Raw genomic sequence first — 57,671 nt, 5'->3', positions numbered from 1 at the left:
TCCATAGGGAGGGTAAATAGATTCCTGCTATATATTTATGACAAGAATGCCTTAAGAAGAACTAGTTGATGGTTTGATAGAAATAATTTGTCCTTTCGCCTGTAATGGGCGAAGGGGCTCCGTAAATCCGCCCGAATTTGAAAATTTAGATAGGGCTTTAATACTTCCGGCAGTACCAATTTGGAATACAGAAGAGGTTGTAATGCTATCAATTTTAATGCTGTTGATGATGATACTTTGGTTTACATAAAAATTCAATGCAATCGCCTCCTTTAAGTTGAGCCAATTATCGCTTGATCGATTACATCTGAATCGTTGACAGTTGTTGCACTTTGATAATTGTAGACAGAAACGTTATCTCCAACGTTGAAAGAACCGGCCCCGGCGAAAGCACGTGAGTAACTAATAGGCCTAATCGCAAATACATCTCCAATATGAAAAATACCACTGGATCCAATATTGACGATACGAATATGTCCGACCATAGCTGGCATACAAAACACCCTTCGTTTTTAAAATTTTCTTTTCTACTATTGTATGGGCGTTTCTGATAAAATGTGTGTTTTTTTGAAATAAAAGAAACACACGCATTATTGCGTGTGTGTTTCGAGTGTTTGAATAGGGTGAAAATCCGTATGTACATGACAAATTACATTTAAGAGCCTGTCCAGTTCTTGGCTACAATCCACTGTTCTTTGAGAAGTCATTCCGTAGCGTTCAGCAAAATAGATCATTTTTTCACGTTTTTTTTCAATAGCTTGCTCAAACATTGAAATCGGCTCCATCTCTAAATGAAATTTTTAGTATATATGTAGTACATATTATACAAAAAATTCATAAAAAAGGAATGCCTTCGCTAAAAAAAGTAAAATTTCTACATTTTATGCTAAATAATGAATAAGTAACGAATAAGGTACGAGAAGAATATTGTAAAAATTAGCGTGCAAGAGAAGGTTTTTTTCTTGCGGATGCGAATACAATTATAGGGTATGAGTATTAGGATGGAGAGTGGAAATATTGCGTTTTGTAACGGCGAAGAAAGAAGAAAAGGTATTTGTAGGTATTGTGGATGAAGAAGAAGAAAAGGTATTGCACTTAAGAGAAGCGCAAAGGCAAAAGGGGGAAAAGGTTACAATCCCTATTACAATGTTAGAGTGTATTGAAAGAGGGACCATATGCTTTGAGAAAGTATGTGAAATTGTAAATTGGGCAAGTGAGAACGGGGAAGCAGCGTATTACCCGTTAACAGAGGTGAAAATATTAGCGCCGATTCCAAGACCAAGAAAGAATATTTTGTGCGTTGGAAAAAACTATCGTGAGCATGCGGTAGAAATGGGTGGAGTAGAGTCTATTCCGGAAAATATAATGATCTTTACGAAAGCGCCAACAACAGTTATTGGCATAAATGAGCAAATTAATGGTCACCCTCACGCAACGGATGAACTAGATTATGAAGGAGAACTAGCTATCATTATTGGTAAGCGAGGGAAACAAATTAAAAAAGAAAAAGCGCTTGAGCATGTTTTTGGTTATACGATTATAAATGATGTAACAGCTCGAGACATTCAAAGAAAACATAAACAGTTTTTCCTTGGGAAAAGCTTCGATACATTTTGTCCGATGGGACCATATTTAATTCATAAATCAATGGTTGAAACGCCGAATGCATTACACATTGAAACGGTAGTAAATGGAGAAGTAAGGCAAACTTCCAACACAAATAAAATGATTTTTTCAATAGAAGAAATTATTTCAACGATAAGTAAAGGAATGACATTAGAACCAGGCGATATTATCGCAACAGGAACGCCAGCTGGTGTCGGAAAAGGTTTTACACCACCGAAGTTTTTACATGCTGGTGATGAAGTTGTCGTTACAGTAGAAGGAATTGGTACTTTGCGAAATGTAGTGAAATAAAGAAAAGAGCTATCTTATTAAAAGATAGCTTTTTTTATGGCCTTGGGTTATAGAGATAATCGATAACGGAAAAAGTGTAAAGACCAATTAATGCAAGTGTACAAATGCCAATTAGCATAACCGCAAGTGCGCTTTTTTCTCGTCCAAAACCAATAATAGTAAGAATAACAGCAGTCCAAAATGATGCTTTCAGTAGTGTGAATGTAGTAGGAGTTGAGTAGTGAGTAAGCCATGTTGTGGAAAGTAGGAAACCAAAGAATGTAACTAAAATAAAAGATGTAGCTAAATAGTTAATATGTTTGCCATATCTTAATAACATATCAAACCTCCTTTTACGAATGGAAATACAGAAAATTACAATTTCATTCTAATGTAAATTAATATAAAAAGAAAGAGGTTGTCCTAACATGCAGGACAACCTCTCTATTATTACGATAATACAGCTTTAATTTTTTGGAATGCCCACTCTAAATCTTCTTCAGAGATTACTAGAGGTGGTGCGATACGAATTACATTTTCGTGTGTTTCTTTACATAACAGACCAGCTGCTTTTAGTTGTTCACAGTAAGGACGAGCTGGCTCGTTTAATTCGATACCGATGAATAAACCTTTACCGCGAACTTCAGTGATCATTGGGTTATCAATTTCTTTTAATTGCCCAACTAATTTTTCTCCTAATTGAAGAGAACGTTCAGTTAATTTTTCTTCTTCTAACACTTCAAGAGCTGCGATAGAAACAGCACATGCAAGTGGGTTACCACCGAATGTAGAACCGTGAGAACCTGGCTCGAATACACCTAAAATGTCGCGGTTTGCTGCAACACAAGAGATTGGGAACACACCGCCGCCAAGTGCTTTACCAAGTATGTACATGTCAGGAGTTACATTATCCCAGTCACAAGCAAATACTTTACCAGTACGGCCTAAGCCTGTTTGGATTTCATCTGCTACGAATAAAACGTTTTCTTTTTTACATACTTCAAGAGCTTCTTTTAAGTAACCAGCTGGTGGGATGTTAATTCCTGCTTCACCTTGGATTGGCTCTAAAATGAATGCTGCTGTGTTTGGTGTAATAGCAGCTTTTAACGCTTCTAGATCACCGTAAGGAATTACAATGATACCAGGAAGCATTGGGCCGAATCCACGCTTGTACTCTTCATTTGAAGACATAGAAACAGAACCCATTGTACGTCCGTGGAAGTTATCTTCACAAACGATGATTTCAGCACGGTTTGCTTCTACTTTCTTCACATCATAAGCCCAGCGGCGAACTGTTTTAATTGCAGTTTCAACAGCTTCTGCACCTGTATTCATTGGAAGTACCATTTCTTTATTAGTTAGTTTCGCAACTTTTTCGTACCATGGACCTAATTGATCGCTATGGAAAGCACGAGAAGTTAACGTAACACGATTAGCTTGGTCAATTAGAGCATTAATAATTTTTGGGTGACGATGACCTTGGTTTACTGCAGAATATGCACTTAATAAGTCCATATAGCGGTTTCCTTCAGGATCTTCTACCCAAACACCTTCTGCTTTAGAAATAACGATTGGAAGTGGATGATAGTTATTTGCCCCGTATGTGTCTGTAAGTTCGATAATATCCTTAGTTTGAATCATGATTGTTCCCCCTTTTGTTATTACAAGAAGTTTGTAAATACTCTAAATATTATAGCATTTAAATATAAAAAAGCGAAACATTTCCTGAAAATAAATGAACATGTTATCATATAGAGTGAAAAAGTGTGAAAAGAGGAGGTAAGGGATACGATGGTACATATGCATATTACAGCATGGGCGTTAGGTTTAATTTTATTTTTTGTAGCGTATTCTCTTTATTCAGCAGGAAGAAAAGGGAAAGGTGTACATATGGGGCTTCGCCTAATGTACATTATCATTATTGTGACAGGCTTCATGTTGTACATGAGTATTGTGAAGACAGCAACAGGTAGCATGCACATGTGGTATGGCTTAAAAATGTTAGCTGGTATTTTAGTTATCGGTGGAATGGAAATGGTTCTTGTAAAAATGAGCAAAAACAAACCAACAGGGGCGGTTTGGGGCTTATTTATTGTTGCGTTAGTAGCGGTAATATACTTAGGGCTAAAATTACCGATTGGCTGGCAAGTATTCTAATAAAAAATAAAACCACCTTATAATCTCAAATGTTTGGGAGGTAAGGTGGTTTTTTATTTTAGGTCGCATCGATATGCAACTCTTCTCCGTTTACTTTCGTAAAACGAAACATATTTTTATTTGACGCAGCGTGACGAACGAAATGATGCTGCAGTGTACAAATCATTTCTTCGTTATCGAACAAAAGAATATTTACTCCTTCGCATGCTTCTTCTTTCGGTAAGAAAGATAAATAATTATGACAATACATGCAATCATATAAAGAGTAGTGAAGGGATTGCAATGATTCGGTTAATAATGTGAAGACGGAGTCTGGTAATTCCTCGAGCCATTCATTATAGCTAAGAAGTAATTTTTTTCGAATACGTATCATTTCACCATTTTGCAAATGGTGTTGCTCGTTGGCGATTTGTAAAACATCTTGTTCATAGAAACGAGCTGGTAGCCAGTTGTTGTTATATAAAATCTCAAAACCATCTTCGGCAATATCTTCTAATAAAAATGCTTCATCATTTTCATCATCAAAGAATACCCATTCATTGTTTATATATTCTACATTACCGACTGTATGAGCGCGAGGCTGGTTATATAAAATATGGTTACGTTGTATCATACACGATTTCTCCTTTATGAAAAGTAGTTATTTCTGTTATAGACAGTTCGTGCATTCTTTATAACTAGACACATCTATACATAGGTGGGCATACAATAAAACACGTTTTACTGAGTGAAAATGCTATTCCATATGTGGATGGTAGGTTATCGTCAAGTTTTTCAATTTTTTGATCCGCACTCTTAGGGTGTGGATTACTGCGCGTTTAGGAAAAGAAATAAGATGGAAGGATGATTCGTATGTGCGGGATTACAGGATGGGTGGATTATAAACGCTCATTAGAAGGAGAAAGGGCTGTCGTTACGAAAATGGCTGAGACATTAGCGAAACGTGGTCCGGATGATAATAAGGTTTGGATTAAAGGCAATGTCGCATTTGGACATAAGCGGTTAATTGTTGTAGACCCTGAGGGTGGTAAACAGCCAATGACTTGTTTAAAAGATGAAACGAATTATGCCATTTGCTATAACGGTGAACTATATAATACAGAAGACATTCGAAAGGAATTAATAAGAAGAGGATATACATTCAAAGGTCATTCTGATACGGAAGTATTATTAGCTTCTTATATTGAATGGAAAGAAGAATGTGTCGATCATTTAAACGGTATATATGCGTTTGCTGTATGGGATGAACAGAAAGAACAAGTATTTATTGCGCGAGATCGACTAGGTGTAAAACCGCTATTTTATAAATATGATAGTGGGCGATTACTATTTGGTTCAGAGTTAAAAGCGATACTGGCTCATCCAGATGTGAAGGCAGAAGTAACGTTAGAAGGGTTATCTGAAATATTCGGTCTTGGACCATCGAGAACACCTGGTCATGGTATTTATGCTGGTATAAAAGAATTACGTCCAGGTCATGCGATGACATTTTCAAAGAACGGTTTATGTATATGGAGATATTGGAATGTGGAAAGTAAAAAACATGAAGACTCTTTTGAAGAAACAGTAGAGAAAACACGCTTTTTATTACAAGATGCGATTACAAGGCAGCTCATTTCTGATGTACCACTATGTACTTTTCTATCAGGAGGTGTAGATTCGAGCGCGATTACAGCAATTGCTGCGAAAGAATACGCACGGTCAGGAAAAGGGCAATTACACACATACTCTGTTGATTATGAAGATAATGACAAATACTTTAAAGCGAATGCGTTTCAGCCAAATTCAGATGCACCATTTATTAATTTAATGACGGAAACATTTCAAACAACCCATCATCGCTGTGTCATTTCGAATGAGCAACTAGCGGAGTATTTAACAGAAGCAGTACTCGTTCGTGATTTGCCTGGTATGGCAGATATCGATTCGTCATTATTATGGTTTTGCCGCGAAATTAAACAAGATTTTGTCGTCGGCTTATCTGGAGAATGTGCAGATGAAATCTTCGGTGGTTATCCGTGGTTTTATAGAGAAGATGATCTACAATCAAGTGCATTTCCGTGGATGCGTTCTACTGAGGCGCGTGAACAACTTCTAAAAAAAGAATGGAGAAATAAACTGAATTTACAACAATATGTACAAAGGCGTTATGAAGAATCGATTCAAGAAGTTCCTGTTTTAGAGGGAGAAAGTCCGTTAGAAGCGAAGAGACGCCAATTATTTTATTTAAATATGGTATGGTTTATGACAACGTTATTAGACAGAAAAGACCGTATGAGTATGGGAGCAAGTTTAGAAGTACGCGTTCCATTCGCGGATCATCGCCTTGTCGAATATGCGTGGAATATTCCTTGGGAAATGAAAATGTATAAAAACCGCGAAAAAGGTCTATTACGCAAAGCATTAGAAGATGTACTTCCGCATGACATCTTATATAGAAAGAAGAGTCCTTATCCGAAAACACACAATCCACACTATACAAAAGCAGTAACGGTATGGCTTCAAAATTTATTAACGGATAAAGGTTCAATTTTGCATGAACTATTTGATAAAGAGCAGCTGAGCGGATTGATTGGATCAGGCGGCAGTGCATTCCAAACACCGTGGTTTGGTCAATTAATGAGTGGGCCACAACTTTTAGCTCATTTAGCACAAATTCATGTTTGGTTTAAAGAGTATGGGGTAAATATTAAGGAATAGGGAAAAAGCGGCTTACAGTATGTAAGTCGCTTTTTGTTAAATAAATTGTCATGTGAAATTCAAAATCACCTTATAAATAATACTTAATTAGAATTATTATTTTGACGTACTTATTATTACTTGTTATAATTGGAAACAAACGTTCTGAAAAGGATTCTCATTTATAAAATTGAGGTGTTATATAGATGACAAAGAAAAAAATAGGTTTACTCGTAATGGCGTATGGAACACCAGAATCATTAGACGATGTAGAGGCATATTATACACATATTCGTCACGGGCGTAAGCCGACCGAAGAAGCACTCCAAGATTTAATCGGGCGCTATAAAGCGATTGGAGGAATTTCACCGCTTGCAAAAATTACGAAAGAGCAGGCGCATAAATTAACAGATTCAATGAATAACATATTTACAGAGTATGAATTTACTTGTTACTTAGGTTTAAAACATATTGCACCATTTATAGAAGATGCTGTAGAAGAGATGAAGCGAGATGGGATTGAGCAGGCAATTAGCATTGTATTAGCACCGCATTATTCTACATTTAGCATTAAAGCGTATAATGAGCGCGCGATTCGCCTATCAAAAGAAATAAATGGTCCTGTTATTGAACCGATTGAACAATGGTACGATGAACCGAAATTTATTTCTTATTGGGCAAATCAAACAAAAGAAACGTTTACAACTATTCCGGATAAAGAGAAAGCAGTCGTAATTTTTTCGGCGCATAGTTTACCAGAAAAAATTATTGCAGCAGGAGACCCGTATGTGGAGCAACTAAAGCATACGGCAGATTTAATTGCAGAAGCTGCAAATATTCAACACTATACAATCGGTTGGCAAAGTGCTGGGAATACTCCAGATCCGTGGATTGGTCCAGATGTGCAAGATTTAACGAAAGATTTATATGAAGAGTATGGGTATGAATCATTCATATATTGCCCAGTTGGTTTTGTGGCAGAGCACTTAGAAGTTTTATATGACAACGATTATGAATGTAAAGTTGTAACTGATGAATTAAATGCCAAATATTTTAGACCAAATATGCCGAATGCACAATCCGCATTTATTGACTGTTTAGCTGAAATTGTTTCCAAAAAGGTGAAGGAAATGGTTGACAAAGAATTAGTTTTGAATAATAATTAAATTATAATAATTTTAAATAAATAATAATTACTAAGAGAGAAAGAGGAGGATCCCCCTAGATGAATCCAAATAATCGCTTAACAACAAACCAAGGTGCTCCAGTTGGAGACAACCAAAATTCTCGTACAGCTGGTCGTCGTGGACCGGTATTATTAGAAGACTATCATTTAGTAGAAAAACTTGCGCACTTTGATCGTGAGCGTATTCCAGAGCGCGTTGTGCATGCACGTGGTGCAGGTGCTCACGGTGTATTCGTAACGAAGAACAGTATGAAGCTATATACGAAAGCAGCATTTTTACAAGATGAAGGAACTGAAACGCCTGTATTTGTTCGTTTCTCAACGGTTATTCATGGTCAAGGTTCTCCAGAAACAGCTCGTGACCCACGCGGATTCGCTGTTAAATTTTATACAGAAGAAGGAAACTACGATATCGTAGGTAATCATTTACCAGTTTTCTTCATTCGTGATGCAATTAAATTCCCTGATATGGTTCATTCTTTAAAGCCAGCACCGGATACAAATATTCAAACGCCAGATCGTTATTGGGATTTCATGACGTTAACTCCAGAATCTACACATATGATGACATGGGTATTTTCTGATTACGGTACACCAGCAAGCTATCGTGAAATGGAAGGTTTCGGCGTCCATTCATTTAAATGGATTAATGCAGAAGGTAAAATTGTTTATATTAAATACCACTGGAAACCACAGCAAGGTGTGCGTAATTTAAACGCAAAAGAAGTGCAAGAAGTACAAGGGAAAGACTTCAATCATGCAACTCGTGACTTGTTCGACGCGATCGAAAAAGGAAATCATCCGAAATGGGATTTACACGTACAAGTTATGCAACTGGATGAAATGGATTCTTTAGACTTTGATCCGCTAGATCCAACGAAAGTATGGCCAGAAGATCGCTTCCCATTAATCGAAGTAGGGACGATGACGTTAAATCGTAATCCGAAAAACTTCTTTGCAGAAGTGGAGCAAGTAGCGTTCTCTCCAAGTGCAACTGTAAATGGTATTGAACCATCTGAAGATAAATTATTACAAGGTCGTTTATTCTCTTATCCAGATACACAGCGTTATCGTCTTGGTGCAAATTATTTACAAATTCCTGTAAACTGCCCATACGCAGCTGTTCATAACCAACAACGTGATGGTGCGATGCAAATGAATCAAAACCCATCTACAATCAACTACGAACCGAGCCGTCATACAGAAAATCCAGTTGAAGACAAAGCTTACCGCGATTCAACTATGAAAGTAGAAGGCTATGTGTCTCGTGAAAAAATTGAGAAACCAAATGATTTCAAACAAGCAGGTGAGCGTTACCGTTCATTCTCTAAAGAAGAGCAAGATAACTTAATTGCAAACTTAACAAATGACTTGAAAGACGTAAATGAGCAAACGAAATTACTAGCTATTTGCAACTTCTTCCGTGCAGATCACAATTACGGCATGCGTTTAGCAGAGGCGTTAAACGTTGATATTACGCAATATGTAGGAAATGCTCCGAAATAAAGTGGAACTGTAATCAGTGAGAGATCTTATTGCCTGCCAATAGCGGGATAAATAGGAAAAGACGACCGGGTTTCGGTCGTCTTTTTTTTTTTGTGTAAAATATGTTTTACATACAAGAGGTGTATTTGATGGATGTTGCTATTTTTATTATTGCTTTAAGTGTATTTTTATTTGTAGTATTTGCTATTGTGAAAATGTTTATAGCGATTGGAAAACAAGGTGATGAGCGCTCCGCCTTTATAAAAAATAAAGCGATGGCTGAGACGTTTACAATTGCGATGGGATTAATGGTACTTGAGATGATTCCTTTCATTTATCATCGATTTAATGAAACGATAGGAACGCCGTTTAATCCGGTTCGTTTTTTAGCTGTAATAGCTGTGGTATTTCTTATTATATTAAGTTTGAATAAAAGGAAGTACGGTGATTCGTAAGTTACGCAGAGTATTTTGTGTTTAGATTATGTTGGGGTTTGTTGGTAAATCGATATGTTGTGTCGAAACGTGTTGATATATCCCTTCTGATACCAATCGAGGGATGAGGGGAGAAAAACACCAATAAATGCTATGTAACAAGTCCCTTTTATTGAATAAAATTAAGTGGCCTGAGTTCTATGATAGATAGGAACTCAGGCTTTTTTATGCAAAAAATTTATGAAATCTTTTTGGGATAAAACTAAGGACAAGAAAGAGGGCAATTTCACCTAAAATAGCGACAGTGATATTGAGTAAAAAGGTGCGAAAATTTGCAGTGATGTGAGTAAGAATCGCGTATTTCCAATAAGATAAGCTCATGAAAATCACTCCTTGTAGCATTTTTAATAGTATATAAAATTTGTTTCGTAAAAGTGCATGTCTTAGTTTGTCATTTGTGAAAAAACAAAATAAATTCTCAATATAATCTCAACAATTGAGCAATAAATGATGGAATATATTACCTGTTTTACTGCATAGGAATAGGAGTGTTCACAAAATATTTTCTGAATTAACATAAAATTTACAAAAAACTAATAAATTGTTGAAATAATACAAACGAAAATATATACTCTATATATACTTTTTACAAAATAAGGATGTGATGAAGTGAATTACATGTTTACTTAGTTGGGTATGCTTAAGTTCATTTTACAAATTCGAAAAAATTAAGTGAGGAGAAATGTACATGTTTCGATTTATGAAATCGCCAATCGGTATAGCGGCTGGGGTAGCGGCGGTTATATTAGCGTCACCAAAAGCGAGAAAGGGGCTAAGAAAGCTAGCGGTAAAAACAGTATCTGTTTTTCTTGGTGCAAAAGAACAAATTCAAAATGCTAGTTCAGAAATGGAAGAAGCTTTACCGAAAGTAAAAGAGGCGGCACGTAAAGTGGCAGTAAAAACAGTATCGCCAATTATTGGAGCAGTAGAAGCTGTGCCAACAACTATTTCTAAATTCCAGGAAAAATGGGCGTCTCGTGTAAATGCATATCATTCTGAGCAGAGTGTAGATTACGAAAGCATACCTGTTACTCCTTAGATAGTAAGTGATTTTACTTCCTTTACAAGGATAAGGAGGATGATGATGCAGAGTAAATCATTAAAAACGAGATTTATACGATCGTTACCTGGAAGAATTCGAATTGAAATATATAAACTAAAACACAACTTGGACATGGCGAACTTGATAGTAGAACGTTTTCGTGACGTGGAAGGTATTTATCAAGTGAGTCCCTCTATCTCTACAGGAAGAGCCCTGATTACTTACGATATCAACAAGACCTCTCTACATACCATTTGTGAAATAATTAAACTCCTAGAAGAACAAATTACAAAGAATAATAACTTTAACAATATTGAAGAAACGAAGAAAGCAGAAGATTCTTCATCTAGTGTAATTTCTTACGAGAAAAAAGGTGAAGGTGTTCCGTTGCCACTAGCGCTTTCTGTCGCTGGGTTAGGTGCGTTCGGTATAAAGCAACTATTTATGGGGAGATCAGCCTTAGCTAGAAGTCCAGGACTTTTTTACGTGTCGGGGGCTTTATCTGTTGTGACGGGATACCCGTTTTTAAAACGAGGATTCAAAAAAATGGTTGCTAGCAAAAAAGTGAATTCTGATCTAGTGCTTGGCATAGGAACGCTTGCACTCGCGCTCGCGCGGGAAAATATCGTCGTACTAGCGGGACTTAGTCTATTAAATTATTTAAATTGGAAGCGTAGTCAAGCGAACATAAATGAAGAGACAGATTCGTATAAAGAAAGGATTTTATCCCCGGAAATTAAAGCATATAGTGAAAAGCAATCGAAATGGGGCATGCTTTTTGGCGGAGCAACATGGGCCTTTACGAGAAATCCGCTACGCGGAATGGCGGTTTTATTAGCTGCGAATCCGAAACCTGCAGTTTCGTCTGCCGAGTATGCATGGCGACAAGGAGATCTCGTTGCGAGAGAAAGAGGATACCTTATTCCAAATGAAGGATCGTTATCTCAACTGTCCCGAACGAGAACAATCGTATTTGACGATATATCATGTATATTCCGTCACGAAGAAGCGGAGATTAGCTGCATTTCAGAAGATGAAGGGCAAGTTTGGTGCACGGCAGCCTCACTGCTGGAGAAAAGTGAGCATAATTGGAAAGAAGAAGTTGTGCAGCGAGCAAAGCAAACAGGAAGAACGTTAAGGAAAGCTTTTGAAGTCGAAGTTGATGACGAAGGGATAAAAGGTGACATACAAGGCAATCCATCCTTTATCGGGAGTAAAGGATTTGCGCAGAGAAATGGTGTAGATATAAGCGCTTATGAGTTAGAAGCGAAAGGACTTGGTAAAGAAGGATTTAACGTTCAGTTTGTTGCTAAAGGTAGAAAATGTGTAGGGTTGTTAGTTGGATCGAAAATGACGATTACACCTGAATTCACAGAAATAATGAATGAATTAAGTAAAAATCAGTGGAAGTTTGCAGTTTTGCAAAATAGTTTACATGTAAATCATAGTGTTCTTTCGCAGTACGGTATTGATGCAAGTTGGCAACATAGTGATGTTGTAGAGCGTGTGGAGCGTATTCGTTCGGATGGGGAAGAAGTGTTATTTGTTTGTGAGGATAATATTGAATTTCCGTCTGTATCTCACTATGAAATGAAAAATATATTTCAGTCAATCGCCTACGCGAAACGAATCGATCTATTGGTGAAAGAACATTTTCGAGTAGCGAAAATGTGGAATATTGCCGGTGAGATGCTGGCTGTTTGGTCTATATTCACGGCACCTATTATCGCTTTAATGGCAAACGCTCTCTCTTTAACATTTTTATCTAGAGCGAAGCGAGTAAGTGAGAGGATTTTTTCTAATAAAGAGTTACTGAATATGAACCACTCCGCAGCTAGAGAAACTTCTACGAAATGGTATACACTCTCGCAAGAAGATGTAATAAACGATTTACAAGTGGAGAAACAGCAAGGATTAAGCGCTCGAGAAGTGCAAATGCGACAAGAAAAGTATGGAATGAATAGAATTGAACCGAAGCAGTCTATTCATTGGATTGTTTCATTTATGGGGCAATTTAAAGAGTTTACATCGCTTATTTTACTTGGAGCAGCTGGATTGTCTGTATTATCGGGCGGGGTGTTTGATGGATTGGCGATGGGGACAATTCTCGTTGTCAATGCGGTAATCGGCACTCTTCAAGAGCGAAAGGCAGAAAAAGTAGTGGAAGCTTTAAATCAATTCCGTGCGCCGAACTGCACAGTAACCCGTGAAGGGGAAGAAGTAGAAATAGCAAGTAGTGAGCTCGTTCCTGGCGATATTGTCTGCCTTCAAGCTGGAGACCGTGTGCCTGCGGATCTTCGTGTTATAGACTCTTGGAATTTAGAAGTTAATGAAGCGATGTTAACGGGTGAGTCTCTACCAGCTGAAAAGAAAGTGAATGCTGTAGGTGAAGAATGTTCCTTAGCGGAGCGGAATAATATGCTCTTTATGGGCACATCCGTAACGCGCGGCAAAGCGAGAGCTATAGTGGTGGAAACAGGGATGAGTACAGAGATGGGCTATATGATTTCCTTGATGAAGGGGGAAGAAACAGAGCCTACACCACTACAGCAAAAGGTGACGTCTATTAGTAAAACCTTTATTAAAGGAGCATTTGTGGCTGGCGGTATTGTACTTGTAGCAGGATTGCTACGCGGTTTACCGATTACGCAAATGATTACAACATCGGTTGCTCTTACAGCATCGGCTGTGCCAGAAGGTTTACCGATTATGATTACAATCGCTTTAAGTGCAGGGATATTTCGTATGCAAAAGCAAAATGCACTCGTTCGGAAGCTTTCCAGTTTAGAAACGTTAGGCAGAACAACTGTTATTTGTTCTGATAAAACAGGTACTCTTACGAAGAATGAAATGACAGTTAAAGTCATTGCCACGCCAAATCGTATGTGGAGTGTATCAGGTGATGGGTATGAACCGGTTGGTGCAATATCGGATGTAACGTCGTCTAAGGTCGCGGCTGCTGTAGAGATGGAAGTAGAAGAAGCGACTTATCATGAAAGTGAAAAAACAGCGTTAGAACATCCAGACTTCGTTCGCGTTCTGCAAATCAGTGTCCTTTGTAATAATAGTAAGTTAGAACAAGAAGACAATCAGTGGATTGTGAAAGGTGACCCGACTGAAGGGGCTTTATTAAGTTTTGCTTCTAAAGCGGGTGTTTCATATAAGGATATGGCATCATTTGAACGACATCATGAAGATCCGTTCGACTCTGAGACGAAAATTATGAGTGTCGTTTGTAAGGAAAATGAATCATTGTATAAGTTTTCGAAAGGATCTGTAGAGGCGATCCTTACTAGATGTAAATGGTATCAACATAACGGTGAAATCTATCCGTTATGTGATAAAGAAAAAGAGGTCATTTTACAACAAAATGAAGGTTTTGCAGAACAGGCATTACGGGTATTAGGTTTTGCGTATAGCAATGTTGAGAATGATGACCTTATTTTTGTTGGATTAGTTGGTATGATTGATCCGCCAAAACCTGAAGTGGAAGATAGTATTCGTGAAGCAATTGAACTTGGTGTAAAGCCTGTCATGATTACTGGGGATCATCCGACTACGGCGATTTCTATTGCGAAGCAGACTGGCATTTGGAATCGTGATGATCGTGTTTTAACAGGGGTAGAAATCGACAATGTAACAGATGAAGAATTAAAAGAAATTGTAAAAAATACTTCTGTTTTTGCTCGCGTAACACCGGCACATAAGTTACGTATAGTAGCTGCATACCAAGCGGACGGTCAAATTGTAGCAATGACCGGAGATGGTGTAAATGATACACCTGCTATAAAGAAAGCGAACATAGGTATTGCGATGGGGCAAACAGGAACAGAAGTAACGAAAGAAGCTGCCGATCTTATATTGAAAAAAGATCATTTCGGTTCCATTGTGGAAGGGGTAAAAGAAGGTAGAACGATCATTGGTAATATTCGTAAAGCGGTTGGATGTTTATTGACGGGAAATTTAGCTGAAGTATTAGTGACAAGTGCGGCAGTTATTGCGGGAATGCCGATTCCGTTAGTGCCAATTCAAATTTTATTAATGAATCTTATTACGGATGCTTTACCAGCGATGATTTTAGCTGTAAATCCTGGAAACAAAACGAAGCAAACGAAACGTCAAGATATTGTTGATAAAGAGTTGTACAAAAAAGTTGTAACGCGGGGAATACTGCTTGGAGCAGGTTCACTTGTTTTATTCGGCATGAGCTTAGCAGCTGGCGTGCCTCTTGCGGTAGCGCAAACATCAGCATTTGCAGCATTAGTTGCAGGTCAACTTATTCAAACATTCTCTTGGAGACAAGAAGGATCGGATGAAACGATGCGTGATTGGTCAAAAGATCGTTTCTTTGTGACAGCATTAGGAACATCTTGGCTTGTATTATTATCGGCTATATATGTTCCGCCATTTGCTCGTATATTCCATACCGTTCCATTGACATTTATGCAATGGGTACCTGTTCTTCTAGTAGCTGGTACAGTGTCTCAAATTTCAAAACCTATTATTAATTTAATTTCATATAAGAATGATGACTCGAAAAAATTGGTAGGTAATGAACTAGCATTATTAAAAACAGTGTAAAGGAGTAATGAAAATGATACGAAAAATTGTTATTGGATCTACTTTAGCGTTAGCAAGTGCCGCTTTATTACCTGTTGTAAGAAATACGCTTCGTCCACTTGTTGAATCAGGTGCAAAAGGTATGAAGTCTACTTTTGAAACGATTAAAGAAGAAGTGGAAGATATTATTGTAGAAGCGAAAATGGATAGAATGCAAAAACAATTTGAGAAAGAACTTTCTTATGTCGAAGAAGATCATTCTGATGAACAAGAGATAATTGAAGCAGCTGCAAAGGTTGAGGAAAAGGAGGAAGTAAGAAATGACGCATAAAGCTGTTGAACAAGATGTAGATTACCACTTAGAGAAAGCGTTAGAACATTTTGAGCAAGCGTTAGATTTAAGTGTAAAAGCCGCATCGGAAAATAAAGCGATGGAAAAAGAAATTTCGAGTAAAATGGGATCTTTTACGGGAGATATTTTTCGATCTGTTCGTGAAAAAGGGAAAGTAAATCGTATGAATATAATGAAGTGGTTCACTCTACCCCGTTTTTAAAAAGAGTTGTTAAGTGGAAGGAATATAGGGAGTTATTTTCTCCCTTATTCATATTCCATGCTATGTGTGTCACGTTAGTTTCCGGGATGTTTAACAATACGAAGGGGTGAACGAAATGGCAGCATGGATGATGGTATTAGCACTAACATTTTCATCGAGCATCGACAACTTAGGGGTAGGGATTTCTTATGGCATTCGAAATATAAAAATTAGTCATCTATCAAATTTTATTATTTCGGTAATTTGCTTTTTATTTAGTGTAGTAGGAATATATTTTGGCTTATGGCTGTCAAAAATTTTACCTGGGATAATGCCGGTTGTAATCGGTTCGTTCTTATTAGTTATAATCGGTCTCCGAATCATCTTACTAGCAATTCCTCGGAAGGTTTTGGTGCAAGAGATTGAAGGAGAAGTGGCGGAAACAGAAATAAATGGATTAACGAAAAATATCGGTAAATCTGGGGAAATCGGTTTTGTGGAGTCTATTTTTCTTGGGATTGGTTTGTCTGCTAATGCGCTCACAAATGGATTAGGAGCGGGTTTGTTCGGTTTGAATCCAATTGCTATTTGTATTGCGGCTGCAGTTGGTAGTTTTATTACAGTATGGGGCGGAGTTGCGTTGGGAAGAAAGATAGCTCACGTTCGCATCGGTAAATTCACTTTAGGTCAGTTTGGTACATTGATTAGTGGAACATTATTATTAGTTATTGCGTTTGCTGCATTTTTTGATTAATTCATAGAAGGTGAGTGAAAGTGAGATTACTGTATAAAAGGCTTAAGTACTCGGAACTAGAGTCGGAGTTACAATTAGTAGAAAGTGTTTTAAGTTCAGGGTATTTTATTTTATTGGATTTAATCTTCGTATCTTTCGTATTAATGGTACTGACCTTTTCTATGCATCATTCATTTTTTATAGCAATTGTCACATTCGTGAGTTCTTACATAATTTGCGGTAGTGTATTTTTATTATTGCGGAAATGGTTAAAATGAGTTGAAAAGCTATCTTAAATTTTTAAGATAGCTTTTTTGTTTACAAAATGTAAACATATAAAGGACTTCTATCTTGAAAATAGTCAAAAAAATTTGTTAATATGAATTGTATAGAGATTGTAGTTGTTTTTCTTATAATAACTATGGTTATTCTCGTGAATAAAGGGGAATGAGATATGTCTCAAGATAATGAAAAAAGTAATCTGGGATTGCTGTTGAAAAAGTTACTTAAGGAAAAGTCTTTATCGATGCGAAAGCTTAGTTCTCTTACTGAAATTGATACGGCTACCATTTCAATGATTGTAAATGGTAAGCGAAAGGCGAATCCGAAGCATTTGCAAAAGTTCGCGGAGAGTCTTGATGTTCCGGTTGGTGATTTGTTTATGGCGGCAGGCTACTCTATTGAAACAAAACAGGAGGAGCAATCGGATATTCACGTTTCCATTAATAACATTGAACATTTACTTGAATCCGCCCAGCTGTATGATCAAAAGTTTAGTATATCGAATGTGGAGCAGCAATTAGTGAATTATGAACAATATTCGCAAACAGAAGAAGGGAAAGAAACGATTGAAAAGGGGTTTCTTGAAAAGATTCAAAAGGTAAGCAGTATTGGCCCGTTTATTAATGATTTAAAAGAATTGTATGAAAGATTTACGAAGAAGAAGGGAACGACTGCAGAACTTGCTTTAATGGGAAGTGCGCTGATCTACTTTATATTATCGGTCGATGTAATTCCGGATTATATATTTCCAATCGGCTATTTAGATGATGCGGTTGCAGTACAACTCGTTTTGAATGCACTAATGAAAAGGTAAGATGTTTATATGAATAGATAGATGAAGATATTTATATACCAATAGTTTGGAATAATTGTATCGTTATGAATATACGAAAAAGGTGTACCCCGTGTTAGAACGGAGTACACCTTTTTCGTTTTAATTGGCCGATTTTTCTACATACTCATAAGCTTTCTCGCCATGCATCGAAATATCAAGTCCCATGTGTTCCTCGTGCTCATCTACCCGAACAGGGAGGAAGAAGTTAATAACTTTAATAATGGCGTACGTCATTATAATTGTGAATGCATATGTTGCTCCAATTGCTACAAGTTGTTTAAATAGTAAAGCGGCATTTCCGTAAAATAATCCGTTAGCACCATCGGCATTTACTGTAGTAGTTGCAAATAGTCCTGTCGCAATACCGCCCCAAGTTCCGCCGATGCCGTGGCATCCGAATGCATCAAGTGTATCATCGTATCCGAATTTTGTTTTTAAGAAAAAGACTGCTCCGAAGCATAATACGCCGCCAATTGCTCCGATAAGAAGAGCCGAGAAAGGTGTAACGAACCCGCAAGCTGGTGTAATAGCGACTAAACCGGAAACAACTCCGCAAGCAGCTCCCATCGCAGTCGGTTTTGATTGGAAGAACCATTCTGAAAGCATCCAAGTTAATGCGGAGGCAGCTGCGGCTATATTTGTATTAATAAATGCGGTTAAAGCTACATCATTTAAAGATAATGCACTTCCGACGTTAAAACCGAACCAGCCGAACCATAGTAAGCCTGCGCCTAACATCGTAAATGGTAAATGGTGAGGAGACGAACCGTTTATGTTTTTTCGTTTTCCAAGGAAAATCGCTAATACAAGACCGGCAACTCCGGAAGTGATGTGAACGACGTTTCCGCCAGCGAAATCTAGTGCACCAAGTTCCCTTAGCCACCCACCGACGCCCCATACCCAATGAGCGACAGGATTGTAAACGATTGTTGTCCATAGAAGGATGAAAATAAGGAAAGCGGAAAATCGCATTCTTTCGGCGAATGCACCTGAAATTAAAGCAGGAGTTAAAATGGCGAACATGAGTTGGAACATCATAAATAAGTTGTGAGGAATAGTAGATGAGTAGTCTGGATTTGGTGCGTAGGTAACGCCGTTTAAACCGAACCAATCAAGTGTACCGATAAGTCCGTGCCAATCTGGTCCGAATGATAAAGAATAGCCGATCACAATCCATTGAATCGAAACGATAGCCATTGCGCTATAGCTATGCATTGTCGTACTGAGTACGTTTTTGCTGCGAACCATGCCCCCATAAAAAAGTGCCAATCCTGGTGTCATTAACATGACCATTACTGTCGTTACAAACATAAAAACCGTATCTCCCATATTTTTGATCTCCCCTTCTATAATGTTAGAAAAAATAACATCGCCTTGTTATGTTTCATATCATATTCGAAATGAAAATAAAAATCAACTAAAAATTCAGAAAACTTTATAAGTGATGTTAGAAAATCTTACATGAATTATTTTGTGAGGATGGAAATCGACATATGCGTTTCGTTCGGATAATTGGTATAATATTCTTACAATTAAAAAACTTGGGGGATGCGTGTGGGGAAAATACGGACTAGGAAACTATTCATTTGTTTTTGTTTAGCTGTTGCTTTGTTTGTACCAATACATACTTTTGCAGACGAAAAAAGAGAGTGGCGAGATGAAGTTATATACTCCATTATGATTGATCGCTTCAATAATGGAGAACCGAAAAATGACAAACAGTTAGAAGTTGGTAATTTAGAAGGGTATCAAGGCGGGGATATAAGAGGGATTATAAAAAGGTTGGATTACATAAAAGAAATGGGTTTTACTACCGTAATGCTTTCGCCGCTTTTTGAAAGTGGAAAGTACGATGGATTAGACGTGCGAAATTTTAAAAAGATAAATGAACATTTTGGGACCGAAAATGATGTGAAAGAACTTGTAAAAGAAGCTCATGCAAAAGGAATGAAAGTTGTATTTCAATTTCCTCTGGGAGAAAACGAACAACAAGTAATGGAAGCAATGAAATGGTGGATAAAAGAAGTCGATTTAGACGGAAGTTATGTTCTACATAGTGAAAAAAAGCCACGTTCCCTTTGGGATGACGTGCAAAAAGATATGCAAGTGATAAAGAAAGATTTTCGTATTATGACAAAGGGAGATAGTGAATACAACGAAAAAATAGTTGAATCGTTTTCCAAAGCGGATGTATCGGTGAAATCGTTATACGATGTGAGTAGAAAAGAAGGGGAATTTGTTACGTTTTTAGATGATCAAGAAACAAAAAGATTTGCGCGTATTGCAAAAGAAAATATGTATTATCCGCCATCACGTTTAAAACTGGCGCTTACTTATTTGTTAACATCACCTGGAATTCCGAATTTTTATTACGGAACTGAAATTGCATTAGATGGGGGAAGTATACCCGATAATAGACGATTAATGGATTTTAAGTCAGACGAAAAGTTTATGCAGCACATAACAAAACTCGGTGAACTTAGACAAGTGAGACCGTCTTTACGACGCGGTACGTTTGAGCTTCTGTATGATAAGGGTGGAATGAGTATACTGAAACGAAAGTATAAAAATGAAGTAACTTTAGTAGCAATTAATAATACAAAAGAAACACAAAAAGTTTCTTTACCTGTAAGTGCGATCGGTGAAAAACAAGAGTTAAGAGGATTGTTGCAGGATGAAATTATAAGAGAAGAAAACGGAGAATTTTATCTCGTTTTAAAGCGCGAAGAATCAAATGTGTATAAAGTTAACGGGGAAACAGGTGTGAATTGGTTATTTATTTCCTTAATCGTCGGTGTGAATGTATTATTTATTGCGTTTTTAATTGCAGTTAAAAGGAAACGTAAATGAGTTATTTACAAAAAAAGTTACTCACACTATGTTCGTGTCTTTTTATCCCGCTATTTGTCGGGCTACCCGTAAAAGCCCGATTGGTGAGGGCTGATTAAAGTTTCACTTTATTGTATTTGTAAGTTTATATTTTGGGGACAACGGTGACGATGGGAAGTTTGTTCTGTAGGGCGATAGTGTTCATTCTGTTGATATGGAAGTTCTTAAGGGAAACGATATAAAATATAAAATCGAAAGTGATAAAGTATATATTCCTGAAAAATCGTTTAATAAAGCGATATGGTGCTATTCTTAATAAACATAAAAACTCCTCTAAGGAGAGAAGTTTTCCGGGTTAGGGAGAAAGTCTTCTTCCTAACCTGTTTTTGTGTCAACACCGATAGGAAAAGACCTTTGAAAGAAACAACAATTGCAACTATATTAATTTTACATTACATTAAAGTTAGGGAATACTCTTATACTAATACAGTGCTAAATAGTAGGTGGGAAAATGGAATTTTACGATTTGGGTATTACCATTAAAGAGCTTAGAATTAAAAAAAATATATCACAATCCGAATTATGTGATGGAATATGTTCACAAAGTCAAATTAGCAAGATCGAAAAAGGTGTGATTTATCCATCTAGTATATTGTTATATCAATTATCAGAAAGACTTGGTATTGACCCAAATAATATATTTGCACTAACTCAAAATAAAAAATTAAAATATGTAGAAAATGTAAAATGTGTAATAAAAGATTGTTTAAAACAAAAACAATATAAAGAACTTTATGAAATAGTGAAAAAAGAGAAAGATGAAAAAAATTTCCAGGCAAAAGAAGATAAACAATTTCTACTATGGCATGAAGCAATTGCTGTATTTGAGGTGAACAGATCCATAAAAACTGCTTTAAAGCTTTTAAATAATGCATTAAAACTAACTTTAACCAATGTTGATTTTTTATCAGAAAGAGAAATAGATATTATGCAGACAATGTCTATATTTTATGCGGAAAATAAAGAATATGATAAAAGTATTACTATATTAGGAAGATGTTTAACTAATTTTAATAAGTTAGATTTTCCGAGAGATAAAGCGATTAAATTAAAAATTATTTTTAATTTAGCGAAATGTTTAGGTATGACCTATCAATATGAAGAGGCGATAAAATACATTGATAAAGGCATCAAATTAGCTATTAATCTAAATACTTTATACTTATTAGGTGAACTGTACTATTTAAAAGGATGTAATTTATTAAGATTTAAACAACAGAATGAAGAAGATATTGCAAAAAACATGAAAAAAGCATTATTTATATTTGAACTAACAGAAAAAGAAAATCTGATAAAAGTGGTAAAAGAAAAATATTTTGAAAACCAAACTGAAAAAAGTCATTCATAATACATTTGGAAATCACTTGAAATATAATAAAACCTACAGGGAAAATCCCTGTAGGTTTTACGCTTATAAACATCTTATTAATTTCTATAAACTTAATTCTAAAATAATTAGTGTTTAATATAAATTTTTGAATAAGAGTTTACTTAGTGTACTTTTTATTTTGAAGTCTGCATCTTTATTAACAATTTATGCTTCTTTTTAATTCCATCCAAATATTGTTAAAATTAAGATGGTTCAAGTCAGAGGAAGGCACTTTGAGGTGTCTTTTTTTATGACCTTTATCATTAACTATTTAATGTTTTTTAAATGATTACATGACATAGTTTTTTTGTACCAAGCTTTGTTGATGCAATTAGACTTATCCGTTAGTGTATTCGTATTATTAGAACATCCTACAATATTTAGGGAGAATGTAACTAATAAAAACCATAATATTAATTTCTTCAAATAACCACTTCTAACTCTTTTTAGTTAACATTTTTCGAGATCTTTACTAATTTTACATTACATTAAAGGTTGGGAAATATTCTTATACTCATAAATTGTTACGTTTGAGCGGGGAGAGGAATTATGAGTTACAGCGATTCTTGAGATGACTTTGGCTCAGGATGTAATTAATAAGAAAAGTAATTCAAGTCGAGGGGAAGCGTCCTAAGGTGTCTTTTCCTTATTTTCAATAAGACCTAGTTTTTTAACCATGCGGTCACTTGTAAAGTGTTCGTATAGTTAGACTCTGTTCACTCAGCAATTTTCATCGCGTATATCCTTTTTTATGGTTTGTTCTTGTAATATTGTCCCTACACGCTAAAAAGAAAACTCCTCNNGAGGAGTTTTCTTTTTAGCGGTAGTTAATGAACTGTACGTCAATCGGTAAATCAGCGCTACGAACAGCTGCGATTACTGCTTGTAAGTCATCACGGCTTTTCGCTGTAACACGTACTTGGTCATCTTGTACTTGTGTTTTTACTTTTAATTTCATTTCTTTAATGATGTTGTTAATTTTTTTCGCGTTATCTTTATCGATACCTTGTTGAAGTGTTGCGCGTTGGCGAACAGTGTTGCCAGTTGCAGCTTCAACTTTTCCGTAATCTAAGTTCTTAATTGGAACGTTACGCTTTACAAGTTTAGAAATAAGAACGTCTTTTACTTGGTCTAATTTGAACTCGTCGTCAGAAGTTAAAACTAGTACTTCTTTTTCTAATTTAATATCACTTTTACTTCCTTTAAAGTCATAACGGTTTTGGATTTCCTTTAATGCGATGTTAATTGCGTTTGTTACTTCAGGTAATTCTACTTTCGAAACGATGTCAAAAGAACTATCTTTTGCCATAGTTAGCACCTCCAAATAAATTTCTAATCTTGTTATGTACTGTACATACTAAAGTATAGCTGAAAATGAGTCTAGACTTAAGTGTTTTCGTACTTATATTCATGTAACCCCATTTTATTATAGTGAATTTTGGGCAGTTGGACAAATAAAGGAAAAATCATGTTATAATTAATTTTTGTTTGGAATGATAAAAAAGATAACTTTATATATATAGAAGGGAATTAAAAAATATGTATTTGCAAATAGGATCGATTGAACAGGTAACTGTTTTACGCGAAACGGAAATCGGATATATGGTTGGGAATGAAGAAGAAGAAATTTTCCTACATAAAAACGAAGTAGCTGGAGAAATTGAAGAAGGTGATACGATTGATGTATTCTTATACCTTGATCATCAAAATCGTATTTCAGCAACAATGAAGGAGCCAATTATTACAACGTATGATTGGAACTGGGTAAAGGTTGTAGAAGTTATTCCTAGTTTAGGTGTGTTTGTTGATATTGGTGTGTCAAAAGATATACTAATCCCAGCTGATGAGTTCCCGATTTATATGCCAGTATGGCCAGAAGTAGGCGACGAGTTATATTGTACGCTAAAATTAACGAATCGTGATCGTTTAATTGCTCTTCCGGCAAGAGACAGTGATATGCAAGAAATTATCGTAGATGCGACGCCATCTATGCGTAATAAAAACGTAAATGGACGTGTATATCGTTCACTTCAAGTTGGTTCATTCATACTAACTGATGAGCATTTCCGTGCTTTCTTACACCATACAGAAAGAAAAGAACAAGTCCGCATCGGTGAGCGTGTAACGGGCCGTATCATTGACGTGAAAGATGACGGTACAATTAACATTTCTCTTCTTCCTCGTAAAGAAGAAGGAATGGAAGATGATGCTGCAGTCATTTATGCATATATGGAAGAACGAGGCGGAGCAATGCCGTTTTGGGATAAGAGCCATCCAGAAGATATTAAAGAACGCTTTAACATGAGTAAAGCTGCATTTAAGCGCGCACTTGGTAAGTTGATGAAAGAAGAAAAGGTTTACCAAGAAGAAGGTTGGACTTACTTTAAGAAATAAGGTGGATGAAAAAGAACTATCTATTCTCTAAGTTTATTAGGGAAGAGGTAGTTCTTTTTGCGTTCAGTATAAAATGAGGGGAGGAATAAGAGAATCATTGGAAGAGGGAAATTTAAAAGAATATAGAAAGGATAGATGAAATCTATAAATAACGGTATGAGTATAGAATTAAGGAGGTATGAAGGTGCAAGATAATGTACTGGAACAATTAATAAAGAGTCTCTCAGTACTATCCTCTGAAAAAGAACGTGAAATAGCAGCAGTTGATTTACATGATATATATGAGAGCACTGAAAGATTCGAACGATTACTTGAAAGTATTATAAACTCTCAGCAATCTAAAGAAGACTTAATAGATGCGCTAATTGAAGTGGAGATAGAATTAGATCACATCAATTGGCATTATAAAAGCTTGAAGAAAAAGTTGAAAATATTGATGAAAGATTAAAAAGCACAACCTTATTAAAAAAGATAAGGTTGTGCTTTTTTTAATTTCCTTGTGTAGAAACAAGAGTAAATGTATCTTTCAAATCACTATCGTTTATTTTAATATTTGCCTTTTTTAATTCTTCTTGTAATAATTTTTGGCTGAATGCAGGATCAGCAGTGCGTTCTTCCTCTAAGTTTTTGCGAATAGAGTTTTTTACCTCATCGTAAGGTTTTAAAGCTTTTTTATCAGTTAATTTAATAATGTGATAACCGTTCGATGATTTTACGGGATTGCTAATTTGTCCAACATTTAGTTTGTAGGCAGCGGTTTCGAATTCAGGAGCCATTGTACCTGAATTGAAGTATCCAAGGTCTCCGCCTTTATCTTTTGATAGTAAATCTTGTGATTCTTGTTTTGCTAATTCTTCAAATGAAGCACCGGCATCTAGTTTGCTCTTTATTTCTTTCGCTTCATTTTCGTCACTTACTAAAATGTGACTCGCTTTAATTTCTGGTTTATAGTGGTCTTTCACGTCTTTTTCTGTAATGCTTTTCTTAATCGCTTCATTCATAGCGAGTTTGAACTTAATTTGATTTTTGAAATCCTCTTCATCTTTTAAACGATTGTTTTCTAATACTTTTTTGAATTGATCTCCATATTGTTTTTTTACTTTTTCTACTTCTTTATTTACATCTTCATCAGGTACTTTATATTTTTTTGTGATGACGTCTTGTGCCATCATTTCGTATAGCATGTCTTTTCCATAACGATCTTTCAACTGTTTTTCGAAGTCGTCCTTCGTAACGGTCGAGTCTGTTGCTGTAGCGACTGTAGATGCGCCATTTTTTTGTCCGCAAGCAGATAGCATCAATATACTTATTAGTGCAGTAATAATGAAAATATGTTTCCCTCTCATGCCAACACCTCATCCGAATATGTTATCGCTATTGTAGAATATAGAAGTGAACATGAAGTGAATTTTTAATGTTTTTTTCCTGCAAAATGTAAAAAAAGTACATCAACATAATTGTTGATGTACGGTGGAATCAAAGGTGATCGGTCTTTTTTGAGTATGCTCGCTTACCTTGCTGAATATTTTTTTGTTCTTGCTCATTTTTTTGTGCGCGTTTTGCATTGTTATCGCGTGCTTTTTTGTCGTTATCACTCGTATGTGGCATATGTATCAACTCCATTTCTAAACGTTGTACGTTTATCATTTCCTTTTTCGTAAAGACTATGTATAGCGGTGCATTCATGAAGGGGAAAGGTGGATTAGAGATGGATTTGAAGTTGAATTATACCGAACTTATTAAGAAATTAATTGTTGTAATCATCGCAGGCTTATTAAATGCGATTGGAATGAATTTGTTTTTAACACCAGCGAAAGTGTACGCGAGTGGCTTTGCTGGATTGTCTCAATTATTATCACAAATATTAGGTGATTTTTTATCTATTCATATATCTACGGGAGTGTTGTTTAGTTTGTTTAATATTCCTGTCGTTATTTTAGCGTGGAAAAAGGTTGGAAAGGCCTTCACTTTTTTTAGTTTTCTTTGTGTTATATTTATGACTTTGTTTCTAGAAATCATCCCTGTTAGAGCAGTTTCGAACGACATCATATTAAATGCAATTTTTGGCGGGATTATTTCGGCGATTGGGGTAGGGATTGCTTTAAAGTGGGGTGCTTCTACAGGTGGATTAGATATTATCGCCATGATTTTATCAAAAATAAAAGATAAGCCTGTTGGTACATATTTTTTCTTCTTTAACGCACTGATTATTATCGCTGCTGGATATGTGTACGGGTGGGAAAAAGCATTATATACGTTAGTGACTTTATATGTGTCAACGAGAATTATAGATGCGATTCATACCCGCCATGTGAAAATAACAGCATTAATCGTTACGAAAAACGGGGCAGACGTACGAAAGGCAATTCACTCGCGATTAGTAAGAGGGATTACAACGATACCAGCAACAGGTGCTTATACGAATGAAAATAAAGAAATGTTAATGATGGTTATTACCCGTTACGAGTTATACGAATTAGAGAGGATTATTAAACAAGTGGACCCAAGTGCATTTACAAATATACTGCAAACAGTTGGGGTGTTCGGATTGTTTCGGAAAGATTAAAGAGGACCGAAGTTGGTCCTCTTTTTTAATGCAAATTCGTAATGTTTTGCAATTGCTCTTGCATTTCACGTAGCTGAACTTTTTCAGCGGTTGAAGAGTTTGCGTAAGCGGATTGCAAAGCATTTTTTGCTCTATACACGAGATCTTGTTGCTCAGTACCGCTTGAACAAGATACGGCATTTTCAACAGCATCTCTAGCTTGTTGGAATAGTAAGTTCCCCATTTAAACCCCTCCAAAAGAAGAGTTACTTCTTGCTTTTTCTGCCTCAGCTAATGTACCTCTGTACGGGAATCTTGCATCATGCTTCATAACAGCATCGGCTCCTTGTTGGATAAAACGTTTTGATTTGTTCTTTTTACCCATTCGAAAAACCCCCTTTATTTAGCTGAAAACAATCGACGCGATATGTCTTGCGTCTAATTATAGTATGAGCATTTGGCAGGAAACTATAAGCAGGGAATTTTTAGATTACAACCCAAGGACCTCTTCTAAATATAAAGCAATACCATCTTCTTCGTTCGTTAACGTCGTATGGTTTGCAAGTGATTTTAATTCAGGGATGGCATTTCCCATTGCGATGCCGTGACCAGCAAATTCAATCATTTCAAAATCATTATCTTCGTCACCGAAAGCGATAATTCGCTCTTGTGGAATGTTGTAATGACTAGAAATTTTTTGTAATCCGACCGCTTTGTTTAATCCGCTTTTTACAATTTCAATAATCGGCCAAGGTGCGCCCCATTTTCTATGGTCGATTACTTCCGCATGCATATCAGTTAAATGTTGACGAATTGCAGTAGAATGCTCGTCATGTGCGTCAATTAATAAGCAAGTTGGATGATCATTTAAAATATTTAATAAGTCTCCTGTAAAAATCTTAGGAGAACCGAATTCGAAAATGTGTTTTTTATCTTCATCAATTTCACGAACATACACATCATCCATAACTTCAGCGTATATATTTTTTACGCCGAAATCAAAGCAAGCTCGTACAATTTCTTGGGCTGTTGCTAGCTCAAGAGGGGAGTGATGTATACCCCAGTTTGAATCAAGAGGATGGTGTACGTACGCACCGTTAAAGTTTACGATAGGTGTATTCAGACCTAGTTCTTTATAGTAATCATAACTAGCGCGGAATGGACGTCCTGTTGAAATAACGACAACGTGTCCTTGTTCCTTTGCTTTTGCAATTGTATGTTTCGTTCGAGTGGAAATTATTTTGTTGTCTGTTAATAAAGTGCCGTCTAAGTCTAATGCGATTAAATGTTGTTTGTTCATAATTTCACCTCTTATAATAATTTTTTTGTTTCTATCTGTATTTCCGTTTTTAATATGCAGAAATAAGAGGTTAGACTGGGTGAGACCACCATAGATGGGAATTTCACTATATATCCATCTTACGTCGTGAAGTACTGCGGTGTCTACTATTTCTCGTTGGAAATTAAGAAAAGTCAACATCTTTTTAGAAAGTTCAAATAATGTTTCTTTCATTATGTACAAAATGTGAAAAGGGTTACATTGCTCGTGTGATGAGGCATATAATGAACATGTAATCTTCTCGTATATGTTTGACTCTCCTTTGAAACTAGCCTAGAGTAGGTTGGTTTCTTTTTTTCTACAAATAGGAAAGGAATTCCCTCCTAAGCTTGTGTCATTCATATATATGTACAAGAATGAGATGTAGTACCTGTTTCCTAAACATGACAGAAAACCTTTCTTTTAAAATGGATATACTAATGAGGCAAGACGTCATGGAAGGAGAATGAAGATGGGACAAAATCGCAGGTTTCGTTCTGGACAAAAAGCGCCGAATGATGGCATTTACGTAGAAATTGGTGAAACGGGAAGTATGGTGAAAAATCCGCAAATGGTACAATTAACTGCCGGTGAAAAGTTTCCAGATAACACGAATCATAACCGCCAGTGGACATATAAAAGAAAACCGTAACAGAAGCCGCAATCTTTATTGCGGCTTTTTTGTCGTTACATAATGTAATTTATCGTACTTTTTTAAGTAGCATAATGAATGCTCCTTTTTTCTTTTTCCAATAATAAGTTTGAAAATACATAGGCAAATTTATTGTATAAAAAAGTCAGTTGGCGTATAATCAAATCAAAGGTCAAAGAAAGTCAAACATTTGGGGGGCTGTAAAGATGGACTTAAATCAAATGACAACAAAAACACAAGAGGCGATTATGAGTGCCCAATCTTTAGCGGTATCTCATCATCACCAAGAGGTGGATACTGTTCATCTATTACTTGCATTATTAGAAGAGCAAGATGGATTAGCAGTACGTATATTTCAAAAAATGAATGTTGATATAGAAGCATTAAAGCAAGGTATAGAAAACTTAATTAAAAAGAAACCTTCTGTAACGGGGAGCGGTGCGGAAGCTGGAAAATTGTATGTAACGAACGCTCTGCAACAACTGCTTGTAAGAGCAGAGAAGGAAGCAGAAAAACTGCAAGATGATTATATTTCAATCGAACATGTATTGCTTGCTTTTTCTGAAGAAAAAGGCGATATCAGTCAATTATTTACAAGATTTCATATTACGGAAGATAACTTATTACAGTCTTTAATGACAGTTCGGGGGAATCAAAGAGTGACTAATCAAAATCCAGAAGCAACTTATGAAGCGTTAGAAAAATATGGCCGTGATTTAGTGGCAGAAGTGAGAGCAGGAAAAATTGATCCTGTTATTGGCCGGGATAGTGAAATTCGACGTGTCATTCGCATTCTTTCACGTAAAACGAAAAACAACCCTGTTTTAATTGGTGAGCCAGGTGTTGGTAAAACAGCAATCGTTGAAGGATTAGCGCAGCGTATTGTGAAAAAAGATGTACCTGAAGGGCTAAAAGATAGAACGATCTTTGCGTTAGATATGAGTGCACTTGTAGCTGGTGCGAAATTCCGTGGTGAATTTGAAGAGCGTCTACAAGCTGTATTAAATGAAATTAAAAAGAGTGAAGGTCGTATTTTATTATTTATTGATGAACTTCATACAATCGTTGGCGCCGGTAAAACAGAAGGTGCGATGGATGCAGGGAATATGTTAAAACCAATGCTTGCGCGTGGTGAACTGCATTGTATTGGTGCAACGACATTAGATGAATATCGTAAATATATTGAGAAAGATCCAGCGTTAGAAAGACGTTTCCAACAAGTATTAGCAGAAGAACCAACTGTTGAAGATACAATCTCAATTTTACGTGGATTAAAAGAGCGTTTTGAAATTTATCACGGTGTAAATATTCATGATCGTGCTATTGTTGCAGCGTCAGTTTTATCAGATCGATATATTTCAGATCGATTCTTACCAGATAAAGCAATTGACCTTGTTGATGAGGCGTGCGCAACAATTCGTACAGAAATTGATTCTATGCCAACAGAATTAGATGAAGTAACGCGTCGTATTATGCAGTTAGAAATTGAGGAAGCGGCTCTTGGAAAAGAAACAGATCGTGGTAGCCAAGAGCGTCTTAAAACGTTGCAACGTGAACTATCAGATTTAAAAGAAGTTGCAAGTGGTATGAGAGCGAAATGGGAGAAAGAAAAAGAAGACATTCACAAAGTTCGTGACTTACGTGAACATTTAGAACGTCTGCGCCGTGAATTAGAAGAAGCAGAAGGTAATTACGATTTAAATAAAGCGGCCGAACTTCGGCACGGAAAAATCCCTGCGATTGAAAAAGAACTAAAAGAAGCAGAAGAAATGGGCGCGCATAATAAGCAAGAAAATCGTTTATTACGTGAGGAAGTAAGTGAAGAAGAAATTGCGGATATTGTTTCACGCTGGACTGGTATTCCTGTAGTAAAACTCGTTGAAGGTGAACGCGAGAAATTACTACGCTTAGAGCAGATTTTATCAGAGCGTGTCATCGGACAAGAGGAAGCAGTAGGTTTAGTATCAGACGCAGTTCTTCGTGCTCGCGCTGGTATTAAAGACCCAAATCGTCCAATTGGTTCCTTCATTTTCTTAGGCCCTACAGGTGTTGGTAAAACAGAACTTGCAAAAACGTTAGCGCAGTCTTTATTCGATAGTGAAGAGCAAATGATTCGCATTGACATGTCTGAGTATATGGAGAAACACGCTGTATCACGCTTAATTGGTGCACCTCCTGGATATGTAGGATATGAAGAAGGTGGTCAATTAACAGAGGCAGTAAGACGTAAACCGTATTCTGTTATTTTGTTAGACGAAATTGAAAAAGCACATCCAGAAGTATTCAACATTTTACTACAAATGTTAGATGATGGACGCATTACAGATTCGCAAGGTCGTACAGTAGACTTTAAAAACACAGTTATTATTATGACTTCAAATATTGGATCTGCGCACTTATTAGATGGATTAGAAGAAGATGGTTCGATTAAAGAGGAATCAAGAGACCTTGTAATGGGCCAATTAAGAGGGCATTTCCGACCTGAATTTTTAAATCGTGTTGATGAAATTATTTTATTTAAACCTCTTACAACGAATGAAATTAAAGGTATTGTTGATAAAATTGTAAAAGAATTACAAGGTCGTTTAGCTGACCGTCATATTACAGTAGAATTAACAGACGTAGCAAAAGAATTCGTTGTAGAAGCTGGCTTTGATCCGATGTATGGAGCTCGTCCGTTAAAACGATACGTACAACGTCAAGTGGAAACGAAATTAGCGCGAGAATTAATTGCAGGAACAATTACTGACAATAGTCACGTAGTTGTCGATGTAGAAAATAACGAATTAGTTGTTCATGTGAAATAAAAATAAAAAAGAGTTCGGATAAAATCCGGACTCTTTTTTTAGTGTTGTTCTACTGGCTCGTTTGGAATTGCAGCTGAAATTGCTAGTACTAATACAGCAAGAACAACTGAGAAAATAGACGCTTGGTTAAAGTCGTATGTACCGCCAGTCATAGAACCGATTACATAGCTCATCATATGTACAAGTAAGAACGACCAAATTAATGCCCAAATGAAACGCATATTTTACACCTCTATTCGTTCAATCTGTCCTTATTGTAACACAATTGAAAAAAGAATATAGAAAAATATTTGTAGATTTTTCAACGCAAATTTGCATTCCGTTCATACATTATAAAAGAGTGGTTTTATATGTTTAGAAAATAAGGCGGGGGAAAAATGAGTATTACGGAACGTTTTTTTTACTTAGAAAAAGAACCATGTGTCATTTATTTACCGGAGAAGCCAAATGGATTTTCGGTTATGCTTCTCGGTGATTACAACTACTTTATTGAGAATGGTACAAGTTTATGGACACAACATGCGGGTAAATCTTATTTTTTACATGGCCTTATTGAGAAAGGCTACACGGTCTTTTCCTCTAATTTATACGGAAGACATTGGGGAAACGACCAATCTGTTCGTCTAGCAAAACGTTTGTATGATGTTGTTTTGAGAAAAGAGACGTTAAATGCAAAAATGCACATTATGGCAGATGGTATGGGAGCGCTTGTGGCACTTGAAATGATGAACAGATATCCTGAATGTATACGTTCTGTTGTTATGTTAAATCCGTGTTTAGATTTACCGGAATATGTGGAGTTTGAGAAAGAGCATAAGTTTTTTTATAAAAGATTAGTGAAGGAATTAAGTACGGCGTATGATTCCAAAGAAGAAGAACTAGAATTGAAAATAAATAAGAAATCATTTACGCTTCTTCCATCTTGTGTACCTGTTAAAATTTTTGTATCAACACAAGAAAAAAGAGGAAGAAAACAACAGTTGCGTAAATATGAGAAAATGAGGCAATTCAATCAATGTGATACTTCTGTCTTATTCCATCTGCAAGATGTGAAATATAAAATGGTTAAGCAAACGACCGATTTCTTTAAAAAATATGAAGAAGAATTGTGAAGCTCCCATATACATAAATGAGGAGCTATTTGTTTCAAAGGGAAAGGGTTGGTGGTATGGAACGCGTGCTGATAATAGGTGCACTTACGTTTGTAGGTTATCACCTTGTGAATAAAATGATGGAAGAAGAAGTAGAAGTGTATGGGCTTGATTTTGATGAATTCGATAGTATAACCAAAATTAATGAAGAGAAGTTATTGTTAATTGGGCGAAATGCGTTATTTACGTATTATTCAATAAGAGATGAAGATGGATGGAGATCAGTAGAGGGAGAGAGATTCGATACTGTTTACTTTTGCTTATATGAGCCAAATCAGCAAAGTGGATTTCGGAATGAAAGAGTCATATTACAATATTTAAAGCGAATTATAAGAATGTGTGAAGAACAGAAAGTGAAGTTGAATTTAATTTCTTCTATTGAAGTAGGAAGCACAGATGAATCGGAAAATAAACGCCTATTTTTGAAAGTAGAAGAAGGATTAAAAAAAGGGGATTTACAATATAGTGTATTTCGAGTTCCTACATTATATGGACCGTGGCAACCATCCTTTATGATGTATCATCAGCTCATTTTATCAGAATTAGACGACAAAGCGTGCTGTTGTACGAGTGAGGAAAAAGGAAGCGATTTACTTTACATTGAAGATGTATGTGAATACTTATGGGAAAATGGAATGAACGGAGCGCATCTTGGTATATACAATTTACTTAGTGGTAAACAGTCATTATGGGAAAAAGGCATGAACCTTTTACGCGCGGATGATAAAGTAAATAAAAAGAATAACGAAGTAAGAGATGAGGCTATTGAAGTCATTTCAATAAAAAGAAATACCCCGTTAGAATATGGTTTAAATAAACAATTGGCACATATGAAAAAATATAAAGAGTTATACGAAGGGTAGCACGCGTGTTACACTATTGTATGTGAAAGTTTTAATGGAGAGGAAGAGTATAATATGAACGAAAAAAGTATGCAGTTTTTACAAATCGCAATGAAACATTTACCAGAGGCAAAAGCAATCTTAGATGATAATGGAATTGCGCTTGATATGGAGAAAGCACAGCCGGTGTTAGAGTTGTTAATGAAAGTTATGAACGAAGCTTATGAGCTTGGAAAAGCAGATAAAGAATAAAATCCTTCTTTTTTGATGGGGGAGAGGCTCGAACCGTGAGTAGAAGCGGTTCGAGCCTTTTTATTTGGAATGAAATACGAAAAGGTATGTTTCTGATTCTTTTAATGAAAAATAAAGTGAATAATGCGTTAGCTTTATGTTTTATGCGAAATATATTCTAGACAAAAATACATTTATGTTTTAAAATTAGTACCAAGTCATAATAATTGATATAAAATGGAGGGCTGCGATGTGAACGTGGGCATTTTAGGGATCGGAAGATATGTGCCGGAAAAAGTAGTCACAAATCACGATTTAGAGAAAATAATGGATACATCTGATGAATGGATTCGTACGAGAACGGGAATTGCAGAAAGACGCATTGCCGATGATACAATAGATACTTCATATATGGCCGTAGAGGCTTCTAAAAAAGCACTTGAGGATGCAGGGGTGAGCGGAGAGGATATCGATCTTATTTTAGTAGCGACAGTAACGCCAGATCGTGCTTTTCCAGCGGTAGCTTGTGTAATTCAAGAAGCAATTGGGGCGAAACATGCAGCTGCAATGGATGTAAGTGCAGCGTGTGCTGGTTTTATGTACGGAATGATTACAGCGCAGCAATTTATTCAAACGGGAACTTATAAAAATGTATTAGTAGTTGGCAGTGATAAATTATCTAAAATTGTAGACTGGAATGATCGAAATACAGCAGTACTATTTGGAGATGGAGCTGGCGCTGTCGTAATGGGAGCTGTTTCAGAAGGAAGAGGCGTTTTATCTTTCGAATTAGGAGCAGACGGAAGTGGTGGCAAGCATCTATATCAAGACGAGTATGTTATGATGAATGGCAGAGAAGTCTTTAAATTTGCTGTTCGTCAACTGGGCGATTCTTGTCTACGCGTGTTAGATAAGGCTGGTCTTACGAAAGAGGATGTGGATTTCTTAGTGCCGCATCAAGCAAACATTCGTATTATGGAGTCAGCAAGAGAGCGATTGAATTTACCGCAAGAAAAAATGAGTATGACAATTGAAAAGTTTGGTAATACATCAGCTTCTTCAATTCCAATTGCAATGGTAGAGGAATTGCAAAACGGACGTATTCAAGACGGTGATTTAATTATACTTGTTGGTTTCGGCGGTGGATTAACATGGGGAGCAGTCGCTCTTCGTTGGGGTAAATAAGGACTGAGAGAAAAAAAGGAGTGTATTTTGTATGGAAAAAAAGAGGGTCGTAATTACAGGACTAGGAGCTGTGACACCGGTCGGAACAGATGTTGAAACAGCATGGGAAAACGTTAAAAAGGGTGTATCTGGAATCGGACGACTTACAAGAATTGATCCAGAACTATTTCCAGCAAAAGTAGCAGCGGAAATTAACGACTTTGAAGTCGAGAAATATATTGATAAAAAAGAAGCGCGCCGTATGGACCGCTTTACACAATATGCAGTAGCAGCATCAAAAATGGCAGTTGCGGATGCAAAGCTTGAAATTACAGAAGAAAATGCACCTCGAATTGGTGTATGGATTGGTTCTGGTATTGGTGGTATGGAAACATACGAAGAGCAATTTAAAATTTTTACTGAGAAAGGTCCACGACGCGTTAGTCCATTCTTCGTACCGATGATGATTCCAGACATGGCAGCAGGTCAAGTATCGATCGCGACAGGAGCGAAAGGAATTAACACTTGTTCTGTAACGGCTTGTGCATCTGGTGCAAACTCAATTGGTGATGCATTTAAAGCAATTCAGCGTGGTGATGCTGATGCAATGATTACAGGTGGAGCAGAAGCGCCGTTAACAAGTATGGCATTCGCAGGATTTAGCTCAGCGAAAGCATTAACATTTAATGAAGACCCAGCAACGGCTTGCCGTCCATTTGATAAAAACCGTAGTGGTTTCGTAATGGGTGAAGGTTCAGGTATTCTAATTCTTGAAGAATTAGAGCACGCATTAGCACGCGGTGCTCACATTTATGCGGAAATTGCTGGTTATGGTGCAACTGGAGATGCATTCCATATTACAATGCCTGCTCCTGGTGGTGAAGGCGGCGTGCGTGCAATGCGTCAAGCTTTAGCTGATGCAGGTCTAGAGCCAGAAGATATTGATTACATTAATGCGCACGGTACAAGTACTGATGCGAATGAAAAGTATGAAACGATGGCAATTAAAGAAACCTTCGGTGAGCACGCGTATAAAGTAGCGATTAGCTCAACGAAATCAATGACAGGTCACTTATTAGGAGCAGCTGGTGCTGTTGAAGCGATTTTCTCTATTAAATCAATTACAGAGGGAGTAATTCCTCCAACAATTAACTATGAAACACCAGATCCAGAATGTGACTTAGATTACGTACCGAATCAAGCGAGACACCAAGAAGTAAACGCAGTATTAAGTAACTCATTAGGATTCGGTGGTCATAACGCAGTGTTAGTATTTAAATCGTACAAATAATAGATGAAATAAGGAGTTTTTTCGTAGCATATTGCGAAAAAACTCCTTATTTATTTTTACGCCTTTTTCTTCTGTAGCATATACATAAGAAAAAGGAGGGATAAAGATGGGGGTTATTGAAACAGCTGAATGGTTACATTTATATTATGGACGGCCAGAAAAGCTTTGTGAGAAATTTACGAAGTATATTCCGTTGCCAAAAGAAAGGTTGTATCGCTTTTTAATTTCAAAAGGCATGTATCGCCCGGTTATGCGCGGAGAAAAGGAAATTAAAGAGTTAGAGGAAAAGGGAATTTGGAAAGAGTTGAGCCTGGAGTATGATAAATTGAAAAATTGGTTGAAAGGTCCGGATGTCCCTATCTTTATTTTATTATCAGATTCCTATAATCGGACAGTGCAGGAAGAGTATAACGGGAAGGCTGGAGTATCTATGCGGCATGTTATTTTCTTATTTGTATGCGGAAGAAATTCGATAGAAGAATTAAAAGCGTTATTAGCACATGAATACCATCATATATGCAGGCTACATCAAATTGAGACGAAAGAAACAGATTATACACTACTTGATACGATGATTATGGAAGGATTAGCTGAGCAAGCAGTAACCGAAAGGTATACAGAAAAAAGTAATGCTCCGTGGACGACGTACCTTTCAAAAGAAGAAGCAATTTATTATTGGAAAAACGTTGTACAAGGAAGAATAAGTATAAAACGAGGAACAAGGGAGCATGACATTTTATTAAATGGCCTCCATTCTTACCCGAAAATGCTTGGTTATGCACTTGGATTTCATATTGTAAAAGATTGTGTAGCATTTAAAGGGGAGGATACACTTTCTTTGTTATCTATAGATGCGAAAGGAATATTGAGTAAAGCAAATGCATTTCATGTTTCATGAGAAAACAGGAGCTATACCTCCTGTTTTTTTTATATTAAATAGAAGAAAAAATAATAATTAGAATATATTTCCTTAAGTGGAATAAAGTTAAGCAAAAATGAACATAATGATTGGTACAAACAGTAGTGAAGTGAGGGGTAGTGAATGTTATATCTACATGATGTATGGGTAAATTGGTTTGAAGGTGAAGAGAATGGGTATAACGTTTGTCATTTTTACGAATGGCGGAAAGATGATACGATTGAGCTATTAGATCAAGTGCCATTATTAAAAGTAGATGCCACATTATATCATTACATCGAGAACGAATTGTTAGAGCTTCCGCAAAAAATGCTGGAAGACGTACATCATAAGGCCTATATTCGTAAAAATCATGAACGCTTGCAGCAAGAGTATTGCTTTGTTGTTACAGATGGAAAAGGAATTATTGCGATTGACACAATTGGTTACAATGTACCAATTCGCAAAAGTAGACTTATACCACGCCAAGAACAGATGGTATATGAGATGGTAGAAAACGTACAAGCAGAAAAGTATGAGTTCCAAGTAGAAGAAACAGAAAAAGAACATCACATTTTATCACCATCGCCTTTCATTATGAATGGATTGACTCGTAAAGAAAGACAGCTAAAACAATTATTATTTATGGCGTTAGATCAATTACATACAACGAAAAATACAGCAGAAATTCGCTATTGGTACACAGAGTGGGATCCATCAGCATATGGAACGGTTCAACATATGGAGTTCGAAGATATTTGGGCTAGACTGTATGATGAAGCGAAAGCTGGCTGGTCTGAGAAACATGAACAATTATGCGAGCGTCTCGTAAAAGGACAGCCATTCTTTGAAAAGTTATGGGAAATGGAAAATGAACAAAAGGTAAATTAAAAAACCGCCAATTGGCGGTTTTTTAATTTTGTAGTAATCTAGCTCCAGCGGCAAGCTCTTCGTGTCTAAGAACCTTCCGCATAAGAAGACAAAAAGCGTCTTCTATACGAAAGAACCTTAGCCAGTCAGAGCTGAATGAGCTACCTCCGCTTTATATGTTACCTACGTTTTCTGCTTAGTCCCATTGCGTTTTCTACTTTGCGTAGTTGTTTGAATGCAACGCGGTTTGCTTTTTCGGCACCTTTGTCTAGAATTTCGTCTAGTTCTGGTGAGCTAATTAGTTCGTTATATTTGTCTTGGATTGGACGAATTGCTTCTACGACTACTTGCGCTAGGTCGCCTTTGAAGTCTCCGTATCCTTTTCCTTCGTACATTGCTTCGATTTCTTCTACTGTTTTTCCTGAGAATGAAGAGTAGATTGTTAATAAGTTAGAGATACCAGGTTTGTTTTCTTTATCAAATTTCACGATACCTTCAGAATCGGTTACAGCACTCTTAATTTTCTTTTCAATTGTTTTTGGCTCATCAAGCATACTGATCATTGATTTTGGATTCGGATCAGATTTACTCATTTTTTTCGTAGGTTCTGTTAATGACATAACGCGAGCTCCTACTTTTGGAATACGAATTTCAGGAACTGTGAACACTTCACGGAAGCGTTTGTTGAAACGCTCTGCTAGGTCACGTGTTAATTCCATATGTTGTTTTTGGTCATCACCAACAGGGACGATTTCAGTGTTGTAAAGTAAAATATCAGCAGCCATTAATGGTGGATACGTAAGTAATCCAGCTGGAACTGAATCTCTACCTGAAGCTTTATCTTTATACTGTGTCATACGCTCTAATTCTCCAACGTAAGCAACAGATTGCATGATCCATCCTAATTGAGCGTGTGCTGGTACTTCTGATTGTACAAATAAAGTAGCTTTTTCAGGATCAATGCCGCATGCTACATAAAGTGCAGCAAGGCTGCGAATGTTTTTGCGAAGTTGTACAGGGTCTTGAGGTACTGTAATCGCGTGTTGGTTTACAATACAGAAATAACAGTCGTGTTCGTTTTGAAGTTCTGTAAACTGTTTCATAGCTCCTAAATAGTTTCCAAGTGTAATCGTTCCACTTGGTTGAATACCTGAAAAGATAACTGACATAAGTAATTCCTCCTAAATTTGATTGAATGCGTGATAGGGAAGAGAAGGCAAACAAAAAAGCCCATTCATCCCCAAAAACTATAGGGACGAATGGACCGCGGTACCACCCTAATTATTTCACTACTGTGAAATCTCTCTAATCCATAATAACGTTTGGATATAACGCCAAAGCCTACTACTTTCGGTTCGGTTTGGTGCTCAAAAGTCCATTCCATATTGCACAATTACTTGTTTACACCAACCACAAGCTCTCTGAAATTGCCTCAATATGTACTACTCTTTATCATCGCATACATATAAATTTATTTATTGTGACTTGAGCTCTTTTAATATGAAAGAACTAAAGTTTTATAACAAAATGTTTTGCTGATTATTATATCATATGGGATAGTGTTTGCAAACTACATCAAAATAGTAAAGCTAATGAGGGTCGAGAACAACCCAAGAACGATACCTGTAATACAAATTGGATACGTCCATTTGAATGAATATGTTTTATAAATACGTTCTTTCTTATCGGTAGGTTCCTCTATTTCTTCAATTAAAGAGTCAATCTTTTTGTTCGTGCCAAATACTCTCTGGAAGGCGTAAATTGTTACATTAAAAAACCCATTTTGAAATATGTATAAAAAACCGCCAATGAGAATAAAAAATAGTGCAATATAAAACGAGATGTTGACAAAATTCAACAAAAAATGCGATGAAATGAGGAATGCTCCAATACTAGAAGCGATTATCGTTATGAAAATTAGTATACAAGTATGAAAAAAAACTTTATTCAAAATGTTCCCCTCCGTCAAAATATTACTAGAATTATTATACTATAAAAGCTATAATATGTACTAGAGTTAATTTTTTGAAAATTATACGCAATTAAAGGTCTGATTTCAAGATGATGGTAGCAATGTTAACGTATCCCTTTACAAAAAAATAAAAAAATAAACATTTTATTAAAAATTTTAACAAAAAAACAAAAAACTATATTCACAATTGTTATATTATATGTATAATGAAAATTGTAGAAACTTGGAGATTATTCTTTCAATTCTACTTTTTAACAAGTGAGGGTACAGGAAGTGCAATTAGGGGAGGCAACACAACATGAAGAAAAAGATACCGTTATTACTTGCATCGACGTTGACAGTGAGTATGTTAGGAGCTTGTAGTTACCAAAAAGAAGATAATAAAGCAGGGGCAAAAGAGAAAGCCTCAAACAAGCAAACGTTAAACCTAACTGAGACAGCTGAGATTCCAACTATGGATACGACGTTATCAACAGATGCGACATCTTCTAACATCATGAATAATACAATGGAAGGATTGTATCGTCTGGGGAAAGACGATAAACTTGTTCCAGGTGTCGCTAAATCTTATGAAAAATCAGAGGATGGCAAAAAGTATGTATTTAAATTACGTGAAGATGCGAAATGGTCGAATGGTGAACCTGTAACAGCGAAAGACTTCGTTTACTCTTGGAGAAGAGCTGTCGATTCAAATACGGGTGCCAAGTTTGCTTACATACTATTTGATGTTAAAAATGCGGAGAAAGTTAACAAAAAAGAATTACCAGTTGAAGAACTTGGTGTAAAGGCAATTGATGATCATACACTTGAAGTGGAATTAGATAACCCTGTTCCTTATTTTGTAAGTTTAACAGTCTATCCAACCTTGTATCCTTTAAATGAGAAATTTGTAACAGAACAAGGAGCAAAATTTGGATTAGAATCCAATACGACACTTTATAATGGTCCATTCGTGTTAAATGAATGGAAGCATGAACAAAGTTTCCAACTTAAGAAAAATCCAACGTATTGGGAAAATAAAGAAGTGAAACTTGAGGAAATAAACTTCAATATTGTTAAGGATCGTTCAACTGCTATAAATTTATATGAGACAAAGGCGATTGATCGTGTCGTATTAACATCTGAATTTGTGGATAAATACAAATCAGATGCTGATTTTAAAACGATTAAGAGACCATCTACACAATTTATTCGCTTAAATGAAAAGAATAAATTTTTAGCAAATAAAAATATCCGAAAAGCAATTGCAATGTCCTTCGAACGTGAAAATATCGGAAAAGTGATCTTAAACGATGGTTCAGAAGGAATATATGGTTTTGTTCCGAAAGGCTTAGCAAAAGGTCCGAATGGAAAAGACTTCCGTGCAGAAAATGGAAATCTTATAAAAGAGGACGTTAAAGAGGCTCAAAAGTACTGGGAAGCTGGTAAAAAAGAACTTGGTGTAGACAAAGTAGAGTTAGAGCTATTAAACTTTGATACTGATGATGCTAAAAAAATCGGAGAGTATTTAAAAGGACAATTCGAAAAGAATTTACCAGGTCTAACAGTTCCAACAAAAATGCAGCCATTTGCGCAAAAATTAAAACTTGAAGCAAGTGGAGACTATGCAATGTCATATGCGGGATGGAGTCCAGATTATATGGACCCAATGTCATTCCTTGAAATGTATACAACTGGAAATGCACAAAATAAAGTAAATTACGCAAATCCGGCGTATGACGATTTAATTAAAAAAGCAAAAACAGAAGTTGATGTACAAGCTCGCTGGGATGCACTATTGAAAGCTGAAAAACAACTGCTTGAAGATGCAGCGATTGCTCCAGTATATCAACCTGGTAAAGCTTATTTACAACGCCAATCTATTACAGGTCTATTAGAACATAAATATGGCGGAGAATTTAGCTACAAGTGGGTTGAACTCAAAAACTAAAAATGGTTTCCATCATGAATAAGGGTATATGCCTATGATGGGCATATGCTCTTATTTTAAAAAAATAAAAGTAAGAATATTTTAAACTATCTTATTGCTTTTGAGAAAAACGGGGAGGTGCTTGACTATGGGACGTTATGTATTAAAACGTTTCGTGTACATGGCTTTGACATTATTTTTAATTACTACACTGACTTTCTTTTTGATGAAATTACTTCCGGGTTCTCCGCTTAAAAACCAGGAGAAGTTATCACCGGCACAAAAAGAAATCATTCTTGAAAAATATGGTTTAAATGATCCAGTACCAGTTCAATATGCACGTTACTTAGGTAACTTGGCAAAAGGTGATTTAGGGGTATCATTCCAATATGATAACCGCCCAGTAACAGATATGATTGTAGATCGCATTGGACCATCAGCACAACTTGGTTTACAAGCGATTATATTAGGAACATTTATCGGTTTAATTTTAGGAATCGTTGCGGCACTTCGTAACAATACGTGGGTCGATTATGGAGCGACAATTATTTCCGTACTCGGGATGTCGGTACCATCGTTCGTATTCGCCGCTTTACTACAATATTTCGTAGGGGTAAAACTTGGTTGGTTCCCAGTAGCCTTCTGGAAAGGACCAGAATTTACAGTAATGCCTACAATTGCTTTATCGATGGCAGTTATTGCAACAATCGCACGTTTCGCTCGTGCAGAGTTGATTGAAGTTATGCAAGCTGATTACATTTTAACAGCGAAAGCGAAAGGAATTAGTCAAGGCGTTATCATTATCAAACACGCACTGCGTAACGCGTTAATTCCAGTTGTAACAATTTTAGGACCAATGGTTGCAGGTTTAATCACAGGTACATTAGTTATTGAGCAAATTTATGCTGTACCTGGACTAGGGGAACAGTTCGTTAAATCTATTACAGTGAATGACTATACAGTTATTATGGGAACTACAATTTTCTATAGTGCGATTTTCATCTTAGTTATTTTCATTGTCGATATTTTATACGGAATTATTGATCCTCGTATTCGTTTAGCGGGAGGGAAAAAATGATGAAAGATGTACAAAAATTATCTCCAGATTTATTTCAACAAGCCAATCAAAATAATGTGGATAATGAAGTCATTGCCCGTCCAAGCTTAACGTTTTGGCAAGATGTAAGAAGACGTTTGTTCCAACATAAAGGGGCTATGTTTGGTTTCGTATTATTAAGCCTAATTATATTACTAGCAATTTTTGGACCGATGGTAAGTAAACACTCATATAAAGAACAGGATTTAGGTCGTGCGAAAATGCCACCGAAAATTCCAGTGATTGAAAATGTTCATTGGCTACCATTTGACGGTACAGATCAATATGGTGTTGACCAATATGAAAAACGTGATATTAAAGAGTATTTCTGGTTTGGTACAGATGATCTTGGTCGTGATTTATGGACAAGAACATGGGAAGGTACTCGCGTATCATTATATATCGCTCTTTTAGCAGCAGCAATTGACCTAGTAATTGGGGTTGCATACGGAGGTATTTCAGCGTTTTATGGCGGCAGAGTAGATAATATTATGCAACGTATTATGGAGATTATTAACGGTATTCCATACTTAATCATTGTTATCTTAATGGTAATCATTATGGGATCTGGTATATGGTCAATTACACTAGCAATGGCGATTACAGGTTGGATAGGGATGTCGCGTATCGTTCGTGGACAAATCCTGAAATTAAAAAACCAAGAATATGTATTAGCATCTCGTACATTAGGTGCAACGAATACGCAATTAATTGTGAAACACTTAATCCCGAACGTAATGGGACCAATTATCGTAATGACAATGTTTACAATTCCAACAGCGGTGTTTGGTGAGGCATTCTTAAGCTTCATCGGTTTAGGTATTCAGCCACCATTCGCATCACTTGGTTCTCTTGTAAATGACGGTTATAAATCTATTCAAACGTATCCGCATATGATGTTCATCCCTGCGGTTGTCATCAGTATATTAATTTTAGCGTTTAACTTAATGGCAGACGGATTACGCGACGCGTTAGATCCAAAAATGCGTAAGTAAAAGAGGGGAGAGGCAAAAATGAAAACATTGTTAGAGGTAAAAGATTTACAAGTCTCCTTTGATACACATGCAGGTGAAGTACAAGCTGTACGCGGCGTTACTTTTGATTTGAAAAAAGGAGAGACATTGGCGATTGTAGGAGAATCTGGTTCAGGGAAATCAGTTACTTCTAAAGCGTTAATGGGATTAATTCCGAATCCTCCTGGACGCATTAAAAATGGTGAAATCGTATTTGAAGGTCGTGACTTAACGAAATTAACAGAAAAAGAAATGCAACAAGTACGCGGTAAAGATATCGCGATGATTTTCCAAGATCCAATGACATCATTAAACCCAACGATGACAATTGGGAATCAAATTATGGAAGGCCTTATTAAACATCAAGGGATGAGTAAAGCAGATGCACGTAAAGTTGCGTTGGAATTAATCGACCTTGTAGGTATTCCGAATCCAGAAGCTCGTTTAAAACAATATCCTCACCAATTCTCAGGTGGTATGAGACAGCGTGTAGTTATTGCGATGGCGTTAGCTTGTAACCCGAAATTATTAATTGCCGATGAGCCAACAACAGCGCTAGACGTTACAATTCAGGCGCAAATTTTAGAACTTATGAAAGACATTCAGCAAAAAACAGAAGCGGCAATTATTTTCATTACACATGACTTAGGTGTAGTAGCAAACGTTGCTGACCGAGTGGCAGTTATGTACGCTGGTAAAGTTGTTGAAATTGGAACTGTAGATGAAATTTTCTACAATCCAAAACATCCATATACTTGGGGCTTAATCGCATCTATGCCAAGTTTAGATGGATCAGAGGAAGAGTTATACGCAATTCCTGGAACGCCTCCAGATTTATTGAAGCCGCCAAAGGGGGATGCTTTTGCACCACGTAACCCACAGGCACTGAAAATTGATTTTGAAATGGAACCACCTTTATTTAAAATAAGTGATACACACTATGCGGCAACTTGGTTACTTCATGAGCAAGCTCCAGAAGTAAAACCGCCGGCAGTCGTTGAAAAACGCATTCTTCAAATGAAAGCAGGTGAACAACATGACTAAACAACGTGAGAAATTAATTGAAGTAAAAAATGTAAAGCAGCACTTCGACGTGAGTGGTGGTGTTGTCAAGGCGGTTAATGATATTTCATTTGATATTTACCGCGGAGAAACATTTGGTCTTGTAGGAGAATCAGGTTGTGGTAAATCGACAACTGGAAGAACGATTATTCGTTTATATGATGCAACTGCTGGTGAAGTATTGTTCGATGGTGAAAATGTACATGGTAAGAAATCACGCGCAGAACTGAAGAAATTCAACCGTAAAATGCAAATGATTTTCCAAGATCCATACGCATCATTAAACCCTCGTATGACAGTAGGGGATATTATCGCAGAAGGTATTGATATTCACGGATTAGCGAAAAGTAAAAAAGAGCGCATGGACCGTGTTCATGAACTATTAAACACAGTTGGTTTAAATAAAGAACACGCAAACCGTTTTCCGCACGAATTCTCAGGTGGACAACGTCAGCGTATCGGTATCGCTCGAGCACTTGCTGTAGAACCTGAGTTTATCATTGCCGATGAGCCAATCTCAGCACTTGACGTATCGATTCAGGCGCAAGTTGTAAACTTACTGAAAAAGTTACAAAAAGAAAAAGGTTTAACATACTTATTCATTGCCCATGATTTATCGATGGTAAAATACATTAGTGACCGCATCGGCGTAATGTACCGTGGTCAAATCGTAGAATTGACAACAAGTGAAGAGTTATATGCGAATCCAGTTCATCCATATACGAAATCACTATTATCAGCAATTCCGCTACCAGATCCAGATTATGAGCGTAATCGTAAACGTATCGTATACGACCCATCTCAGCATGATTACGGTAGTGAAGTGCCAACAATGCGTGAAATTCGCCCAGGACATTTCGTACTATGCTCTGAAGCGGAGTATAAGAAATATAAAGAGATTTATCAATAATAAAAAAAGCCATTCTTCCATTAAGGAAGGATGGCTTTTTTCTACTATATAAATGAGTTGTCAATATTGTCGGTAAGTCGATATAAATTTCGTTTATTAATAACTACATCCTGATCAAACAAGTGCTACTGTGCCTGAACAGAACCAATCTCGTCTTGCTCTTCCGGTTTCACAAGTGCATAACGTTCCCATGCTCTACTTCTCCAGCGGAAGAACATAATAATGGCACGCGTCCATTCATCGATAGCAATCGCTAGCCAAATACCAACTAGCCCCATATCTAAATGGAAGGCGAAAAAGTAACCGAGTGGTAAACTCATTAACACCATAGAGAATGCACCGATTAAAACAGGGTATTTTGCATCACCAGCTGCACGAAGTGAATTAATGATGACGATGTTCATCGTACGTCCCGTTTCAAGTAGTACACTTAGTAAAAGAACGCTTGCACCTAATTGAATAATATGAGGATTATCTGTAAACAGTCCCATTAATTGTGTGCGGAATGTAATAACGAGAGCGACCATACATAAAGTGACGCCAATAGCCCACTTTACACTTTTCCATACACGTTCATATGCTTCATCTTTTTCACCACCGCCAACAAGACGCCCGATAATAATGGCTGTTCCCATACCGATCGCAATAGCGAATAAATAAGTGAACATAGAAATGTTAGTAGCATATTGTCTAGCTGCTAACGATTCTGTTCCTAAGTAAGTTGCGTAGTACAGGAAGACAATTTGACAAGCTTGATACATGACTTGTTCAAATGCAGATGGAATGCCGATTTTTAAAATCTTCCCAATGTATTCTTTGGATAAACTGACGTAATATTGTAATTTCACACGATATTCCATAACACGGTATAGTAACCAGAAGAAAACAATAAGTGCGATAAGTCGGCTGACAGCGGAAGAAATTGCAGCCCCTTGTACACCGAGTTCAGGGAAACCGAATTTCCCGAAAATGAGTACGTAGTTTCCAGCAATATGAATAATATTCATTCCAAGTGAAATAAACATCGCTTGCTTTGTAAAACCATGTACACGGATAATTGCGGCTAATGAGTTAATAATAGCCTGAAGGAAGATGGCACCTCCGACGATAGATAAGTAGTTTTGCGCATACGTTAGTACATCGCCTTGTAAGTTCATTGCGAGCATCATATGTTTTGAAAATAAAAGAAAACCAGCGCTTATAACGAGCCCAACCATTAAATTTAATGTGACGGCTAATGCTGATATTCTAGATGCTTCCATAAAGCGTTTGGAACCGAGGTATTGAGATACAACGATAGCAGCGCCATTCCCGATGACTTCTAGTATCAAAATCGCAATATGGAGATATTGATTCGCTGCACCAACCCCAGATACAGCATCGTCTGATAATGCACTTAACATGAAAGTATCAGCGATTCCCATTAACATAAATAGAAAAACTTCTAGAAAAATAGGCCATGTTAATAAGAATAAACTTAATTTCTCAGTTGGCCTGTTTTTTGCCTGAATTGCTGTCATGTCCGTCCCCTCTTTACCGATATCTATTTTTAGCAAAATGTATCGTAACATACTTTCGTATCCTTTGCACTCATTTCAGTCTACATATTTTTAATATGAAGGGTCTGCTATTTTATGTTAAAAAGGGTGGGATAATTATACAGAAAATATTATAGAATATAAAATTTATTTTTCTCTGATATTTTAGAAAAATATAAAAATAACTGTTATTTGCACTTTAGTAAGGTTAATCAGCAATATGAAACGTTTACAAAGGTGCGTTTTTTAACAGAAAATTTTAATAAAATAGAAATATAAATATACAAAGAATATATTCGTGTGTATAATATGAATTATTAGAACATATATATATTTCTTTCTGTTTGAAAGTGAAAGGGCTAACATTTTTTTGGAGGGTGGAAGTATGAAAAAAAAGATACCAGTTTTTGTAGCATCAACAGTAGCGATGAGCATGATGTTAGGGGCATGTAGCTACCAGAAAGATGAACCGCAAGCAAACGCAAAAGGGGATAGCGGGAAAAGCGGTGCGAAGCAAGTTATTAATCTAACAGAAGTGTCTGAAATTCCGACAATGGATACGACACTTGCCTCGGATGCTGCTTCTTCAAAAGTTATGAATAATACAATGGAAGGGCTGTATCGACTTGGAAAAGGCGATAAGTTAGTTCCAGGTGTGGCAAAATCCCATACGAAATCTGAGGATGGAAAAAAATATACATTTAAATTGCGTGAAGACGCTAAATGGTCGAATGGTGACCCTGTAACAGCAAAAGATTTTGTCTATGCATGGCAAAGAGCTGTTAATCCTGATACGGCAGCAAAATCAGGATATATTATGTTAGATGTAAAAAATGCAGAAAAAATTAATAAAAGAGAGTTATCACCGGATCAATTAGGTGTTAAAGCGATAGATGATTATACATTAGAAGTTGAATTGGATAATCCAGTTCCATATTTTCTCGATTTAACAGTGTATCCACTATTTTTCCCATTAAATGAGAAGTATATGAAAGAGCAGGGAGAAAAATTTGGTTTGGAAGCAAATACAACTTTGTATAACGGTCCATTTGTATTAAATGAATGGAAACATGAACAAAGCTTCCAATTAAAGGAAAATCCAAATTACTGGGATCAAAAAGAAGTAAAATTAGAAGAAGTTAACTTTAACGTTGTAAAAGATACAGGAGCAGCTGTTAATTTGTATAATACGAATGCGATTGACAGAGTTGGTTTATCAGCGGAGTTAGTTGATAAGTATAAAGGACAAAAAGATTTTAAAACAATTAATGATCCAACTGTATTCTTCTTGCGTTTTAACCAAAAAAATCCAGCGTTAGCTAACAAAAATATTCGTAAGGCTATTTCTAGTGCATACGATCGAGATGGTATTGGAGAGGTTATTCTAAACAACGGTTCTAAGGGAGCTTATGGTTTAGTACCATCTGATTTTGTTAAGGGACCGGATAAGCAAGATTTCAGAAAAGAAAATGGAAAGCTTTCGAAAGTCGATGTGAAGGAAGCTAAAAAATTCTGGGAAGCAGGCAAGAAAGAATTAGGTAAGGATAAAATAGAACTAGAATTTTTAAACTTTGATAATGAAGAATCTAAGAAAATTGGTGAGTATGTAAAGGGAGAATTAGAAAAGAATTTACCGGGTTTAACAGTAACAATTAAGATGCAACCATTTGCGCAAAAATTAAAACTTGAAGATAGTGGACAGTTTGATATTTCATTTACTGGATGGGGACCTGATTTCCCTGATGCAATCACATTCCTTGATATGTTTATAACAGATGGTTCACAAAATAAAATGGCTTATTCTAATGCTCAGTATGATGACATTATTAAAAAGGCAAAGCAAGAAGGCTCAGATGTAAAAGGACGTTGGAATGAACTGTTAAAAGCAGAGAAAATTTTATTTGAGGATGCAGCAATTGCGCCGGTATTCCAACGCGGCAGATCTATATTAGAAAGAGAAACGATTAAAGATGTGTATATCCACAAATATGGCGGTGAATTAAGCTTTAAGTGGGCATCCGTAGGAAAATAAAAAAAAGCAGGCTAACCACCTGCTTTTTTTAATACGTGCGTTTCTTATAAATGCCTTTTCCGCCAACTTGGTTCCAGCCGGATTGTACATCCAAACTTTTGTTAACAAACTTCATTTTTTCTTTTCCACCAAAGAGCTTTTCGCCGATGCTATTTGTAATGACACCAATCAATGCTGTTATTCCGATGATGAGGGCAGCAACCGTAATAAAATCAATAAAAAAAGCAATCATTTGCAAACTCCCCCTTTGCCTGTCTGTATGTTTATTGTATGAGATAAAAAATAAAAAAGAAAGAAATGTCAGAAAAATATTTGATTTACTTTAGAAATCGTGTAGACAGGAGGAAGAATGTTTGTTAAAATAAGAACAAACGTTCCTTTTTATTCTCATTTGTATAGTCTTACATTTCTTAATTGATTTATCAAGAAAAGGTAAGAAAACGTTCTCTTTTTCATAGGTAAGATTATAGATAAATAACTATATATTATGTGAAAAATCTAGAGGAAGTGAGTATTAAAAGGGTTGAAAGTTATTGTTAAAGTACAGATAAAGTGAGCGTAATCATGTTACATAGCAGTGGAATACACGGAAGAGTTTTCTCAACTAGCAGGAAATTTACTGTATATTTCTTGCAAAATCTATTGTATAATGATTATAGAAGTTACTTATTAAAAGTAATTGTTGTTTATTATAAGTTGTTGCTTACATGAAATGCGATTTTTGTACTTTTCAATAAGACAAGTTATCGCGAAAAATTACTGAAGTTAGAAATTAAAACTGTATGTAGTACAGAATTTGTACTCTTTAAGGAGAGTGAGCTTTGTATGGTAACATTATATAGTTCTCCAAGCTGTACGTCTTGTAGAAAGGCGAAATTATGGCTAGAGGAAAATCATATTCCCTATACAGAACGTAATATTTTCTCAGATCCATTAACGATTGAGGAAATTAAAGAGATTTTACGTATGACAGAAAGCGGAACGGATGAGATTATTTCTACTCGTTCGAAAGTTTTCCAAGAATTAAATGTAAACTTAGAGTCTTTACCACTTCAAGATTTATATAAGATGATTCGTGACTATCCAGGGATTTTACGTCGCCCAATTATGATTGACGAGAAACGCCTTCAAGTTGGTTACAATGAAGATGAAATCCGCCGTTTCTTACCACGAACAGTAAGAACGTTCCAATTACGTGAAGCACAACGTCTTGTAAATTAATTATAATAATATGAAAACCTTCTACTTATTATATAGTAGAAGGTTTTTTTTAATGTTTCACATTGCGTAATCGAACTTGTTGTACGATAAAGCCGATGCATAAAATAGTGAAAATGAACAAATAAGGAATGCTTGCAGTGAAACTTGGATTGTTATGAAAAAAGGTTGCAAGTCTGTCTTCATGTGTAACCATTTTTCCTGCTGTATAGGAAAGAATCGCTGCACCACAATAAATGAGGAATGGAAATCGTTCCATAAGTATTAAAATAAGTTTGCTACCCCAAATAATAATCGGGATAGAAATGAGTAAGCCGATTATGACGAGTAAAAATCTCCCGTGAGCTGCACCTGCAATGGCAATAACGTTATCGAACCCCATAACGAGATCCGCGAAAACAATTGTCCGCACAGCTTGGAATAAAGTTGTTTTTCCTTGAATAGAAGAAATATCATTGCTATTATCAGTTAGTAAATTGACTGCAATTAATGTAAGTAAAATCCCGCCGATAAGTTGCAGAAATGGAATGTCGAGTAAATAGACAGCTAGTATAGTAAGGATAATTCTTAGTACGATTGCTAAAAGAGTGCCGATTAAAATGGCTTTATTTCGTTTTGATTCAGGTAAATTTCGGCTAGCTAGTGCGATGACGATTGCGTTGTCACCACCTAATACAACATCGATACCGACAATCATTAGTACGGATGTTAAAAACTCTAAGTCCATTAGTCTGCCTCCATTTATGATGTTTTAATAAGCGAACTATATGTATGTGATGAAGAAAGTTGTTGTTAAATATTCTCCTCTAATAGAAGTTTCACTTTATTACAGTGTACGGGGGAAGGTGGAAATGTATGTCCAAATTTTTTATAAGTAAGAAATCGCTATAATGATATATTTATGTAGATGATGTAGTAAAAGATAGGCATATAACTATTTTTGTAAAATAAATCGATTTTATTTCCATTCTGGAGAATCTTATCATAAAATGAGAGTACAAGAATCTATTGATTTGTCATATGAGTGGGGAATCCCTTCATAACAATTCTAAGCAGGAAGGGAGAGTTGTATTTTGGATATTGAAAGAATTAATGATCATACGATGAAATTTTTTATTACGTACATTGATATAGAGGACAGAGGGTTTAATCGTGAAGAAATTTGGTATGATCGCGAACGAAGTGAAGAGCTCTTTTGGGAGATGATGGACGAAGCTCGTGATCATGACGATTTCTTTATTGATGGGCCGTTATGGATTCAAGTGCAAGCAGTCGATAAAGGGATTGAAGTACTTGTCACGAAAGCAGAGCTTTCAAAGGATGGACAAAAGCTGGAACTACCGATAGGGGTAGACAAAATTATAGATATTCCTCTAGATGAAGGCATCGAATCATTATTCCAACAAGAATTAGTCGAAGAGGTAGAAGAACAAACAGGAACAAACTTTAATGAAGATGGTACGTTTGGCTTTTTAATTAAATTTAATGATTTTGAAGATGTCATTTCATTAAGTCATCGTCTTATCTTTGAAGATATAAAAGATGAGCTGCATTCATTTGATGACCGCTATTATGTATATGTGGAATTCGATGAAGTGCTACATGATGAAGAGGAAATCGATCGTATTTTAAGTATTATTTTAGAATATGGAGAAGAATCAACTTTAACAATTCATCGTGTAAGTGAGTATGGGAAACAAATTGTGAAAGAGCATGCGCTTGAAACGATTCGCAATAATTTTCCTGCTAAAACGTAGGCCGATTTCTGTAGTATGAAATCGGCTTTTTATATGAAGAATAGGAAAGCTTTCTTAGTTAGGAGGTAAGAGATGAAAAATACGTTAAAGCTGATCTTCTTTGTCCTGCTATTGTTCGCATTATTTGTTTCGTTACGTATGTTTATTGATGTAGCATTTTATTCAGATGTGATTGGGATAAAAGATGTTTCGATTTTAGGTATTATTAGTATTTTGTTTACAGTATCTGCATTTTTAATTGGTTGTGTTATTTTCTTAGAAAATCGGCATCCATCTAAAACACTTACATGGTTAATTGTGTTAGGCATTTTTCCGGTATTTGGTTTCTTCGCTTATTTATTATTTGGACAAAATTTTCGGAGAAAAAGAATGTTCCAAAAGAAGGCATTACTCGATGAACAGGCGTTTTTACAATATAAAGGGCATGAAGATCATGAAGAACGAATTTTGCGCAATCACAAACATCAGGAGCTGTTATTTCGTTTAGCAGATCGATTAGGTGCTTTAAATATTTCATTTCAAACTGAAACGAGAACATTAACAAATGGAGATGAAACGTTTCGGGCCATTTTAGATGGATTGAAACGAGCGAAACATCACATTCATATGGAATATTACATTGTGCGTGATGATAAATTAGGAACAGAAATTAAAGATATTTTAATACAAAAATCAAAAGAGGGCGTTGTTGTTCGATTTTTATATGATGCGGTTGGAAGTTTTAAGTTATCGAAATCGTATATTGATGAATTAAACGACGCAGGTGTAGAAATGATTCCGTTCTTTCCTGTGCGCTTTCCGATTTTAAACGATAAGATTAATTATCGAAATCATAGGAAAATCGTTGTGATTGATGGGAACGAAGGGTTTGTAGGCGGATTAAATATCGGTGATGAGTATTTAGGGAAAAATAAATATTTTGGCTTTTGGCGAGACACGCATTTGTATTTACGTGGTGAAGCTGTTCAAAGTTTACAGCTTATATTCCTTCAAGATTGGTTTTATATGACAGGAGAGGCTGTGCTAGCCCCTGAATATTTACAAGCAAAAGCAGTTGAGGGTGATCATTGGGGAGGAGTGCAGCTAGTTGCAGGTGGACCAGATAATAAATGGGAAACGATTAAGCATTTATATTTCGCAATGATCGCTTCTGCTCGGAAATCCATTTGGATTGCAACGCCGTATTTTATTCCGGATGATGATATTTTATCTGCATTAAAGGTAGCTGCACTTGCAGGTATTGATGTTCGTTTATTAATGCCAAGTAAGCCTGATAAGCGTACGGTCTTTTACGCATCGAGATCGTATTTCCCAGAGCTGTTAGATGCAGGAGTAAAGATATATGAATACGAAAAAGGTTTTCTTCATAGTAAAATTGTCATCGTCGATTCTGATTTAGCTTCAATTGGGACAGCTAATATGGATATGAGAAGTTTTCATTTGAATTTCGAAGTAAATGCCTTTTTATATGATACAGATAGCATTCGAAAACTTGTTCAAGACTTTAAAGATGATTTAGAAGAATCAAGTGAAATTCATGTTGATCATTTTCATAAAAGACGTCTTCATAGACGAATTGTTGAATCAACGTACCGGTTATTATCACCTTTATTATAAAAAGAGATGTCCGAAATTGGGACATCTCTTTTTTTAAAAGGAATTTGTAACAAATTGTAGAATATAAGGAGCTGAAAGGGTGTGATTCCGATATTTATCGCTAAAAGAGAAAACGGAGAAAAAATTCATTTACTCTATAATTGTAATGAAGAGCTTTTGCGTCGTATGCGCCAACAGGAACGATTCTTTTGTGTAGCTTGCGGAAAAGAAGTGAAAATGAAATTAGGGAAACAAAAAAGTTGGCATTTTGCTCATAAAAAAGTGGATTCGTGTCTTTCCTTTTATGAAGCAGAATCAACGTATCATATGCACGGTAAAGAATTGTTATATAGGTGGTTCAAACGTCAAAATTTTCAGGTGGATATAGAGTACTACCTTCCAGAAATTAAGCAACGACCAGATGTTTTTGTAGAGAGGGCAGGTAGAAAAATTGCGATTGAATATCAATGCGCAAGTCTCGCTATAGAGCAGCTGCACAAAAGAACATATTCGTATTGGCAAGCTGGTATACAGGTCATTTGGATCGTTGGTGGAAATCAATTGAAAAAGCAATCTGCATATTGGATGAAATTCTCCTCACTTATGGCTTCCTCCTTACAATCTTATCCTCAGCCACTTCTTATTTTCTTCTGTCCGAAAGAAAAATCATTTATGAAATGTGCATTTGTCACCCCATTTTCTACAAACATCTTTTTCTCACATACTGTATATTTACCGACCGATAAAACTACTTTTGAAATGCTTTTTTCTCCCGTTCCTTTCGAGAAAGAAATATTAGGGGAAGAGTGGAAGAAGAGAAAGAAATACTTTCGCCAAAATGCCCTACCGATTTGGAATTATAATTATAAGTCATTATTACACCTCTTATATCAATTTAAATGTACCCCAGCGAGCTTTCCTTCTGAAATTGGTGTGCCACTCCCTTCTGGATTTGCTTTTCAAACAAACCCATTTATATGGCAAGCCTTTCTATATATGAAGTGTATAGGGGAGCTTGCAGTAGGAGAGTGTATCTCTCTTCAATATGTGTGTAGTTATGTAAAGAGGTATACGAAAAGGCGGATACTTCCGTACTTTTCACAGCACATATGGAAAGTGGCAGTTACTGAATATATGACATTTTTATGCTATACAGGTGTATTGCATAAAGTGGGAACTTATATGTACCGAAAAATAAGGGGGGGAGTTATGTTAAAAACAGAGGAGGAAATTATGAAACAAGATGAGATTTGCTTAACGCATGCGCTATCTTTATTTGAGGCAAATTTTAACATGCGAGAAGGAAAAGGGGATATAATAAAGAATGATTGTGAAGGAATTACATAGGAAAAAAACGAATTGTACTTAAGTAGAGATATTTAAAGGAGGGCTTAAAGAATGTCTGAACAAAATAAAGCCAAAACATTACCAGGTCGTAACGAAATTGAAGAAGCAAATACGTGGCGATTAGAAGATATTTTCCAAACAGATGCAGAATGGGAAAAAGAATTCCAAGCGATTAAAGAGTTATTACCGAAGTTAACTGAATTTAAAGGGAAGCTTGGTGACTCTGCGAACAATTTACTTGAGGCATTGCAATATGAAGATGAAGTTTCAATGCGATTAGGTAAGTTATATACATATGCTCATATGCGTTACGATCAAGATACAACAAATTCTGTATATCAAGCATTAAATGATCGCGCAACAAATTTATATTCACAAGTATCTAGTAGTACAGCATATATCGTACCTGAAATTTTATCTATTTCAGAAGATACACTGCAAACATTCTTGAAAGAAAATAGAGACTTAAGTGTATATGAACATGCATTAGAAGAAATTACACGTCAACGTCCGCATGTATTATCTGAAGCTGAGGAAGCTCTATTAGCGGAAGCATCTGAAGTGATGAGTGCATCAAGTAATACATTCGGTATGTTGAATAACGCGGATTTAAAATTCCCATCTATTAAAGGTGAGGATGGAGAAGAAATAGAAATTACACATGGCCGTTACATTCGTTTTTTAGAAAGTGATGATCGTCGTGTTCGCGAAGATGCATTCAAAGCTGTATATGAAACGTACGGAAGATATAAGAACACATTTGCAAGTACGTTAAGCGGAGCAGTGAAACGTAATAATTTCAATGCTCGTGTTCGTAAATATGATTCTGCTCGTCAAGCTGCATTAAGTAATAATAACATTCCTGAAGCAGTATACGATCAACTCATTGAAACAGTAAATGACAACTTACACTTATTACATCGTTATATCGATATTCGTAAGCGTGCGTTAGGACTTGAAGAACTTCATATGTATGATTTATATACACCGCTTGTACCAGAAGTGAAAATGAATGTGAAGTATGAAGAAGCACAAGAAATGTTATTAAAATCTTTAAACATACTTGGTGATGAATATGTTGAGATTTTGAAAGAGGCATATGAAAATCGCTGGGTAGATGTGTATGAAAATAAAGGAAAACGAAGCGGAGCATATTCATCTGGTGCATATGGAACAAATCCGTATATTTTAATGAACTGGCATGATAATGTAGATAATTTATTTACACTTGCTCATGAGTTCGGTCATTCGGTGCACAGTTACTATACAAGAAAGACACAGCCTCACGTATATGGTGATTATTCAATCTTTGTTGCAGAAGTAGCATCAACTTGTAACGAAGCGCTTCTAAATGATTATTTATTAAAAACGACAGAAGATGAGAAAGAGCGTCTATATTTATTAAATCATTATTTAGAAGGATTCCGTGGTACTGTATTCCGTCAAACGATGTTCGCAGAGTTTGAGCATATTATTCATAAGAAAGTACAAGAAGGACATGCTGTTACGCCAGACATGCTGACGGAAATCTACTACGATTTAAATAAGAAATATTTCGGTGAAGCATTAGTGATCGACGAAGAAATTGGTTTAGAATGGTCTCGTATTCCGCACTTCTACTACAATTATTACGTATTTCAATACGCAACAGGATTTAGTGCAGCGACAGCTCTATCTAAACAAATTTTAGAAGAAGGACAACCAGCGGTAGAACGTTACATTAATGAGTTCTTAAAAGCAGGAAGCTCTGATTATCCAATTGAAGTGCTGAAAAAAGCAGGAGTAGATATGGCATCTCCTGAACCAGTAAAAGAGGCACTACAAGTATTTGAAGAGAAATTAAATGAATTAGAAGCATTATTATTTGAAGAAAAGTAATGAGAAAAGACGAGGTATTGGTCTTATCCCTGTCAAGTAG

Annotated in this window: 57 protein-coding genes, 1 pseudogene and 1 other annotated feature; of the genes and pseudogenes, 39 read left to right on the top strand and 19 right to left on the bottom strand. The window is 36.2% G+C overall.

Annotated features, from left to right (window positions below; translation table 11 throughout):
* Window positions 1–51: 51 nt before the first annotated feature.
* From gerPB to COK05_RS12940, 3 genes are all read right to left on the bottom strand, one after another.
* Window positions 52–258: a spore germination protein GerPB gene (gerPB, locus tag COK05_RS12950; protein ID WP_001012506.1), complete on the bottom strand. Its 207-nt coding sequence runs from the start codon at window positions 256–258 to the stop codon at window positions 52–54.
* 14 nt (window positions 259–272) lie between these two features.
* Window positions 273–494 carry a spore germination protein GerPA gene (gene gerPA, locus COK05_RS12945; protein ID WP_001111187.1) on the bottom strand — a complete coding sequence of 74 codons (222 nt, stop codon included), beginning with the start codon at window positions 492–494 and terminating at the stop codon, window positions 273–275.
* A 96-nt stretch (window positions 495–590) separates the two neighbouring features.
* Window positions 591–770 (bottom strand): aspartyl-phosphate phosphatase Spo0E family protein, encoded by a 180-nt coding sequence (locus COK05_RS12940; protein ID WP_098612890.1) that lies wholly within the window; start codon window positions 768–770, stop codon window positions 591–593.
* Between the two features lie 247 nt (window positions 771–1,017).
* Here COK05_RS12940 and COK05_RS12935 point away from each other — a divergent pair, with 247 nt between their 5' ends.
* A complete protein-coding gene (locus tag COK05_RS12935) occupies window positions 1,018–1,917 on the top strand; it encodes a fumarylacetoacetate hydrolase family protein (RefSeq protein ID WP_176539436.1) in 900 nt (299 codons plus the stop codon).
* Between the two features lie 34 nt (window positions 1,918–1,951).
* Here COK05_RS12935 and COK05_RS12930 read toward each other — a convergent pair whose 3' ends face one another.
* Window positions 1,952–2,236, bottom strand: coding sequence for a hypothetical protein (locus tag COK05_RS12930; RefSeq protein ID WP_098612888.1), 285 nt, complete (start codon window positions 2,234–2,236; stop codon window positions 1,952–1,954).
* 110 nt (window positions 2,237–2,346) lie between these two features.
* Complete coding sequence (gene rocD, locus COK05_RS12925) at window positions 2,347–3,537, bottom strand: ornithine aminotransferase (RefSeq protein ID WP_098612887.1); 1,191 nt, start codon at window positions 3,535–3,537, stop codon at window positions 2,347–2,349.
* Between the two features lie 150 nt (window positions 3,538–3,687).
* Between rocD and COK05_RS12920 the strand changes: the two genes are divergently transcribed.
* Window positions 3,688–4,053: a YisL family protein gene (locus COK05_RS12920; RefSeq protein WP_098612886.1), complete on the top strand. Its 366-nt coding sequence runs from the start codon at window positions 3,688–3,690 to the stop codon at window positions 4,051–4,053.
* 58 nt (window positions 4,054–4,111) lie between these two features.
* Here the strand turns inward: COK05_RS12920 and COK05_RS12915 are convergent, their stop codons facing one another.
* Window positions 4,112–4,666: a DUF2777 domain-containing protein gene (locus COK05_RS12915; RefSeq protein ID WP_098612885.1), complete on the bottom strand. Its 555-nt coding sequence runs from the start codon at window positions 4,664–4,666 to the stop codon at window positions 4,112–4,114.
* Between the two features lie 239 nt (window positions 4,667–4,905).
* Between COK05_RS12915 and asnB the strand changes: the two genes are divergently transcribed.
* The 11 genes from asnB to COK05_RS12860 all read left to right on the top strand — a co-directional run bounded on the left by asnB (window position 4,906) and on the right by COK05_RS12860 (window position 17,861).
* Window positions 4,906–6,753 (top strand): asparagine synthase (glutamine-hydrolyzing), encoded by a 1,848-nt coding sequence (gene asnB / locus COK05_RS12910; RefSeq protein WP_098612884.1) that lies wholly within the window; start codon window positions 4,906–4,908, stop codon window positions 6,751–6,753.
* A gap of 185 nt (window positions 6,754–6,938) precedes the next feature.
* The gene (gene hemH / locus COK05_RS12905) at window positions 6,939–7,898 is read left to right on the top strand and encodes a ferrochelatase (protein WP_098612883.1); all 960 of its coding nucleotides are present in this window, start codon (window positions 6,939–6,941) and stop codon (window positions 7,896–7,898) included.
* 59 nt (window positions 7,899–7,957) lie between these two features.
* Window positions 7,958–9,424, top strand: coding sequence for a catalase KatB (gene katB, locus COK05_RS12900; RefSeq protein WP_098612882.1), 1,467 nt, complete (start codon window positions 7,958–7,960; stop codon window positions 9,422–9,424).
* A gap of 128 nt (window positions 9,425–9,552) precedes the next feature.
* Window positions 9,553–9,858, top strand: coding sequence for a hypothetical protein (locus COK05_RS12895; RefSeq protein ID WP_098612881.1), 306 nt, complete (start codon window positions 9,553–9,555; stop codon window positions 9,856–9,858).
* Window positions 9,859–10,585: 727 nt separating this feature from the next.
* Window positions 10,586–10,936: a YtxH domain-containing protein gene (locus COK05_RS12890; RefSeq protein WP_098612880.1), complete on the top strand. Its 351-nt coding sequence runs from the start codon at window positions 10,586–10,588 to the stop codon at window positions 10,934–10,936.
* Between the two features lie 45 nt (window positions 10,937–10,981).
* Complete coding sequence (locus tag COK05_RS12885) at window positions 10,982–15,520, top strand: cation-translocating P-type ATPase (protein WP_098612879.1); 4,539 nt, start codon at window positions 10,982–10,984, stop codon at window positions 15,518–15,520.
* 13 nt (window positions 15,521–15,533) lie between these two features.
* Window positions 15,534–15,830, top strand: coding sequence for a hypothetical protein (locus COK05_RS12880; protein WP_098612878.1), 297 nt, complete (start codon window positions 15,534–15,536; stop codon window positions 15,828–15,830).
* Window positions 15,820–16,053: a hypothetical protein gene (locus tag COK05_RS12875; RefSeq protein ID WP_098612877.1), complete on the top strand. Its 234-nt coding sequence runs from the start codon at window positions 15,820–15,822 to the stop codon at window positions 16,051–16,053. Before COK05_RS12880 ends, COK05_RS12875 begins: the two co-directional genes overlap by 11 nt.
* A gap of 115 nt (window positions 16,054–16,168) precedes the next feature.
* Complete coding sequence (ytaF, locus tag COK05_RS12870) at window positions 16,169–16,786, top strand: sporulation membrane protein YtaF (protein ID WP_098612876.1); 618 nt, start codon at window positions 16,169–16,171, stop codon at window positions 16,784–16,786.
* A gap of 20 nt (window positions 16,787–16,806) precedes the next feature.
* Window positions 16,807–17,043, top strand: coding sequence for a hypothetical protein (locus tag COK05_RS32060; RefSeq protein WP_098612875.1), 237 nt, complete (start codon window positions 16,807–16,809; stop codon window positions 17,041–17,043).
* A gap of 176 nt (window positions 17,044–17,219) precedes the next feature.
* Window positions 17,220–17,861 carry a DUF1232 domain-containing protein gene (locus COK05_RS12860; RefSeq protein ID WP_098612874.1) on the top strand — a complete coding sequence of 214 codons (642 nt, stop codon included), beginning with the start codon at window positions 17,220–17,222 and terminating at the stop codon, window positions 17,859–17,861.
* 120 nt (window positions 17,862–17,981) lie between these two features.
* Here the strand turns inward: COK05_RS12860 and COK05_RS12855 are convergent, their stop codons facing one another.
* Window positions 17,982–19,211 carry an ammonium transporter gene (locus COK05_RS12855; protein ID WP_098612873.1) on the bottom strand — a complete coding sequence of 410 codons (1,230 nt, stop codon included), beginning with the start codon at window positions 19,209–19,211 and terminating at the stop codon, window positions 17,982–17,984.
* A gap of 219 nt (window positions 19,212–19,430) precedes the next feature.
* On the opposite strand from COK05_RS12855, the gene COK05_RS12850 reads away from it, so the two are divergent.
* The 3 genes and pseudogenes from COK05_RS12850 (at window position 19,431) to COK05_RS12840 (ending at window position 22,119) form a co-directional block, all read left to right on the top strand.
* Window positions 19,431–20,732: an alpha-amylase family glycosyl hydrolase gene (locus tag COK05_RS12850; protein WP_098612872.1), complete on the top strand. Its 1,302-nt coding sequence runs from the start codon at window positions 19,431–19,433 to the stop codon at window positions 20,730–20,732.
* Window positions 20,733–20,841: 109 nt separating this feature from the next.
* Window positions 20,842–21,027 (top strand): annotated as a pseudogene (locus COK05_RS31720) (hypothetical protein).
* Between the two features lie 195 nt (window positions 21,028–21,222).
* Window positions 21,223–22,119: a helix-turn-helix domain-containing protein gene (locus COK05_RS12840; RefSeq protein ID WP_098612871.1), complete on the top strand. Its 897-nt coding sequence runs from the start codon at window positions 21,223–21,225 to the stop codon at window positions 22,117–22,119.
* A gap of 838 nt (window positions 22,120–22,957) precedes the next feature.
* On the opposite strand, the gene COK05_RS12835 is transcribed toward COK05_RS12840, so the two are convergent.
* A complete protein-coding gene (locus tag COK05_RS12835; RefSeq protein WP_001040146.1) occupies window positions 22,958–23,449 on the bottom strand; it encodes a YajQ family cyclic di-GMP-binding protein in 492 nt (163 codons plus the stop codon).
* A gap of 230 nt (window positions 23,450–23,679) precedes the next feature.
* On the opposite strand from COK05_RS12835, the gene COK05_RS12830 reads away from it, so the two are divergent.
* Window positions 23,680–24,534, top strand: a complete 855-nt coding sequence (locus COK05_RS12830; protein ID WP_000281259.1) for a CvfB family protein — start codon at window positions 23,680–23,682, stop codon at window positions 24,532–24,534.
* A 178-nt stretch (window positions 24,535–24,712) separates the two neighbouring features.
* Window positions 24,713–24,982 (top strand): hypothetical protein, encoded by a 270-nt coding sequence (locus COK05_RS12825; protein WP_098612870.1) that lies wholly within the window; start codon window positions 24,713–24,715, stop codon window positions 24,980–24,982.
* A 40-nt stretch (window positions 24,983–25,022) separates the two neighbouring features.
* Here the strand turns inward: COK05_RS12825 and prsA are convergent, their stop codons facing one another.
* Complete coding sequence (gene prsA, locus COK05_RS12820) at window positions 25,023–25,880, bottom strand: peptidylprolyl isomerase PrsA (RefSeq protein ID WP_098612869.1); 858 nt, start codon at window positions 25,878–25,880, stop codon at window positions 25,023–25,025.
* Between the two features lie 130 nt (window positions 25,881–26,010).
* Complete coding sequence (locus COK05_RS12815) at window positions 26,011–26,142, bottom strand: DUF3941 domain-containing protein (protein WP_001120847.1); 132 nt, start codon at window positions 26,140–26,142, stop codon at window positions 26,011–26,013.
* A 100-nt stretch (window positions 26,143–26,242) separates the two neighbouring features.
* Between COK05_RS12815 and COK05_RS12810 the strand changes: the two genes are divergently transcribed.
* Window positions 26,243–27,100, top strand: a complete 858-nt coding sequence (locus COK05_RS12810) for a YitT family protein (protein WP_098612868.1) — start codon at window positions 26,243–26,245, stop codon at window positions 27,098–27,100.
* 25 nt (window positions 27,101–27,125) lie between these two features.
* Here the strand turns inward: COK05_RS12810 and COK05_RS12805 are convergent, their stop codons facing one another.
* From COK05_RS12805 to COK05_RS12795, 3 genes are all read right to left on the bottom strand, one after another.
* Window positions 27,126–27,323 carry a DUF3813 domain-containing protein gene (locus tag COK05_RS12805; RefSeq protein WP_000527407.1) on the bottom strand — a complete coding sequence of 66 codons (198 nt, stop codon included), beginning with the start codon at window positions 27,321–27,323 and terminating at the stop codon, window positions 27,126–27,128.
* Window positions 27,324–27,464 carry a hypothetical protein gene (locus COK05_RS12800; protein ID WP_000516816.1) on the bottom strand — a complete coding sequence of 47 codons (141 nt, stop codon included), beginning with the start codon at window positions 27,462–27,464 and terminating at the stop codon, window positions 27,324–27,326.
* 105 nt (window positions 27,465–27,569) lie between these two features.
* A complete protein-coding gene (locus tag COK05_RS12795; RefSeq protein ID WP_001041241.1) occupies window positions 27,570–28,379 on the bottom strand; it encodes a Cof-type HAD-IIB family hydrolase in 810 nt (269 codons plus the stop codon).
* A 490-nt stretch (window positions 28,380–28,869) separates the two neighbouring features.
* Between COK05_RS12795 and COK05_RS12785 the strand changes: the two genes are divergently transcribed.
* The gene (locus COK05_RS12785) at window positions 28,870–29,049 is read left to right on the top strand and encodes a YjzC family protein (protein ID WP_000531422.1); all 180 of its coding nucleotides are present in this window, start codon (window positions 28,870–28,872) and stop codon (window positions 29,047–29,049) included.
* Between the two features lie 206 nt (window positions 29,050–29,255).
* On the top strand, window positions 29,256–31,856 hold the full coding sequence (clpB, locus tag COK05_RS12780) for an ATP-dependent chaperone ClpB (RefSeq protein ID WP_098612867.1): 2,601 nt from the start codon (window positions 29,256–29,258) through the stop codon (window positions 31,854–31,856).
* A 38-nt stretch (window positions 31,857–31,894) separates the two neighbouring features.
* Here clpB and COK05_RS12775 read toward each other — a convergent pair whose 3' ends face one another.
* The gene (locus COK05_RS12775; RefSeq protein WP_001211116.1) at window positions 31,895–32,077 is read right to left on the bottom strand and encodes a YjzD family protein; all 183 of its coding nucleotides are present in this window, start codon (window positions 32,075–32,077) and stop codon (window positions 31,895–31,897) included.
* A gap of 156 nt (window positions 32,078–32,233) precedes the next feature.
* Between COK05_RS12775 and COK05_RS12770 the strand changes: the two genes are divergently transcribed.
* The 7 genes from COK05_RS12770 to COK05_RS12740 all read left to right on the top strand — a co-directional run bounded on the left by COK05_RS12770 (window position 32,234) and on the right by COK05_RS12740 (window position 38,324).
* Window positions 32,234–32,968 carry an alpha/beta hydrolase gene (locus tag COK05_RS12770; protein WP_098612866.1) on the top strand — a complete coding sequence of 245 codons (735 nt, stop codon included), beginning with the start codon at window positions 32,234–32,236 and terminating at the stop codon, window positions 32,966–32,968.
* 29 nt (window positions 32,969–32,997) lie between these two features.
* Window positions 32,998–33,870, top strand: coding sequence for an NAD-dependent epimerase/dehydratase family protein (locus tag COK05_RS12765; protein ID WP_141539071.1), 873 nt, complete (start codon window positions 32,998–33,000; stop codon window positions 33,868–33,870).
* 54 nt (window positions 33,871–33,924) lie between these two features.
* On the top strand, window positions 33,925–34,101 hold the full coding sequence (locus COK05_RS12760; RefSeq protein WP_001986215.1) for a ComZ family protein: 177 nt from the start codon (window positions 33,925–33,927) through the stop codon (window positions 34,099–34,101).
* Between the two features lie 231 nt (window positions 34,102–34,332).
* Entirely contained in the window at window positions 34,333–35,265 is a 933-nt protein-coding gene (gene fabH / locus COK05_RS12755) for a beta-ketoacyl-ACP synthase III (protein WP_098612864.1), read from the top strand.
* Between the two features lie 31 nt (window positions 35,266–35,296).
* On the top strand, window positions 35,297–36,535 hold the full coding sequence (gene fabF, locus COK05_RS12750) for a beta-ketoacyl-ACP synthase II (protein ID WP_098612863.1): 1,239 nt from the start codon (window positions 35,297–35,299) through the stop codon (window positions 36,533–36,535).
* Between the two features lie 106 nt (window positions 36,536–36,641).
* Window positions 36,642–37,433, top strand: coding sequence for a DUF2268 domain-containing protein (locus COK05_RS12745; protein ID WP_098612862.1), 792 nt, complete (start codon window positions 36,642–36,644; stop codon window positions 37,431–37,433).
* 144 nt (window positions 37,434–37,577) lie between these two features.
* Window positions 37,578–38,324, top strand: coding sequence for a YjbA family protein (locus COK05_RS12740; protein ID WP_000966129.1), 747 nt, complete (start codon window positions 37,578–37,580; stop codon window positions 38,322–38,324).
* 158 nt (window positions 38,325–38,482) lie between these two features.
* Here COK05_RS12740 and trpS read toward each other — a convergent pair whose 3' ends face one another.
* Together trpS and COK05_RS12730 are read right to left on the bottom strand one after the other, a co-directional pair.
* The gene (trpS, locus tag COK05_RS12735) at window positions 38,483–39,472 is read right to left on the bottom strand and encodes a tryptophan--tRNA ligase (protein ID WP_000110997.1); all 990 of its coding nucleotides are present in this window, start codon (window positions 39,470–39,472) and stop codon (window positions 38,483–38,485) included.
* Between the two features lie 79 nt (window positions 39,473–39,551).
* Window positions 39,552–39,768 (bottom strand) — a binding site (T-box leader).
* Between the two features lie 105 nt (window positions 39,769–39,873).
* Window positions 39,874–40,254: a DUF3899 domain-containing protein gene (locus COK05_RS12730; protein ID WP_098612861.1), complete on the bottom strand. Its 381-nt coding sequence runs from the start codon at window positions 40,252–40,254 to the stop codon at window positions 39,874–39,876.
* A 319-nt stretch (window positions 40,255–40,573) separates the two neighbouring features.
* Here COK05_RS12730 and COK05_RS12720 point away from each other — a divergent pair, with 319 nt between their 5' ends.
* The 5 genes from COK05_RS12720 (at window position 40,574) to COK05_RS12700 (ending at window position 46,265) form a co-directional block, all read left to right on the top strand.
* Window positions 40,574–42,205, top strand: coding sequence for a peptide ABC transporter substrate-binding protein (locus COK05_RS12720; RefSeq protein WP_098612860.1), 1,632 nt, complete (start codon window positions 40,574–40,576; stop codon window positions 42,203–42,205).
* A 127-nt stretch (window positions 42,206–42,332) separates the two neighbouring features.
* Window positions 42,333–43,262: an oligopeptide ABC transporter permease gene (gene opp3b / locus COK05_RS12715; RefSeq protein ID WP_000534165.1), complete on the top strand. Its 930-nt coding sequence runs from the start codon at window positions 42,333–42,335 to the stop codon at window positions 43,260–43,262.
* Entirely contained in the window at window positions 43,259–44,275 is a 1,017-nt protein-coding gene (gene opp3C / locus COK05_RS12710; RefSeq protein ID WP_000974098.1) for an oligopeptide ABC transporter permease, read from the top strand. The genes opp3b and opp3C overlap by 4 nt, the downstream gene beginning before the upstream one ends.
* A gap of 18 nt (window positions 44,276–44,293) precedes the next feature.
* Window positions 44,294–45,337 (top strand): ABC transporter ATP-binding protein, encoded by a 1,044-nt coding sequence (locus COK05_RS12705; RefSeq protein WP_098612859.1) that lies wholly within the window; start codon window positions 44,294–44,296, stop codon window positions 45,335–45,337.
* Window positions 45,330–46,265: an ABC transporter ATP-binding protein gene (locus tag COK05_RS12700; protein ID WP_016082471.1), complete on the top strand. Its 936-nt coding sequence runs from the start codon at window positions 45,330–45,332 to the stop codon at window positions 46,263–46,265. Before COK05_RS12705 ends, COK05_RS12700 begins: the two co-directional genes overlap by 8 nt.
* 125 nt (window positions 46,266–46,390) lie before the next feature.
* Here COK05_RS12700 and COK05_RS12695 read toward each other — a convergent pair whose 3' ends face one another.
* Entirely contained in the window at window positions 46,391–47,836 is a 1,446-nt protein-coding gene (locus COK05_RS12695) for an MATE family efflux transporter (RefSeq protein WP_141539070.1), read from the bottom strand.
* 352 nt (window positions 47,837–48,188) lie between these two features.
* Between COK05_RS12695 and COK05_RS12690 the strand changes: the two genes are divergently transcribed.
* On the top strand, window positions 48,189–49,835 hold the full coding sequence (locus COK05_RS12690) for a peptide ABC transporter substrate-binding protein (protein WP_141539069.1): 1,647 nt from the start codon (window positions 48,189–48,191) through the stop codon (window positions 49,833–49,835).
* Window positions 49,836–49,863: 28 nt separating this feature from the next.
* Here the strand turns inward: COK05_RS12690 and COK05_RS12685 are convergent, their stop codons facing one another.
* Window positions 49,864–50,067, bottom strand: a complete 204-nt coding sequence (locus COK05_RS12685) for a hypothetical protein (protein ID WP_000559971.1) — start codon at window positions 50,065–50,067, stop codon at window positions 49,864–49,866.
* A gap of 593 nt (window positions 50,068–50,660) precedes the next feature.
* Here COK05_RS12685 and spx point away from each other — a divergent pair.
* Window positions 50,661–51,056 (top strand): transcriptional regulator Spx, encoded by a 396-nt coding sequence (spx, locus tag COK05_RS12675; RefSeq protein WP_000258267.1) that lies wholly within the window; start codon window positions 50,661–50,663, stop codon window positions 51,054–51,056.
* A 49-nt stretch (window positions 51,057–51,105) separates the two neighbouring features.
* On the opposite strand, the gene COK05_RS12670 is transcribed toward spx, so the two are convergent.
* Window positions 51,106–51,780, bottom strand: a complete 675-nt coding sequence (locus tag COK05_RS12670) for a TerC family protein (protein WP_098612857.1) — start codon at window positions 51,778–51,780, stop codon at window positions 51,106–51,108.
* A gap of 346 nt (window positions 51,781–52,126) precedes the next feature.
* Between COK05_RS12670 and mecA the strand changes: the two genes are divergently transcribed.
* The 4 genes from mecA to pepF all read left to right on the top strand — a co-directional run bounded on the left by mecA (window position 52,127) and on the right by pepF (window position 57,631).
* On the top strand, window positions 52,127–52,810 hold the full coding sequence (gene mecA, locus COK05_RS12665) for an adaptor protein MecA (RefSeq protein WP_098612856.1): 684 nt from the start codon (window positions 52,127–52,129) through the stop codon (window positions 52,808–52,810).
* Between the two features lie 72 nt (window positions 52,811–52,882).
* Window positions 52,883–54,427, top strand: coding sequence for a cardiolipin synthase (locus COK05_RS12660; protein ID WP_098612855.1), 1,545 nt, complete (start codon window positions 52,883–52,885; stop codon window positions 54,425–54,427).
* An 81-nt stretch (window positions 54,428–54,508) separates the two neighbouring features.
* Window positions 54,509–55,753: a competence protein CoiA gene (locus COK05_RS12655; protein ID WP_098612854.1), complete on the top strand. Its 1,245-nt coding sequence runs from the start codon at window positions 54,509–54,511 to the stop codon at window positions 55,751–55,753.
* Between the two features lie 51 nt (window positions 55,754–55,804).
* Complete coding sequence (gene pepF / locus COK05_RS12650) at window positions 55,805–57,631, top strand: oligoendopeptidase F (protein WP_098612853.1); 1,827 nt, start codon at window positions 55,805–55,807, stop codon at window positions 57,629–57,631.
* Window positions 57,632–57,671 lie beyond the last annotated feature (40 nt).

Origin of the sequence: Bacillus cereus, assembly GCF_002567495.1 — a bacterium.
In the GTDB taxonomy this organism is placed as follows: domain Bacteria; phylum Bacillota; class Bacilli; order Bacillales; family Bacillaceae_G; genus Bacillus_A; species Bacillus_A cereus_AQ.
The sequence above is the reverse complement of the archived record's forward strand: the minus strand, read 5'-3'. Positions and strand labels throughout refer to the sequence as shown.

Coding starts and splice junctions, on each gene's coding strand:
- COK05_RS12835 (WP_001040146.1), bottom strand. CDS start 23,449: ATGGCAAAAGATAGTTCTTTTGACATCGTTTCGAAAGTAGAATTACCT.
- COK05_RS12685 (WP_000559971.1), bottom strand. CDS start 50,067: ATGATTGCTTTTTTTATTGATTTTATTACGGTTGCTGCCCTCATCATC.
- gerPA (WP_001111187.1), bottom strand. CDS start 494: ATGCCAGCTATGGTCGGACATATTCGTATCGTCAATATTGGATCCAGT.
- rocD (WP_098612887.1), bottom strand. CDS start 3,537: ATGATTCAAACTAAGGATATTATCGAACTTACAGACACATACGGGGCA.
- COK05_RS12760 (WP_001986215.1), top strand. CDS start 33,925: ATGAACGAAAAAAGTATGCAGTTTTTACAAATCGCAATGAAACATTTA.
- COK05_RS12705 (WP_098612859.1), top strand. CDS start 44,294: ATGAAAACATTGTTAGAGGTAAAAGATTTACAAGTCTCCTTTGATACA.
- COK05_RS12895 (WP_098612881.1), top strand. CDS start 9,553: ATGGATGTTGCTATTTTTATTATTGCTTTAAGTGTATTTTTATTTGTA.
- clpB (WP_098612867.1), top strand. CDS start 29,256: ATGGACTTAAATCAAATGACAACAAAAACACAAGAGGCGATTATGAGT.
- COK05_RS12830 (WP_000281259.1), top strand. CDS start 23,680: ATGTATTTGCAAATAGGATCGATTGAACAGGTAACTGTTTTACGCGAA.
- opp3C (WP_000974098.1), top strand. CDS start 43,259: ATGATGAAAGATGTACAAAAATTATCTCCAGATTTATTTCAACAAGCC.
- COK05_RS12825 (WP_098612870.1), top strand. CDS start 24,713: ATGAAGGTGCAAGATAATGTACTGGAACAATTAATAAAGAGTCTCTCA.
- COK05_RS12775 (WP_001211116.1), bottom strand. CDS start 32,077: ATGCGTTTCATTTGGGCATTAATTTGGTCGTTCTTACTTGTACATATG.
- COK05_RS12840 (WP_098612871.1), top strand. CDS start 21,223: ATGGAATTTTACGATTTGGGTATTACCATTAAAGAGCTTAGAATTAAA.
- COK05_RS12890 (WP_098612880.1), top strand. CDS start 10,586: ATGTTTCGATTTATGAAATCGCCAATCGGTATAGCGGCTGGGGTAGCG.
- hemH (WP_098612883.1), top strand. CDS start 6,939: ATGACAAAGAAAAAAATAGGTTTACTCGTAATGGCGTATGGAACACCA.
- asnB (WP_098612884.1), top strand. CDS start 4,906: ATGTGCGGGATTACAGGATGGGTGGATTATAAACGCTCATTAGAAGGA.
- trpS (WP_000110997.1), bottom strand. CDS start 39,472: ATGTCAGTTATCTTTTCAGGTATTCAACCAAGTGGAACGATTACACTT.
- COK05_RS12920 (WP_098612886.1), top strand. CDS start 3,688: ATGGTACATATGCATATTACAGCATGGGCGTTAGGTTTAATTTTATTT.
- COK05_RS12670 (WP_098612857.1), bottom strand. CDS start 51,780: ATGGACTTAGAGTTTTTAACATCCGTACTAATGATTGTCGGTATCGAT.
- COK05_RS12880 (WP_098612878.1), top strand. CDS start 15,534: ATGATACGAAAAATTGTTATTGGATCTACTTTAGCGTTAGCAAGTGCC.
- COK05_RS12795 (WP_001041241.1), bottom strand. CDS start 28,379: ATGAACAAACAACATTTAATCGCATTAGACTTAGACGGCACTTTATTA.
- fabF (WP_098612863.1), top strand. CDS start 35,297: ATGGAAAAAAAGAGGGTCGTAATTACAGGACTAGGAGCTGTGACACCG.
- COK05_RS12740 (WP_000966129.1), top strand. CDS start 37,578: ATGTTATATCTACATGATGTATGGGTAAATTGGTTTGAAGGTGAAGAG.
- ytaF (WP_098612876.1), top strand. CDS start 16,169: ATGGCAGCATGGATGATGGTATTAGCACTAACATTTTCATCGAGCATC.
- COK05_RS12885 (WP_098612879.1), top strand. CDS start 10,982: ATGCAGAGTAAATCATTAAAAACGAGATTTATACGATCGTTACCTGGA.
- COK05_RS12800 (WP_000516816.1), bottom strand. CDS start 27,464: ATGGGTAAAAAGAACAAATCAAAACGTTTTATCCAACAAGGAGCCGAT.
- COK05_RS12720 (WP_098612860.1), top strand. CDS start 40,574: ATGAAGAAAAAGATACCGTTATTACTTGCATCGACGTTGACAGTGAGT.
- COK05_RS12915 (WP_098612885.1), bottom strand. CDS start 4,666: ATGATACAACGTAACCATATTTTATATAACCAGCCTCGCGCTCATACA.
- opp3b (WP_000534165.1), top strand. CDS start 42,333: ATGGGACGTTATGTATTAAAACGTTTCGTGTACATGGCTTTGACATTA.
- COK05_RS12815 (WP_001120847.1), bottom strand. CDS start 26,142: ATGCCACATACGAGTGATAACGACAAAAAAGCACGCGATAACAATGCA.
- COK05_RS12850 (WP_098612872.1), top strand. CDS start 19,431: ATGCGTGTGGGGAAAATACGGACTAGGAAACTATTCATTTGTTTTTGT.
- COK05_RS12930 (WP_098612888.1), bottom strand. CDS start 2,236: ATGTTATTAAGATATGGCAAACATATTAACTATTTAGCTACATCTTTT.
- COK05_RS12940 (WP_098612890.1), bottom strand. CDS start 770: ATGTTTGAGCAAGCTATTGAAAAAAAACGTGAAAAAATGATCTATTTT.
- COK05_RS12810 (WP_098612868.1), top strand. CDS start 26,243: ATGGATTTGAAGTTGAATTATACCGAACTTATTAAGAAATTAATTGTT.
- COK05_RS12860 (WP_098612874.1), top strand. CDS start 17,220: ATGTCTCAAGATAATGAAAAAAGTAATCTGGGATTGCTGTTGAAAAAG.
- prsA (WP_098612869.1), bottom strand. CDS start 25,880: ATGAGAGGGAAACATATTTTCATTATTACTGCACTAATAAGTATATTG.
- pepF (WP_098612853.1), top strand. CDS start 55,805: ATGTCTGAACAAAATAAAGCCAAAACATTACCAGGTCGTAACGAAATT.
- COK05_RS12805 (WP_000527407.1), bottom strand. CDS start 27,323: ATGGGGAACTTACTATTCCAACAAGCTAGAGATGCTGTTGAAAATGCC.
- COK05_RS12700 (WP_016082471.1), top strand. CDS start 45,330: ATGACTAAACAACGTGAGAAATTAATTGAAGTAAAAAATGTAAAGCAG.
- COK05_RS12690 (WP_141539069.1), top strand. CDS start 48,189: ATGAAAAAAAAGATACCAGTTTTTGTAGCATCAACAGTAGCGATGAGC.
- COK05_RS12785 (WP_000531422.1), top strand. CDS start 28,870: ATGGGACAAAATCGCAGGTTTCGTTCTGGACAAAAAGCGCCGAATGAT.
- COK05_RS12745 (WP_098612862.1), top strand. CDS start 36,642: ATGGGGGTTATTGAAACAGCTGAATGGTTACATTTATATTATGGACGG.
- katB (WP_098612882.1), top strand. CDS start 7,958: ATGAATCCAAATAATCGCTTAACAACAAACCAAGGTGCTCCAGTTGGA.
- COK05_RS12770 (WP_098612866.1), top strand. CDS start 32,234: ATGAGTATTACGGAACGTTTTTTTTACTTAGAAAAAGAACCATGTGTC.
- COK05_RS12660 (WP_098612855.1), top strand. CDS start 52,883: ATGAAAAATACGTTAAAGCTGATCTTCTTTGTCCTGCTATTGTTCGCA.
- COK05_RS12855 (WP_098612873.1), bottom strand. CDS start 19,211: ATGGGAGATACGGTTTTTATGTTTGTAACGACAGTAATGGTCATGTTA.
- spx (WP_000258267.1), top strand. CDS start 50,661: ATGGTAACATTATATAGTTCTCCAAGCTGTACGTCTTGTAGAAAGGCG.
- COK05_RS12875 (WP_098612877.1), top strand. CDS start 15,820: ATGACGCATAAAGCTGTTGAACAAGATGTAGATTACCACTTAGAGAAA.
- COK05_RS12695 (WP_141539070.1), bottom strand. CDS start 47,836: ATGTTACGATACATTTTGCTAAAAATAGATATCGGTAAAGAGGGGACG.